The sequence below is a fragment of the Mycobacterium shimoidei genome (assembly GCF_900417275.1).
Taxonomy (GTDB): Bacteria; Actinomycetota; Actinomycetes; order Mycobacteriales; family Mycobacteriaceae; genus Mycobacterium; species Mycobacterium shimoidei.
Genome location: NZ_UEGW01000001.1, coordinates 512224 through 569894, shown reverse-complemented (window position 1 = coordinate 569894; position 57671 = coordinate 512224). Strand labels below are relative to the sequence as shown.

Annotated in this window: 52 protein-coding genes and 1 pseudogene (2 of these 53 only partly in view); 33 read left to right on the top strand and 20 right to left on the bottom strand. The window is 65.7% G+C overall.

The window, feature by feature from the left end; genetic code table 11:
• Together MSP7336_RS02850 and MSP7336_RS02845 are read right to left on the bottom strand one after the other, a co-directional pair.
• Positions 1-1351: the 5' portion of a DEAD/DEAH box helicase gene (locus MSP7336_RS02850; protein ID WP_069397426.1), read on the bottom strand. 302 nt of this gene lie to the left of the window's left edge; the window shows 1351 of its 1653 coding nt (coding positions 1-1351); its start codon is at positions 1349-1351; its stop codon lies beyond the left edge, outside the window.
• 81 nt (positions 1352-1432) lie between these two features.
• Positions 1433-1609 (bottom strand): annotated as a pseudogene (locus tag MSP7336_RS02845) (cupin domain-containing protein); the annotation flags it as partial.
• Positions 1610-1850: 241 nt separating this feature from the next.
• Between MSP7336_RS02845 and groL the strand changes: the two are divergent.
• Together groL and MSP7336_RS02835 are read left to right on the top strand one after the other, a co-directional pair.
• The gene (groL, locus tag MSP7336_RS02840; protein WP_069397427.1) at positions 1851-3473 is read left to right on the top strand and encodes a chaperonin GroEL; all 1623 of its coding nucleotides are present in this window, start codon (positions 1851-1853) and stop codon (positions 3471-3473) included.
• Positions 3474-3633: 160 nt separating this feature from the next.
• Positions 3634-4491, top strand: a complete 858-nt coding sequence (locus tag MSP7336_RS02835) for a DUF559 domain-containing protein (protein ID WP_069397428.1) — start codon at positions 3634-3636, stop codon at positions 4489-4491.
• Between the two features lie 31 nt (positions 4492-4522).
• Here the strand turns inward: MSP7336_RS02835 and MSP7336_RS02830 are convergent, their stop codons facing one another.
• Together MSP7336_RS02830 and MSP7336_RS02825 are read right to left on the bottom strand one after the other, a co-directional pair.
• Positions 4523-4915 (bottom strand): hypothetical protein, encoded by a 393-nt coding sequence (locus MSP7336_RS02830; RefSeq protein ID WP_069397429.1) that lies wholly within the window; start codon positions 4913-4915, stop codon positions 4523-4525.
• The gene (locus MSP7336_RS02825) at positions 4912-6639 is read right to left on the bottom strand and encodes an N-acyl-D-amino-acid deacylase family protein (protein ID WP_113963003.1); all 1728 of its coding nucleotides are present in this window, start codon (positions 6637-6639) and stop codon (positions 4912-4914) included. Before MSP7336_RS02825 ends, MSP7336_RS02830 begins: the two co-directional genes overlap by 4 nt.
• Before the next feature lie 58 nt (positions 6640-6697).
• Here MSP7336_RS02825 and MSP7336_RS02820 point away from each other — a divergent pair, with 58 nt between their 5' ends.
• Both MSP7336_RS02820 and MSP7336_RS02815 read left to right on the top strand, forming a co-directional pair.
• Complete coding sequence (locus MSP7336_RS02820; RefSeq protein WP_069397431.1) at positions 6698-7222, top strand: mycothiol transferase; 525 nt, start codon at positions 6698-6700, stop codon at positions 7220-7222.
• A gap of 35 nt (positions 7223-7257) precedes the next feature.
• On the top strand, positions 7258-8781 hold the full coding sequence (locus MSP7336_RS02815) for an aldehyde dehydrogenase family protein (protein ID WP_113964743.1): 1524 nt from the start codon (positions 7258-7260) through the stop codon (positions 8779-8781).
• Positions 8782-8794: 13 nt separating this feature from the next.
• Here the strand turns inward: MSP7336_RS02815 and MSP7336_RS02810 are convergent, their stop codons facing one another.
• From MSP7336_RS02810 to istA, 3 genes are all read right to left on the bottom strand, one after another.
• Entirely contained in the window at positions 8795-9085 is a 291-nt protein-coding gene (locus tag MSP7336_RS02810; RefSeq protein ID WP_139819680.1) for a hypothetical protein, read from the bottom strand.
• Between the two features lie 701 nt (positions 9086-9786).
• The gene (locus MSP7336_RS02800; protein WP_113963002.1) at positions 9787-10590 is read right to left on the bottom strand and encodes an ATP-binding protein; all 804 of its coding nucleotides are present in this window, start codon (positions 10588-10590) and stop codon (positions 9787-9789) included.
• Entirely contained in the window at positions 10587-12140 is a 1554-nt protein-coding gene (gene istA / locus MSP7336_RS02795; protein WP_113963001.1) for an IS21 family transposase, read from the bottom strand. The genes MSP7336_RS02800 and istA overlap by 4 nt, the downstream gene beginning before the upstream one ends.
• Before the next feature lie 137 nt (positions 12141-12277).
• Between istA and MSP7336_RS02790 the strand changes: the two genes are divergently transcribed.
• From MSP7336_RS02790 to MSP7336_RS24405, 3 genes are all read left to right on the top strand, one after another.
• The gene (locus tag MSP7336_RS02790; protein WP_244917403.1) at positions 12278-12859 is read left to right on the top strand and encodes a LuxR C-terminal-related transcriptional regulator; all 582 of its coding nucleotides are present in this window, start codon (positions 12278-12280) and stop codon (positions 12857-12859) included.
• Between the two features lie 460 nt (positions 12860-13319).
• On the top strand, positions 13320-14507 hold the full coding sequence (locus MSP7336_RS02785; protein WP_113962999.1) for a BTAD domain-containing putative transcriptional regulator: 1188 nt from the start codon (positions 13320-13322) through the stop codon (positions 14505-14507).
• Positions 14508-15520: 1013 nt separating this feature from the next.
• Positions 15521-17461 (top strand): serine/threonine-protein kinase, encoded by a 1941-nt coding sequence (locus tag MSP7336_RS24405; protein ID WP_113962997.1) that lies wholly within the window; start codon positions 15521-15523, stop codon positions 17459-17461.
• A gap of 85 nt (positions 17462-17546) precedes the next feature.
• On the opposite strand, the gene MSP7336_RS02770 is transcribed toward MSP7336_RS24405, so the two are convergent.
• A complete protein-coding gene (locus MSP7336_RS02770) occupies positions 17547-18401 on the bottom strand; it encodes a hypothetical protein (protein ID WP_142706721.1) in 855 nt (284 codons plus the stop codon).
• Between the two features lie 25 nt (positions 18402-18426).
• On the opposite strand from MSP7336_RS02770, the gene MSP7336_RS23510 reads away from it, so the two are divergent.
• On the top strand, positions 18427-18930 hold the full coding sequence (locus MSP7336_RS23510; protein ID WP_142706719.1) for a hypothetical protein: 504 nt from the start codon (positions 18427-18429) through the stop codon (positions 18928-18930).
• A gap of 771 nt (positions 18931-19701) precedes the next feature.
• On the opposite strand, the gene MSP7336_RS02765 is transcribed toward MSP7336_RS23510, so the two are convergent.
• On the bottom strand, positions 19702-20604 hold the full coding sequence (locus MSP7336_RS02765) for a crotonase/enoyl-CoA hydratase family protein (RefSeq protein ID WP_113962995.1): 903 nt from the start codon (positions 20602-20604) through the stop codon (positions 19702-19704).
• Between the two features lie 71 nt (positions 20605-20675).
• On the opposite strand from MSP7336_RS02765, the gene MSP7336_RS02760 reads away from it, so the two are divergent.
• Genes MSP7336_RS02760 through MSP7336_RS02750 form a run of 3 tightly spaced genes read left to right on the top strand, consistent with a single transcriptional unit; the run spans position 20676 to position 24955 of the window.
• On the top strand, positions 20676-22214 hold the full coding sequence (locus MSP7336_RS02760; protein ID WP_113962994.1) for a PE-PPE domain-containing protein: 1539 nt from the start codon (positions 20676-20678) through the stop codon (positions 22212-22214).
• A 47-nt stretch (positions 22215-22261) separates the two neighbouring features.
• Entirely contained in the window at positions 22262-23581 is a 1320-nt protein-coding gene (locus MSP7336_RS02755; protein WP_113962993.1) for an FAD-dependent oxidoreductase, read from the top strand.
• A 60-nt stretch (positions 23582-23641) separates the two neighbouring features.
• Entirely contained in the window at positions 23642-24955 is a 1314-nt protein-coding gene (locus tag MSP7336_RS02750; protein ID WP_069397460.1) for a sensor histidine kinase, read from the top strand.
• A gap of 341 nt (positions 24956-25296) precedes the next feature.
• On the opposite strand, the gene MSP7336_RS02745 is transcribed toward MSP7336_RS02750, so the two are convergent.
• On the bottom strand, positions 25297-27375 hold the full coding sequence (locus MSP7336_RS02745; RefSeq protein WP_069397437.1) for a prolyl oligopeptidase family serine peptidase: 2079 nt from the start codon (positions 27373-27375) through the stop codon (positions 25297-25299).
• A gap of 247 nt (positions 27376-27622) precedes the next feature.
• Here MSP7336_RS02745 and MSP7336_RS02740 point away from each other — a divergent pair, with 247 nt between their 5' ends.
• The 7 genes from MSP7336_RS02740 to MSP7336_RS02710 all read left to right on the top strand — a co-directional run bounded on the left by MSP7336_RS02740 (position 27623) and on the right by MSP7336_RS02710 (position 34241).
• The gene (locus MSP7336_RS02740; protein ID WP_069397438.1) at positions 27623-29455 is read left to right on the top strand and encodes a fatty acyl-AMP ligase; all 1833 of its coding nucleotides are present in this window, start codon (positions 27623-27625) and stop codon (positions 29453-29455) included.
• Positions 29456-29535: 80 nt separating this feature from the next.
• Positions 29536-31059: an acetaldehyde dehydrogenase ExaC gene (exaC, locus tag MSP7336_RS02735; RefSeq protein WP_069397439.1), complete on the top strand. Its 1524-nt coding sequence runs from the start codon at positions 29536-29538 to the stop codon at positions 31057-31059.
• A complete protein-coding gene (locus MSP7336_RS02730) occupies positions 31059-31559 on the top strand; it encodes a DUF779 domain-containing protein (protein ID WP_069397440.1) in 501 nt (166 codons plus the stop codon). Before exaC ends, MSP7336_RS02730 begins: the two co-directional genes overlap by 1 nt.
• 29 nt (positions 31560-31588) lie before the next feature.
• Positions 31589-31867 (top strand): putative holin, encoded by a 279-nt coding sequence (locus MSP7336_RS02725; RefSeq protein ID WP_113962992.1) that lies wholly within the window; start codon positions 31589-31591, stop codon positions 31865-31867.
• A gap of 133 nt (positions 31868-32000) precedes the next feature.
• Positions 32001-32465 (top strand): hypothetical protein, encoded by a 465-nt coding sequence (locus MSP7336_RS02720; protein WP_069397442.1) that lies wholly within the window; start codon positions 32001-32003, stop codon positions 32463-32465.
• A gap of 45 nt (positions 32466-32510) precedes the next feature.
• On the top strand, positions 32511-33908 hold the full coding sequence (gene lpdA, locus MSP7336_RS02715) for a dihydrolipoyl dehydrogenase (protein ID WP_069397443.1): 1398 nt from the start codon (positions 32511-32513) through the stop codon (positions 33906-33908).
• A 60-nt stretch (positions 33909-33968) separates the two neighbouring features.
• On the top strand, positions 33969-34241 hold the full coding sequence (locus MSP7336_RS02710) for a hypothetical protein (protein ID WP_232321103.1): 273 nt from the start codon (positions 33969-33971) through the stop codon (positions 34239-34241).
• Here the strand turns inward: MSP7336_RS02710 and MSP7336_RS02705 are convergent.
• Positions 34232-34786, bottom strand: coding sequence for a carboxymuconolactone decarboxylase family protein (locus MSP7336_RS02705; RefSeq protein ID WP_069397445.1), 555 nt, complete (start codon positions 34784-34786; stop codon positions 34232-34234). The genes MSP7336_RS02710 and MSP7336_RS02705 overlap by 10 nt on opposite strands.
• Entirely contained in the window at positions 34783-36198 is a 1416-nt protein-coding gene (ramB, locus tag MSP7336_RS02700) for an acetate metabolism transcriptional regulator RamB (RefSeq protein WP_069397446.1), read from the bottom strand. The genes MSP7336_RS02705 and ramB overlap by 4 nt, the downstream gene beginning before the upstream one ends.
• 139 nt (positions 36199-36337) lie before the next feature.
• Here ramB and MSP7336_RS02695 point away from each other — a divergent pair, with 139 nt between their 5' ends.
• From MSP7336_RS02695 to MSP7336_RS02680, 4 genes are all read left to right on the top strand, one after another.
• A complete protein-coding gene (locus tag MSP7336_RS02695; RefSeq protein ID WP_069397447.1) occupies positions 36338-37135 on the top strand; it encodes an acyl-[acyl-carrier-protein] thioesterase in 798 nt (265 codons plus the stop codon).
• Between the two features lie 282 nt (positions 37136-37417).
• A complete protein-coding gene (gene aceA / locus MSP7336_RS02690) occupies positions 37418-38704 on the top strand; it encodes an isocitrate lyase (RefSeq protein ID WP_113962991.1) in 1287 nt (428 codons plus the stop codon).
• Positions 38705-38791: 87 nt separating this feature from the next.
• Complete coding sequence (locus MSP7336_RS02685) at positions 38792-39646, top strand: 3-hydroxybutyryl-CoA dehydrogenase (protein ID WP_084226573.1); 855 nt, start codon at positions 38792-38794, stop codon at positions 39644-39646.
• Between the two features lie 132 nt (positions 39647-39778).
• Positions 39779-40639 (top strand): cyclopropane mycolic acid synthase family methyltransferase, encoded by an 861-nt coding sequence (locus MSP7336_RS02680; RefSeq protein ID WP_069397450.1) that lies wholly within the window; start codon positions 39779-39781, stop codon positions 40637-40639.
• A 9-nt stretch (positions 40640-40648) separates the two neighbouring features.
• Here the strand turns inward: MSP7336_RS02680 and MSP7336_RS02675 are convergent, their stop codons facing one another.
• A complete protein-coding gene (locus MSP7336_RS02675; RefSeq protein ID WP_113962990.1) occupies positions 40649-41554 on the bottom strand; it encodes a cyclopropane mycolic acid synthase family methyltransferase in 906 nt (301 codons plus the stop codon).
• Positions 41555-41740: 186 nt separating this feature from the next.
• On the opposite strand from MSP7336_RS02675, the gene MSP7336_RS02670 reads away from it, so the two are divergent.
• Entirely contained in the window at positions 41741-42991 is a 1251-nt protein-coding gene (locus MSP7336_RS02670; RefSeq protein ID WP_113964742.1) for a KasA/KasB family beta-ketoacyl-ACP synthase, read from the top strand.
• Positions 42992-43095: 104 nt separating this feature from the next.
• The gene (locus MSP7336_RS02665) at positions 43096-43980 is read left to right on the top strand and encodes a cyclopropane mycolic acid synthase family methyltransferase (protein ID WP_113962989.1); all 885 of its coding nucleotides are present in this window, start codon (positions 43096-43098) and stop codon (positions 43978-43980) included.
• A gap of 15 nt (positions 43981-43995) precedes the next feature.
• On the opposite strand, the gene MSP7336_RS02660 is transcribed toward MSP7336_RS02665, so the two are convergent.
• Positions 43996-45006, bottom strand: a complete 1011-nt coding sequence (locus tag MSP7336_RS02660; protein ID WP_069397567.1) for a prenyltransferase — start codon at positions 45004-45006, stop codon at positions 43996-43998.
• Between the two features lie 17 nt (positions 45007-45023).
• Positions 45024-45725 carry a TetR/AcrR family transcriptional regulator gene (locus tag MSP7336_RS02655; protein ID WP_084226589.1) on the bottom strand — a complete coding sequence of 234 codons (702 nt, stop codon included), beginning with the start codon at positions 45723-45725 and terminating at the stop codon, positions 45024-45026.
• Positions 45726-45828: 103 nt separating this feature from the next.
• Between MSP7336_RS02655 and MSP7336_RS02650 the strand changes: the two genes are divergently transcribed.
• From MSP7336_RS02650 to deoC, 6 genes are all read left to right on the top strand, one after another.
• Positions 45829-47199 (top strand): DUF445 domain-containing protein, encoded by a 1371-nt coding sequence (locus MSP7336_RS02650; RefSeq protein ID WP_372507679.1) that lies wholly within the window; start codon positions 45829-45831, stop codon positions 47197-47199.
• A gap of 88 nt (positions 47200-47287) precedes the next feature.
• Positions 47288-47680, top strand: coding sequence for a helix-turn-helix domain-containing protein (locus MSP7336_RS02645; protein ID WP_069397565.1), 393 nt, complete (start codon positions 47288-47290; stop codon positions 47678-47680).
• A gap of 67 nt (positions 47681-47747) precedes the next feature.
• Entirely contained in the window at positions 47748-48356 is a 609-nt protein-coding gene (gene hbhA, locus MSP7336_RS02640; RefSeq protein WP_113962988.1) for a heparin-binding hemagglutinin HbhA, read from the top strand.
• Positions 48357-48493: 137 nt separating this feature from the next.
• The gene (locus MSP7336_RS02635; protein ID WP_069397577.1) at positions 48494-48715 is read left to right on the top strand and encodes a DUF2516 family protein; all 222 of its coding nucleotides are present in this window, start codon (positions 48494-48496) and stop codon (positions 48713-48715) included.
• Positions 48716-48719: 4 nt separating this feature from the next.
• Positions 48720-49154 (top strand): DUF2599 domain-containing protein, encoded by a 435-nt coding sequence (locus tag MSP7336_RS02630; protein WP_069397563.1) that lies wholly within the window; start codon positions 48720-48722, stop codon positions 49152-49154.
• The gene (gene deoC, locus MSP7336_RS02625; RefSeq protein WP_069397562.1) at positions 49154-49834 is read left to right on the top strand and encodes a deoxyribose-phosphate aldolase; all 681 of its coding nucleotides are present in this window, start codon (positions 49154-49156) and stop codon (positions 49832-49834) included. Before MSP7336_RS02630 ends, deoC begins: the two co-directional genes overlap by 1 nt.
• A gap of 12 nt (positions 49835-49846) precedes the next feature.
• Here deoC and MSP7336_RS02620 read toward each other — a convergent pair whose 3' ends face one another.
• From MSP7336_RS02620 to MSP7336_RS02600, 4 genes are all read right to left on the bottom strand, one after another.
• A complete protein-coding gene (locus MSP7336_RS02620) occupies positions 49847-50923 on the bottom strand; it encodes an LmeA family phospholipid-binding protein (RefSeq protein WP_113962987.1) in 1077 nt (358 codons plus the stop codon).
• A 46-nt stretch (positions 50924-50969) separates the two neighbouring features.
• Positions 50970-51917 carry an LmeA family phospholipid-binding protein gene (locus tag MSP7336_RS02615; RefSeq protein ID WP_113962986.1) on the bottom strand — a complete coding sequence of 316 codons (948 nt, stop codon included), beginning with the start codon at positions 51915-51917 and terminating at the stop codon, positions 50970-50972.
• Positions 51914-52732 carry a carbon-nitrogen hydrolase family protein gene (locus MSP7336_RS02610; protein ID WP_069397559.1) on the bottom strand — a complete coding sequence of 273 codons (819 nt, stop codon included), beginning with the start codon at positions 52730-52732 and terminating at the stop codon, positions 51914-51916. Before MSP7336_RS02610 ends, MSP7336_RS02615 begins: the two co-directional genes overlap by 4 nt.
• A 264-nt stretch (positions 52733-52996) precedes the next feature.
• Positions 52997-53512, bottom strand: coding sequence for a DUF2505 domain-containing protein (locus tag MSP7336_RS02600; protein WP_069397558.1), 516 nt, complete (start codon positions 53510-53512; stop codon positions 52997-52999).
• Between the two features lie 26 nt (positions 53513-53538).
• Here MSP7336_RS02600 and MSP7336_RS02595 point away from each other — a divergent pair, with 26 nt between their 5' ends.
• Together MSP7336_RS02595 and MSP7336_RS02590 are read left to right on the top strand one after the other, a co-directional pair.
• A complete protein-coding gene (locus MSP7336_RS02595; protein WP_069397557.1) occupies positions 53539-54603 on the top strand; it encodes a UDP-N-acetylmuramate dehydrogenase in 1065 nt (354 codons plus the stop codon).
• Positions 54604-54648: 45 nt separating this feature from the next.
• Entirely contained in the window at positions 54649-55959 is a 1311-nt protein-coding gene (locus tag MSP7336_RS02590; RefSeq protein ID WP_244917402.1) for a L,D-transpeptidase, read from the top strand.
• Here the strand turns inward: MSP7336_RS02590 and MSP7336_RS02585 are convergent.
• Complete coding sequence (locus tag MSP7336_RS02585) at positions 55934-56680, bottom strand: SDR family NAD(P)-dependent oxidoreductase (RefSeq protein ID WP_069397555.1); 747 nt, start codon at positions 56678-56680, stop codon at positions 55934-55936. The two genes, MSP7336_RS02590 and MSP7336_RS02585, sit on opposite strands and share 26 nt — an antisense overlap.
• Positions 56681-56875: 195 nt before the next feature.
• Here MSP7336_RS02585 and MSP7336_RS02580 point away from each other — a divergent pair, with 195 nt between their 5' ends.
• Positions 56876-57671 carry the 5' portion of an ROK family protein gene (locus tag MSP7336_RS02580; RefSeq protein ID WP_069397554.1) on the top strand. The gene runs 485 nt beyond the window's last position, so only the first 796 of its 1281 coding nucleotides appear in the window; its start codon is at positions 56876-56878; the stop codon falls past the right edge of the window.

Here is a 57671-nt window from a genome sequence, read left to right as displayed (position 1 = left end):
CCTCGTCGCCGCCGGTGCCGAACGACGCGCCGTCGAAGATGACCTGATCCAACTCGGCGTCGGCGCCCAGGGAGGTGAACCCGTCTTCGGACGGCTCACTTCGGCGGCGTTGCGCGGCGGTCCGCTCGTCGTCGTTGTCGCGGTGCGGTTTGCCGAGCACGTGGTCGCGTTGGGCCTCCAACTCGCTGGCGAGCAGCAGCAGCGACGGCACCGACGGCAGGAACACGCTGGCGGTCTCGCCCGCCCGCCGGGACCGGACAAACCGGCCGATCGCCTGCGCGAAGAACAGCGGCGTGGACGCGCTGGTGGCGTACACCCCGACCGCCAGCCGCGGCACGTCGACGCCCTCGGACACCATGCGCACCGCGACCAGCCAACGGCTGGTGCCGGCCGCGAACTGCGCGATGCGCTCCGAGGACCCGGGGTCATCGGAGAGCACCACCGTCGGCGCCTCGCCGGTGATCCGCTCCAGCAGAACGGCGTAGGCGCGGGCGGCCTTCTGGTCCGACGCGATCACCATGCCCCCCGCGTCGGGGACCCCGCCGTCGCGCAGCTGGCGCAGTCGGGTGTCGGCCGCGGCGATCACGGCCGGCATCCATTCGCCGGCCGGGTCCAGGGCGGTACGCCACGCCCGCGCGGTGTGCTCGGCGCTGGATGGCTCCCCCAGTCGCGCCGCGTACTCCTCGCCCGCGCTGTCACGCCAGCGGGTCTCCCCGGAGTAGGCCAGGAACACCACCGGGCGCACCACCCCGTCGGCCAGTGCCTCGCTGTAGCCGTAGGTGTGATCGGCCTGCGACCGCAGCAGGCCGTCACCGTCGCGTTCGTAGCGCACGAACGGGATGGCGGCGTCGTCGCTGCGAAACGGTGTGCCGGTCAGCGCCAGCCGGTGGGCGGCGTCACCGAAGGCCTCCAGGATCGCCTCACCCCAGCTCTTGGCGTCGCCGCCGTGGTGGATCTCGTCGAAGATGACCAGGGTTCGCCTGGCTTCCGTGCGCACCCGATGACGGGTGGGGTGACGGGCCACCTGGGCGTAGGTGACGACGATCCCGTGGTACTCCGCGGAGGTGTGTGCGGCACTGTTACGGAACCGGGGATCCAGGGCAATGCCGTCGGCGGCCGCCGCCGCTGCCCACTGGTTCTTGAGGTGCTCGGTGGGCACCACGACGGTGATCGTCTCGACGCTGCGATCGGCCAACAGCTCGGCGGCGATGCGCAGAGCAAACGCCGTCTTACCCGCGCCGGGGGTTGCGACCAGCAGAAAATCACGCGGCTTTGCGCTGAGGTAGCGCACCAAGGCCCGTCGCTGCCAGCCCCGTAAAGTCCGGGTGCTGGGCGCTTCACTAGCCCGCACCCGGAACTCCCCTCTAGTCGAGATGCACTGTAGCGCAAGGATATCGGTCAGCACATCTTAGCCGGAAAGCGGGGCAAGTACTCAGACGAAGAAGTTGCCGTGGCGAATGAACCACTCCCGGCGTTCGTCGTCGGTCGTGTCGGCCGACGCGGCAAAACCCTCGAAGTAGGCCTCGCGCGGCGCTCCCGGAGCAAACAACATCAAGATCGAAGTCGGCGCGTCGGCCTCGTTGCGAAAACCGTGGAGTCCCCGAGCGGGACGTGGACGGCACGAAGAATGCGGCGGTGTGCGCTTGAGCCATGCGCTGACCTCCGGTTCCTCTTTGAGGCTGCGGTGAGATTTCTTGCACTCGGAATGGGCGAGTGCTAAGAATGAGTTGGCACTCGCGACCGGTGAGTGCTAGGTCGGGACGGTGAGACCGAGTTCAGCGCGGTCGTCCGTCGCGGGCACTGCACCCGGCCAGGACGTGTCATCCCCTAATCGGAGGAATCACTTCGCAATGGCCAAGACAATTGCGTACGACGAAGAGGCCCGGCGCGGCCTCGAGCGGGGCCTAAACAGCCTCGCCGACGCGGTAAAGGTGACGTTGGGCCCCAAGGGCCGCAACGTCGTCCTGGAGAAGAAGTGGGGCGCTCCCACGATCACCAACGATGGGGTGTCCATCGCCAAGGAGATCGAGCTGGAGGACCCCTACGAGAAGATCGGCGCCGAGCTGGTCAAGGAAGTCGCCAAGAAGACCGACGACGTCGCCGGTGACGGCACCACCACCGCCACCGTGCTGGCCCAGGCGCTGGTCCACGAGGGGCTGCGCAACGTCGCGGCCGGTGCCAACCCGCTCAGCCTGAAACGCGGTATCGAGAAGGCCGTTGAGAAGGTCACCGAGACCTTGCTCAAGGGCGCCAAGGAAGTCGAGACCAAGGAGCAGATCGCGGCCACGGCGGCCATCTCCGCCGGTGACCAGTCGATCGGCGACCTGATCGCCGAGGCGATGGACAAGGTCGGCAACGAGGGCGTCATCACCGTCGAGGAGTCCAACACCTTCGGCCTGCAGCTCGAGCTCACCGAGGGTATGCGGTTCGACAAGGGCTACATCTCGGGTTACTTCGTCACCGACGCCGAGCGTCAGGAGGCTGTGCTCGAGGAGCCCTACATCCTGCTGGTCAGCTCCAAGGTGTCGACGGTCAAGGACCTGCTGCCGCTGCTGGAGAAGGTCATGCAGGCCGGCAAGCCGCTGCTGATCATCGCCGAGGACGTCGAGGGCGAGGCTTTGAGCACCCTGGTCGTCAACAAGATCCGCGGCACCTTCAAGTCGGTGGCGGTCAAGGCCCCCGGCTTCGGTGACCGCCGCAAGGCGATGCTGCAGGACATGGCGATCCTCACCGGTGGTCAGGTGATCAGCGAAGAGGTCGGCCTGACGCTGGAGAACGCCGACCTGAGCCTGCTCGGTAAGGCCCGCAAGGTCGTCGTCACCAAGGACGAGACCACCATCGTCGAGGGCGCCGGTGACACCGACGCCATCGCCGGGCGGGTGGCCCAGATCCGTCAGGAGATCGAGAACAGCGACTCCGACTACGACCGCGAGAAGCTGCAGGAGCGGCTGGCCAAGCTGGCCGGCGGCGTTGCGGTGATCAAGGCCGGTGCCGCCACCGAGGTGGAGCTCAAGGAGCGCAAGCACCGTATCGAGGACGCGGTGCGCAACGCCAAGGCCGCTGTCGAGGAGGGCATCGTCGCCGGTGGCGGTGTCACGCTGCTGCAGGCGGCCCCGGCGCTCGACGAGCTCAAGCTCTCCGGTGACGAGGCCACCGGTGCCAACATCGTCAAGGTGGCGCTGGAGGCCCCGCTGAAGCAGATCGCGTTCAACTCCGGGCTGGAGCCCGGCGTGGTCGCCGAGAAGGTGCGCAACCTGCCGGCGGGTCACGGCCTCAACGCCGCCACCGGTGAGTACGAGGACCTGCTCAAGGCCGGCGTTGCCGACCCGGTCAAAGTCACCCGCTCGGCGCTGCAGAACGCCGCGTCGATCGCCGGGTTGTTCCTGACGACCGAGGCCGTCGTCGCCGACAAGCCGGAGAAGGAGAAAGCTGCTGCGCCCGGTGCGGGCGACATGGGCGGCATGGACTTCTAAGTCCTTCACGCGAAAAAGCCCGGTCTGCTTTGCAGACCGGGCTTTTTCGCTATCCAGGCGCGTCGAGTGTGGGGGATAAGTACGTCCACACAGCAAAATTCGTCCACAGGCCCCACGCTCGGCGCATACATTTGCGCGGCCAGCAGCCGAATATGCCGGTGTGGAGCCGTTTCTGGGCAGCCGGGCGCGCAAAAACGGTGCGCTCACCCGCAGCCAACTGCGCACGCGATACCGCGCGGTGTTTCGTGACGTGTATATCGCCAAGGACGCGAAGCTGACGGCGGCGACCAAGGCTCACGCGGCGTGGCTGTCGACCGGTGCGACTTTGGCCGGTCTCTCCGCCGCCGCGGTGCTCGGCACCAAATGGCTCGACGATGCGGCGCCGGCAGAGATCATCCGCGCTGACCGGCATTCTCAACCCGGCATCGTCGTGCACAGCTATCAGCTGGCCCGCGACGAGGTGCGCACGATCCGGGGCATGCGCGTAACGACCGCGGCGCGAACCGCATTCGACATCGGCTGCGCCCTGCCCGTCGCGAAGGCGGTGCCTATCCTCGACGCGTTGCTCAACGCGACGCGCATCAGTCCCGCAGACGTGGCCGCGTTGGCCGACCGCCATCGCGGAACGCGGGGCATCCGACGGCTGCGGGCCGCACTGAAGTTGGTCGACGGTGGCGCGGAGTCGCCGCAGGAGACCAGAGTGCGGCTGCTATTGGTGGGCGCGGGCTTGCCGAAACCGGAGACGCAGATCGAGTTTCCGGACCTGCATATCCGAGTTGACATGGGATGGCGGGAGCCGAAGGTCGCGGTCGAATATGACGGAATACAACACTGGGACGACCCGTATCAGCGGGCGTGGGACATCGAGCGGATCGCATTGCTGGAAGCGGCCGGCTGGGCGGTGATCAGGGTGAGCGCAGCGATGCTGTCCCGGCCGGACTGCATCGTCGAGCGCGTCCGGGCGAAGCTCACCGAGCGTGGGGGCTATGGACGACGGCGGGCCAAATCCCGTACATAAGGCCCACGCTCGGCGCGTTATGCGTTACGCGTTACGCGGGTTCGCTGAACACTACGCAATCGTGTAGGCACCCTTTGGCCGCGGTGGGGGAGTCTGCGTTGCGATGCAGAAGAGCCTTCGTGGGCGTGATCTCCAGGTGCACGGTGTCGTTATCGGCATCGGTCACCGCGGCGTGGCCGTCGACGATCAGCGAGTAGCCGCCTGGCTCAGTCGGCGGCCACAACAGGGTGGCGTCGCGGCGATTGGCGAGGTTCTTGGTGGTGCGCCCGCCGATCAACCCGACGTCCAAGACACCTTCCCGCAGCACTGGTTCCACGGTCACGGTGTGCGCGCGGTAGTCGTCGTCGACGGTGATCAGGTACGCAAACGGGAAGTCGCCCAACGCCGCGGCCAGGCGTTTGAGATCGACCTTCTTCGCACTCATGAGACCGGCGCGGGTTGACGTCCGCGGACCAGCTTGCCCGGCCGCGCGGAAGTGGGCACGCCATTGTGGGCGATCACCTCACCGGACACGATGGTCGCCACGTAGCCGTCGGCGGTCTGGTCCAGCCGTCGCCCGCCGGCGGGCAGGTCGTGGGTGATCACCGGCTTGTGCAGCCGCAGCGCCGCGTGGTCGATGACGTTGAGATCCGCCTTGTAGCCCACCGCGATTCGTCCGCGATCGCCCAGCCCGGCCACCCGGGCCGGCACCGATGTCAGCGCGCGCACCGCCTCACCCACGGAGAGCCGTCCGGACGCCCGGTCACGCACCCAATGGGTGAGCAGATACGTGGAATAGCTTGCGTCACAGATCATTCCGTAGTGGGCGCCGCCGTCGCCGAGGCCCAGCACGACGTCGTCACGACGTATCAGCTCACCGACAGTGTTCAGCGAGTTGTTCTGGAAGTTGGCCATCGCGCCGAGCAGGATCGCATGGCCGTCGTCGTCGAGCAGGCGGTCGTAGGCCTCCTCCAGCGGCGAGACTCCGCGCGCACGGGCCCGGGCCGCGATGCTGTTCGACGCGTCGGGCTCGTAGTCGGGGTCGTCGCCGAGCGGGAAGATCCAGTCCCAGGCCTGCGCCAAGTAGAACAACGGATTCTTCGCGGCCTCGGTCGGCTTGTCGGCCAGAATGCGTTGCCGCACTTCGGGTGTGCGCATCCGGGCGACCCGCTCGGCCAACGGCAAGTCGGCGATCTCCCGGTAGCTCGGATACAACATGAACGGGTTGACGGTCAGGTTCAGGCCGATCATCAGCCCGATCGGCCGCGGCAACACCTGCGCGGTGATATCGGCGCCGGCTCCGTTGGCTTTCTCCACCATGGTGATCGCGTCTTCCCACAGCGGGTCGCCGGAGTTGCCGACCACCAGGGTGAACGTCACCGGCAGACCGACTTCGCCGGCGGCGTCGAACACCTGCTGCAGCACCGGCTGATACCCGCCGGCCGGAATGTCGGGCACGAATTGGATCAGCCCGCCGCCACCCTCGGCGACACCGCGTCCGATCTCCAGGATCTCGTTGTAGGCCGCGTCGTAGCTGGGAATCTGCCGGCCACCCTCGGTGCGATGGGTTCCCAGCCGCGATGACGCGAACCCCAGCGCACCGAGCTCAACCGCCTCCTTGGCCAGCGCCCGCATCTTCGCCAGATCCTCCGCGGTCGCCGGCTCGCGGTTGGCGCCGCGTTGCCCCATCACGTACACCCGCAGCGGCGAGTGCGGCAGATAGGCGGCCACGTCGATGTCGCGTTTGCCGGAGTCCAACGCGTCCATGAACTCGCCGAAGGTCTCCCAGGTCCACGGCAGCCCATCGGTCATCACGACCCCGGGAATGTCCTCGACGCCGGCCATCACGTCGACGAGTACGTCGTGGTCTTCGTGGCGGCACGGCGCGAAGCCCACACCGCAGTTGCCCATCACCACGGTCGTCACGCCATGCGCCGACGACGGCGTCAGCCGGTCCGACCAGATCGCCTGACCGTCGTAGTGCGTGTGCAGGTCGACGAAGCCCGGAGTGACCAGCAGCCCGGTGGCGTCGATCTCCCGCTCGCCGGTGCCGTCGACCGTGCCGACTGCGGCGATCACCCCGTCACGCACCCCGACGTCGCCGACGTACGGTTCACCACCCAGGCCGTCGACGATGCTGCCATTGCGGATCACCAGGTCGTAGGTCATCTAAATAATCTACGACTACGCAGGTGGCCGAGGCCAGGCCGGGGCGTAGCTTGGCAGCATGGCTGAAACCGATACTGCGGCGCAGGAATTGCTTCGGGACGCGTTCACCCGGCTGATCGAACACGTCGACGAAATCACCGACGGGTTAACCGATGACCAGTCCAAATATCGGCCCAGCCCGAACGCCAACAGCATCGCCTGGCTGATCTGGCACAGCGCGCGGGTGCAGGACCTCCAAGTTGCCGACATTGCCGGGGTGGAGCAGGTGTGGACGCGCGACGGCTGGGTGGACCGCTTCGGCCTGGATCTCCCGCGCAACGACACCGGCTATGGGCACAGCGCCGACGATGTGGCCAAGGTGCAGGCGCCGGCGGATCTGCTCGCCGGCTACTACCACGCCGTGCACGAGTTCACCTGCGAGTACGTCGCGAAGATCAGCGCCGAGGAGTTGGCCCGCATCGTGGACACCAACTGGGATCCGCCGGTGACCGCCAGCGCGCGGCTGGTCAGCATCATCGACGACTGCGCGCAGCATCTCGGGCAGGCCGCCTATGTCCTCGGGATCGTGAATCGCAGGGCGTGAGCCCGAACTTGACACGTGTCGATAGCATGAGCGGTATGACCGCCATCACACCCACCAAGCCGGAGTTTTCAGGTACCGGCACCATCGTCAACCCGGCCACCGGCGCGGTAGCCGGCGAAGTGCAGTGGACCGATCCGGCCGACGTGCCGAACATCGCCGCCGGGCTGCGCGCGGCCCAACGCGAATGGGAGCTGCGCGGCGCCAAAGGCCGCGCGAAGGCAATGGCCCGCTTCGCGTTGTGGCTGAACGATCACCACGAGGAGATCGAAGACCTGCTGATCAAGGAGACCGGCAAGTCGGCCGTCGACGCGGCGCGAGAGGTGCCGATGCTGATCATGATTTTGGCGTACTACACCAAGACGATGGAAAAGGCGCTCGCCCCCGAGCGTCGACCGGCCGCGCTGCCGTTCCTGGCGATCAAGAAGGTCACCGTGCACTACCGGCCCCGGCCGGTCGTGGGGATCATCGCGCCGTGGAACTACCCGGTGGCCAACGCGCTGATGGACGCCATCGGCGCCTTGGCGGCGGGCTGTGCGGTGCTGCTCAAGCCCTCCGAGCGCACCCCGCTGACCGCCGAGGTGTTGCGCCGCGGCTGGCGAGAGTCCGGCGCTCCCGACGTGCTGGCGTTGGCGCAGGGCGCCCGCGAGGTCTCCGAAGCCGTCATCGACAACGCCGACTTCGTCCAGTTCACCGGGTCCAGCGCTACCGGCGCCAAGGTGGCCGAGCGCGCCGCTCGTCGGTTGACTCCGGTCAGTCTCGAGTTGGGCGGCAAGGACCCGATGATCGTGTGCGAAGACGCCGATATCGACCTGGCCGCACACGCCGCGGTGTGGGGTGCGATGTTCAACGCCGGGCAGACCTGCGTATCGGTCGAGCGGGTCTATGTGCATGAGTCGGTTTACGACCAGTTCGTCGAGGCGGTCGTCCGCGACGTCAAGGCGTTGCAGGTCGGCGCCGGCGAGGGGTTCACCTTCGGCGCCTTGATCGACGAGGCGCAGCGGGCGGTCACCGAGCGTCACATCGCCGACGCCAAGGCCAAAGGTGCACGCGTACTCACCGGAGGGCAGCGACCCGACGGGCCGGGCAGCTTCTACCCGCCGACGGTGCTCGTCGACGTCGACCACTCGATGGCCTGCATGACCGAGGAGACCTTCGGTCCCACCTTGCCGATCATGAAAGTCCGTTCAGTCCAAGAAGCGATCCGGCTGGCCAACGACAGCCCATACGGACTGAGCGCTTCGGTGTTCTCCGGTGATGTTGGGCGGGCCAAAGAGATTGCACTGCAACTTGATTGCGGTGCAGTCAACATCAACGACGTGATCAGCAACCTGATGTGCCTCAGCGCGCCGATGGGCGGCTGGAAAACGTCGGGCATCGGCGCCCGCTTCGGCGGCGCCGACGGGCTGCGCAAGTACTGCCGCGTCGAGACCGTCGTGGCACCTCGCACCAACATCGGCGCGGGCGGCAACTACTACCACAACTCGCTCAAGGCGCTGGCCCGGATGAACCGGTTGATGACCCGCATGGCGTTGAGAGGCCCGCGGCGCCTCGCTAAATAGCGGTGCCGGCAGCTCACAACCTGTCCATCTCGCGCGCCATCAGTGCGTCTTCGAGGAAGCCGTAGCGGCGAGGGAATTGTCGCTTTGGTTGCGACGTCGTCTTTGCGGCGACGGAAATGTCGCGAAAAGCCGCAGCGACACCAAGCTTCACGCTGGTCCACCAGCGAACCTTGTCCGGCTGCACCCCCTGTGCGGCAGCCGTACCAAGGGCGAGCTCTTGTTCGGTGATGAGGGCGGGCGGCGCCGAAACCGGTTCCAGAGTCCGCTGGTCCGCCGGGGCTGATCGCAGGTGTGGTTCGGTCATTTGGAACGCCTCCTTGGGTGTTGCCTGAAGCATCACCGCGTGGAAGCGCCTTGTAATGCGTAGCCGACTACTCGAATCGTCGTCCTGCCGCTACGGCGTAATCACGTGTGACGGGTCGAATGGCACCGCGGCATTGATCGGCCTGACCTGGGCGGCCTGCGTCCCGGTCATTCGGTCAGCACGCGTGATTTGACTTTGGACCAGGCTAAGCCGATACATCCACATGCCAATGAGATATCAGATACCTGCAATTCTCAAATATTTGCACAGCGCGCGGAGTAGCTTATTCGACAGCGAGTAGGAGCAGCTACTGGGGGTTCCTGGGGCGGTGTCCATTGCAAATAGCGGCGGCTCGGTCGTATCGGTCGTCATCATCGATGGTCAAGACGTGGTACACGCCGGCATTGAGGTGTGGCTGACTGGCAGTAAGCCACCCATCAAGATCGTTGGAAATTACATGTCGCCTGCCAGGGTGATGGGACCACTGGTTTGCCATGAGGATGGGACCAGTTCGTCTTCCGGTCACGGGCCGTGTTGATGGTGACTGACGGAGCCGTTGCCGGTCAATCCGACGCAGTCGGAGGGACCGGCTTTGNTGTCGCCTGCCAGGGTGATGGGACCACTGGTTTGCCATGAGGATGGGACCAGTTCGTCTTCCGGTCACGGGCCGTGTTGATGGTGACTGACGGAGCCGTTGCCGGTCAATCCGACGCAGTCGGAGGGACCGGCTTTGGCTTTTGGCGTTGCCGGTAGGACTGGCCTTCGACGACGAGTTCGTAGGCCGCTGATTGCAGCCGGTCCATCGCTGATTGGGCCAGTAGCGGGTCGGCCATCATGGTCAGGATCTCGGGTGGTTCCCGGTTGCTGGTGATGATCGTGGAGGCCTTGCGGTGGCGCTCGACGATCAGCTCGTAGAAGTCCGTCGTTTCGGTGGCCTCCAGCCGGTGCAGCGCCAGATCATCGACGATGAGCAGTTCGACGCGATGCAGCTTGCGCATCTCGTCTTCGTAGCTGCCGTCCAGGCGTGCCCCGCGCAGGCGTTTGAACAATTTGTCGGCCCGCTCGGTGTGCACGCTGCGCCCGCGGCGGACGGCGATATGTCCTAATGCGTTGGCCAGGAACGTCTTTCCCACTCCGACCGGCCCCATGATGAGCACGTTGTAGGCATCGGCCAAAAACCGCAGCGAGGTCAGCTCGGCCCACAGCTGCTGATCGAAGGCCACCGCGGCGGAGTCGTCCCAGGCCTGCAACTGCATCGCCGGATCGAGGTGGGCGGCCTTGGCGCGTCGGGCTGCGGATTCGCGGTCGCGGCGGGTGACCTCGTCGGCGAACAGCAGCTCCAGAAAATCGTGATGCGGCAGCCGGTTGGTGCGGGCCAACGCCAACCGTTCGGGCAGGGTGTCGAGCAGCTGACCCAGCTTGAGGCGACGCATCAACGCTTTGAGGTCGGCGGAGACCTCGATCGGTTTGACCGCCGGCGCGGCGTCGGGGCGGGTGGGGCTCACGAGGGCCTCCGCACCGCGAAATCCGAACTGTGGCGCACGAACCGCGACGCCTGTGCCGGCGGTTTGGGTATCAGCGGGAGTTGTTCCCCGCCATTGCGGGTCAGGATCCGTTCGATGAGCCCGACGTCGATGACCTCGGCGTCCAGAGCGCGCCGGCAGGCATCGTCGACCGCGGCGCCGCCGTGGCGGCGCACCAACCCCAGCAACCGGTAGACCTGGCGCATCTTGGTCCACGGCAACGGATGCTCGAGCACCGCGGACGCATACGTGCCCACATAAGCGCCGTGCGCGGCGGCCTTGCGCTGCAGCGTGGTGATGTCACGCATGGCATAGACCGACACCTCCGAGGGCAGATCAGCCGGATCGGTGTGACGGCGGCCGGGCGCCACCCGCGGGTGGACCTTGATCAGCTCACCACGCCAGTACAGCTTCACCGAGTGCGCATCGGCGCGGGCAGCGATGCGCTTGCCGATCAACTCACCGGGCACGCTGTAGAGCGCCTTGGCGACCTGCACATGCCGATCCGGGGCCACCTTCGGGTGCGTCCAGACCGGAACGTCGAACACGGTGTCGGGCACCGGCTTCAGCGCCGGGAGTTCGTCAGCGGTGAACACCTCGGCCGGACGAAGCCGGGTGGTGCCATGGATGCGCATCCCCGCGGTATCGCGACACCACTGCTCGGCGCGGCTACGACAGTCATCGAGATCCCGGAAGTCTTCTCCGGCATAGAAATTCGACCGCACATAGGACACCATGCGCTCCACCCGCGGCTTATCTTTCGGGCTGCGGACCCGCGCCGGATCGATCGCGAACCCACGCGACTGGGCGTACTCACGGAAGGAATCATTGAGCCGGGGCTCGGTGGCATCAGCGGCGATGACGATGGCCTTCATGTTGTCCGGTATCACCACCGCAAACACCCCCCCGAAGAACTTCCACGCCGCCTCAAACCCGGCGACCACATCGGCTAGGGTCTGGCGGTAGGTGGGCCAGACGAACATGTGCCGTGAGTACACCGCGGTAAAGATCAACCCGTGCACCACCCGACGGCGACCATCGCTAGCGTCGGTGAGCATGCCGAGCCGCCCGAAGTCAACCTGCACCTCCGCGCCGGGTTCACAATCGGCCACCGGCACCGTGGCCTGGCGCCGACCGAAGTCCAATTCAGTTGTGGCATAACGATTCAGAGTCCGATACGACACCACCACACCCCGACGTCCCAACAAGGTGTGGACCTTGGTCAACGTCAGCCCGTCTTTGAGCCAGGCCTTGATCCGTTCATGCTCGGCGGCGATAGCTTCCCATGCCAGGCTCTTGCCGGCCGGCCGATGCGGGCGAACCTCGGCGATCACCGCCGCGATCAACTCATCAGACAGCTGACACTCACCGCCGTCACGGTCGAGCCCACACGCCCGCGCCCGATCGACATACCGGCGCACCGTCTTACGGTCGGTTCCCGATAGCCGGGCCACCTCCCGCAATCCCCGCCCCTGCAACCACAGCCGCAGCATCTCCACAACCTCGATCACCGACACCTCCCGGTAGCTCATTTGGCCAATACAGCGGCCCAACAACCGGAAGACCCGAAGCCACGCCGGGGTGGTCCCATAACTGGCAAAACGCCAGCCAGGTGGTCCCATCAATGGCAAACAGGTGGTCCCATGCTCATGGCAAAACCAGCACTGAAGTGGTCCCATTCACCTGGCAGCCGACAAATTACACAGAGCCGACGCACTTCATTTCTGATTATCCGACCGCCACAACGGGCGTGGATGTTGTTTTGTTCGCGTTGCAATACGAGCATCACGGCCCCGAATTCACTGAACTTCGTCAGCTGTGCGAAGCGGGCCATCGTGTCGTTGTCTACTCGTATTTGGAGAGCGACGAGGTGATTCTGACGAGCCTCGACGCGGGCGCGGTGAGTTACGTGGCGAAGTGGGAAAGCGGAAACCACTTGCGCGAAGCCATCTACGCGGCCTGTGCCGAGACCCCGTACGTTGCGCCGAGGATGGCAATAGCGCTACTGAACGACCAGACCGCGGGCAGGCCCTGTCTCAGCCGGCGCGAGCGCCAAGTACTCCTCGAGTGGTTCAAGACCGAGAGCAAAGAAGCGGTGGCTAAGAACCTGTTCATCGAGCCCTCCACTGTGCGCACCCATTTACAGCGGGTACGAGCCAAATACGCGGCGGTGGGAAGGCCGGCGCCGACCAAGGCCGCCCTTATCGCGAGAGCAGCCCAGGACGGCATTCTGAATATCGACGAGTTATGACCGCGGTCGCAGGATCGATAACAACCTATCTGGGAAACCGGCCCTGGCGGCAGCGCGTCATAACTGCTGTGCCCGGTGGTCATCGCACGCCGCAACGACCAACCGTCATGTTCCATCGTCGTCTCATCTCGCATCGCGGGTTTCGGGGACCACCCTGTCCTTGACCATGCCGCCCCGCGAAAGTGTGCCGCGACGTTAGCACTGCGTAAGCGCCGTGTTAGCCAGTTGACGCGAAACCGTACGAACGACTGACAATGCGGATTGACCGGTTACAGAGCTGGGTACTGTTGTCGACGCACGCGCCTCAAGTCTGGGTTGCTCTGCGCAACCACTGATCTCCGTATCCGGATGAATGTCCTTCCGGGACCATGAACCAGCATTGACGCCAGATGCCACACCCGGCCGGATTCGACCACCCGATTCCGTGCGGCGGCTTTGCTGAAGTGGTCAGAATAAGCAGATGGTGGCATCGGTTCTGGGGTTCGGTGTGCTGGGGCCGCTGCAGATGAGCGTCAACGGCATACCGGTGTCATTGGGCACCCCCAAGCAGCGGGCGGTGTTGGCCATGCTGGTGATCAATCGCAACCGCCCGGTAAGTATCGACTCGTTGATCAGCGCGGCTTGGGAGCGGCGGCCTCCGCCCGCGGCGCGGGCTAGTCTGCACTCGTACGTCTCCAATCTGCGCAAGCTGCTGACCAGCGCCGGGGTCGGCTCGGGCACAAGTCTGGTCAGCGCGCCGCCGGGATATCGTCTCAGCGTCGCCGAAAATGCCTGTGACGTAGGCCGTTTCATTATCGAAAAGACCGCTGGCGTGCGGGCCGCCGCCGCAGGCCACTTCGAGGAGGCCAGCCGGCATCTGGCGGCGGCGCTGGCCGAATGGCGCGGCCCAGTGCTCGAAGATCTGAGCGACTTTGAATTCGTCTACCCGATCGCCGCAGCGCTGCTTGAAGACAAGGTGCTGGCCCACACTGCCCGTGCCGAAGCCGAAATTGCTTGTGGGCGTGGATATGCCGTCATCGGCGAGCTGGAAGCGTTAATCGCTGAACACCCGTATCGTGAGCCGCTATGGGCGCAGCTGATCACCGCCTACTACCTGGCCGAACGGCAGTCGGAGGCGCTCAATGCCTACCGGCGGTTGAAGAAAGCCCTCGCCGACGATCTGGGGATCGACCCGGGCCCGACGATCCAGGCGCTGCATGAGCGGATTCTGCGTCAAGAGCCGCTGGATGTGAGAAAGGCCGCCAAGAACACGGCCGTCGACACCGTCGTCACCATCGACCAGCGCACCACGGCCGGCGTGCATTCCGCCCTCGCTGGATTGCGCGACGCCACAGGGCATACGTATCCATTGCGCGGCACGGTCACCCGGATCGGCCGCCTCCCCGACAATGACATCGTCTTGGAAGATCCCAAGGTCAGCCGTCACCACGCCGTGATCATCGACACCGGTGCCAGTTTCGTCATCACCGATCTGGGGTCCGCCAACGGAGTAGTTGTGGGACAACACCATATTCGCGGTAGCGTCGCCCTCGCCCACGGTGACCATATCCACATCTGCGACCATCAGTTCACCTTCGAGATTCAGTCGAATGAGTCGTTGGCATCTAGCTCCCACAGGCGCTGTCAGCGGCGGTCTTTGGCGACTTGATGACCACAACGGACGTACCGCGACGGCGGAACTGATCACCGGGCTCTACCTTGCCGCGGCGATGTCGGCTGTCGGCGGCTACAGCTGACCGTACCGGCCTTTGCGATGACCTCCGGGCGCAGAGCTCGAACCATGGCATGCCGGTGACGCCCGAAGCTGTCCCGACCAGCCGGCCAACCGCAATGTGTCCGTACTTCGAGCCTGCACGGGCCGCAGACCAGCACACCAAGAATCCGTCAAGAGACTTTTGAGAATCCGCCAATGGCTCCGCCTCACCGTTGATTTCGCCGGTCAGCACGGTCGGCCCCGGTGACGGATCGAGCCATTGGCGGTCCCGGATCCGGGACACCCACAGGGAAAGGAGTCACCACGGTGGCCGGGATCCGCATGAACCTTAGACGCTCCGCCGCCGCCGCCGGCGCGGTGATCATTGCGTCGTTTGCAGGGCTGGCAGTTGAGAGTTTCCACCCCCCGAACGCCAATGCCGTACCAGGACAGTGTGGCGCGGGTTACGGCGCTGGAAGTGGCGGTGGGTTCTGCGACAGTGATGCGTGGCCCGATGGCAGCTTCTACCACTGCGCCCACGTTTACGTGCTCGGGTTCGGAGGTGGCGGTTGCGGACGGGTGTGCCCCAACCCGCAGAACCCGGCCCTGCCGATCGCGACTGACGCCGACCCGAACACACACTGCTGAGGCGGATAAGCAGAAGATCGATGGTGTGGTGGCACTACATGGCCACCACACCACTCCTTGTCTGGGGTCGCCGGTAACAGCGGATGTCCAGTGCGAGTGGGCTGCTCTGTCGCGACAGTGTGGCGGTTGACACCTTCGGCAACCTCGCGTCACCCGGGATCGCTCGGAGCAGCTTTGCAGTCGGTGCCGGAAGAACGGCTTGCGTGAGAGCTGGAGCTTCGCGGTTACGGGGTTGTTGTCGCGAACTGGGCTTGATGTGGCTGGGTGAGTCGCATACTAAGCCCTGACGTGTGTTTTCACTGCCGGCGTAGCGCGAGTGGATGAGGGGTGTGGTGCCGGAGTCGACGGCCAGTAATACTGCGGCGGATTGGCCGGAGCGGGTCGGGTCGTGGTTTGGGCACTACCGGCTGCGGCGGTTATTGGGCCGGGGCGGGTTTGGGGAGGTCTACGAGGCCGAGGACACCCGGATGGACCGGGTGGTGGCGTTGAAGCTGATCGCACCTGCCTACTCGGGCAACTCGGTGTTTCGGCAGCGGCTGTATCGGGAGGCCCGCACCGCCGGGCGCCTGCACGAGCCCCATGTGGTGCCCATCCACCACTGCGGGGAGATCGATGGCCAGCTATATATCGACATGCGGATGATCGAGGGCACCGATCTGCAGACCGTGCTGGCCCGCGGAGGGCCGCTGGAGCCCGCGCGGTCGGTAGCGATCTTGCGCCAGATCGCCTCAGCGCTAGATGCCGCCCACGCCGCGCAAGTGATTCACCGCGATGTGAAACCGGCCAACGTCTTGCTCACCGGTGACGATTTTGCCTGCCTGGTGGATTTCGGTATCGCCAACGCGGCCACCGACGCCAAGCTGACCACCACCGGCACCACCATCGGGACGTTTGCCTACATGGCCCCCGAACGGCTGGGCACCGCCGAAGTGGACCATCGCGCCGACATCTATGCGCTGGGCTGCGTGCTCTATGAATGTTTGACCGGGTCCCCGCCGTATCCCACCGGGGATCTGCCCGCGCTGATCACCGCGCATCTAAGCGCGCCGATCCCGCGCCCCAGCCACCAGCGGCCACAGATCCCGGCCGGCTTCGACGACGTCATCGCACGCAGCATGGCCAAAAAACCGCACGATCGCTACGTCAGCGCCGGAGAGCTGGCCACCGCTGCGCACTGTGCGTTGACTGCACCGGACCAAGACTATGCCGACACCATCCTGGCTAGCACCCAAGCCGATCGCCTGCTCGACCGCGACCAAGCTCCCAGCAGAGTGAAGCCGCCACCCACCGGCTCGCCAATCGAGACTCAACGCAAGAACCGCACAGCTATTGCGGGACTTGTTGCAACGGTTGCCGCGCTCGTCATTGTCGGCGCCCTCGTCCTATTCAATGTTGGCTGGCACGGCGACTCGTCGGCCCGCACAACGAGCGGCGCCCCGCCTCCGAACAGTGGACCGTTCACCGGCACCTATACCGCCGACTTCGGCCCAGACACCGATCTCGACGGTAAGCCACGTGACGGTGCGACGCCGACAACAGAAACGTGGGCCACACGTTCGGTGTGCCGCTCCACCGACTGTGTGGCGACCACATCGCGCATGAGCGGCACCACGAGTCTGCCGACGCTGGTGTTTGACCATGTTGGGGAGCGCTGGGTCGCGGTCGGAGCTGTCTCAGGTTCTTGTCAGAACTTCCCCGACGAAGAGTTTTACGTAATCACCCTCCAACCACAGCCCGACGGTCGTTTGGCAGGCGAGTTCATCATCGAAAGCACTCAAGGATGCGCGGACAAAAGCACTGTCACATTCACCCGCACCGGAAACGTCGACATCGCCAACCTGCCGGACCCGGGCGTCGCGGCGCCACGGGTGGTCTCGCCGGCAGAATCATTGCACGGCCAGTACCACAGCGAAGCGGTCTACGTGAGCGGTCCTGCTAGGCAAGAACACGACTTCAGCGTGCATACGTACTGCCTACGCACCGGTGACCGATGCATGAGCTATTTCTATGACTCAACAGGGGATAACTCATCCAGTGAGCCACTTGTCTTCCAAGACGAAACGTGGACGCGCACCGACGAATACGACAGTTCCTGTCCCAAAGGTGGCACCACCCACATCAAGCAGAACGCGAAGTTCCCGCTTCCCCAACCGCCTCAGGACCCGATCACGCGGCTCACCGGCCACGGCTTCCAGGAAGAATCAGGCAGTTCCTGCATAAGTAGCGATTACGACGAGAATTTCGTGCGCACCGGTGATTGACGAACTCGGCGTCGGGGCCAGCTAGTCATCTCGCCTGTTACTTGATGGTCTCGGTAGAGCCTGGCCGAGCGCGTGCAGTCATCTTTCACCGGCCCGTCCACCGTGCCGTCCTCGTGCCGTGCCACGGCAGCGCGCGCCCCCGAGGATGCCGCCAGAACCAGCCGATGACAAAGAGGATGCCGGCGGTTGCCACGCCGACCGCGGTGACGATCCAGCGCATCGGCAACCCATGGCGGATGGGGGTGGTCAGTGCCGCGTTAACAACGTTGGCGCCGTTCTCCACCGGCCCCACGCCGGGCAAATCCTGAGTAGTGGCGATGTTCACCGTGCCACCGTTGCGCCCGTCGACAATCTGGCCGTGCGCCAGCGTGGAATCGTTGAGCATGAAGATGTCCTGCTGGCCGTTGGGGGCGTTGTCGTCATGACCCACTAGCACGACACGGTTCACTGCCACATCACGGTTAACGCTGACCACGTGGGCGGTCACGTTGTTATACACGACCGGGGGGACCCCGCCGCCGTAGAAGCTGCCCACTGCCACATAAGAGGGCGAAACCGCTGTGTACGGGAACACCGCGCGCACATCGAGGTTGAGCACCACCTGCCCGCCTGCCGGCACGAACACGTCGCGATAGCCACCGTCAAAGTAGTAGTGGAATACAAAATCCTCCCTGGTCGGGTTGTAAAGCATCGGATGGTGCTGGTCGTCATAACTGACGTAATCCCAATGCTTGGGACGAGCTTCGCGGTACTCCCGGCCCGAAACGTCACGGCGCACTTCCGCACCCTGGTGTTCCGCCACAAGCTGCGCCTGCGTAGCGACGTCGACCGGCTGCGGCGGTGGGGGCGGGGATACCGGGTCGACCTGTATCGGGGGAGCGGATCGCGCCGCGTCCACCGCCTGCGGGTCGGCGGGCAGCGCATTCGGTTTCACTGCCACCGGGATAGCCGGGTTCTGGGACGCCGTGATCGTACTGGTAGCCGCCTGCTCCGGAGTGGTGCCGCCGGCTGGGACAGGGGCCGAGGTGGCGGCACTGGACTCACCTGTTTCTACTGAAGGGACAACCGGCGGGGCGCCTTCCGCCGAGGGGAGCGGCGCGCTCGGGGCGCTTGACGGGACCGGTCCGGCGCTGCCAGCATCCGACGGCGTCGACGGCGCCGGGTTCGCCGAGCTGGGGGCCGGTCCCTGTACCTGCCGAGACGGTGGGGACGGCACAGTCGCTGCAGGTGTGGGGCTCGACGCCGAGGCGGTGGCAGCTGTCGGGGGGTTGGTCACCGCCGAGGGCTGGGGGATCGCGGGAGCCGGGGTGACCGAAGCCGGTTCAGGGGGCGCCTGGGGTGTCACCGGGGCCGGTTCAGGGGGCGCCTGGGGTGCGACCGGGGGCGGTTCAGGGGGCGCCTGGGGTGTCACCGGGGCCGGTTCAGGGGGCGCCTGGGGTGCGACCGGGGGAGGTTCAGGGGGCGCCTGAGGTGCGACTTGGGGGGCTCTTGGGGAGCGACTGGCACAACGGGCACCACCGGTGCCTGCTGCTGGATCGGCGCTCCTCCGCCGAAGGGTCCACCAAAGGTGCCCTGAGGCTGGCTCGGTTCGTTGGGGATTGTGGGAACCGCTGGTGTGCTCGGGGTGGCCTGTGCCAGTGGAATTGCCAGTGGATATGCCATGGCGCCCATGGCTAGGACCGCCCCGGCGGAAATCGATGCCACGAAATGACGTGCATTGTTGTCGTGGGTGCGCGCACGGCCGTGCAGGTGTACCGGCGTTCTAGGGTCCTCGGAGTGAAAGTCCTTGAGCCCCTTGGCAAGGTTGGGGGCGATCTCCTGGGACGCCTCGCTCGCCCGGTGAGTTACGCCGTGGCTGAATCGTCCGATACCGCGCATCTCTCCACCTCTCGTTCCGGCGGCGGGTGTGACCCCGGTGAGTTACGTCGTGTATTTGTTTGCCGCCATACAGACGTGACCGCGCCTCGCAGATGTTGGCGATGGCGCGCCAGATGATGGTCTTCCCTCATGGACCATCGATGAGGGAGACGATTGCGCAAACATGGTGCGGTGTATATCCGCCGAATGACTGACAACGCCATCGCGGTGGAAAGCATGGGTCCGCGGTGCCCAGCCGTGGGCCAGGTAGGCAATTTTGGCCGCGCTGATAGCGGCTGCGGCCTACGACCCGCGCACGATCGCAATCCTTGGCAAACAGCCCCCACACCGCGGCCAACGTGGAGACTCCTCGGCGCTGGCCGCTACGGCGTAATCACGTGTGACGGGTCGGGCCGCAGTTCCGGTGGGGCCTGGCTGTAGTCGCCGAACGGGCCGTCGCGGCGCTCGACGGCCGCGCGCACCCCCTGGGTCTGGGCGGTCTTGATGAACTCCAGCGCGTCGGGAGTGTTGCGCATCAACCCGTCCAGGATGCCGCCCAGCAGCTGGGTGGACGCCAGGCCCATGTTCTCGTAGGCCTGGTTGACGATCAGCTTCTGGGCGCGTAACTGCGACAACGGGATTCGCGACAACTCGGCGGCGATCTCGGCGACGCGGGCTTCCAGCCGTTCGAAGGGCACCGCCTCGTTGATCAGCTCGACCTCGGCGGCCTGCACCCCGGTGAGCGGCCGGCCGGTCAGCGAGTGCCATTTGACCTTGGCCAGGCTCAGCCGATACAGCCACATGCCGGTCAGATACGCCCCCCACATCCGGCTGTAGGGGGTGCCGATCACGGCGTCCTCGCTCGCGATGACCAGGTCCGCGCACAGCGCGTAGTCGCTGGCCCCGCCCACGCACCAGCCGTGCACCTGCGCGATCACCGGCTTGGTGGCCCGCCAGATGGCCATGAACTTCTGATGCGGCCCGGTTTCGCGGGCCGTGATGACGGCGAAATCCTTGCCGGGGTCCCACGTGCCGTCGGTCATCATGGCCTCACCCCAGTGCTGAAACCCGCCGCCGAAGTCGTAGCCGCCGGAGAAGGCCCGCCCGGCACCGCGCAAGACGATCACCTTGATGTCCGGGTCGCGTTCGGCCAGCCCGATCGCGGCCTCGATCTCATCGGGCATCGGCGGAACGATGGTGTTGAGCTGTTCGGGGCGATTCAGCGTGATGGTGGCGACCGGACCGGCCGTCGTGTACAGCAGCGTCTCGAATTTCGGTGTCGGCATGGCTTAGAACACTTCCACACTCCTCCTGCTAAGTTCACCAACGGCCCTGGCCGACGTCAAAGGACACGACCATGCGCGATGCGCCCGGATTCTGGGTGACCGTCAGCGTCGCCAGCGTCTTCAGCGCAGGCTTGATCGCACTCCCGCCGGCAGCACCCACGGATATCCAGGTCCACTCGTTGCGGCTTGCCGGCGCTGACATTTCCCCACCCGGGGACGCCGCGGCGCTGGTGATGGGTCCCAGCGGCATTCCGATACCTCCCCCGGGTTATGTGGACGCAGCCAACTCGCTGTATCTGCAGCCGAACGGCTTCAGCGGTAACGCGCAGGGCCTCGCTATACCTAATGGGCTCTATCCCGTTACCGGGGTCAAAAGCCTGCCCACCGACACGTCGTTCGCTCTTGGGCAACAAATCCTGGACTCGGCGATCCAAAGCCAGATCGCGGGTGGACACGTCGACGCCGCCAACCCCCTGGTGGTCTTCGGCTGGTCGCAGAGTTCGTCGGTTTCGTCGCTGACGATGTCGCAGCTCGCCGGCGAGGGTGTGCCCAGCGACGACGTGCACTTCGTGCTGCTCGGTAACCCCAGCAATCCCAACGGGGGCGTGCTGGAACGCTTCGATGTCCCCGCCGGCACGGATCCGTCGTTTCCGAGCCTGGGCATTACGTTCAGCGGGGCCGCCCCGGACGACCTCTACCCGACCGACGTGTACACCGTCGAATACGACGGTTTCGCTGATTTCCCGCGGTATCCGCTCAACCTGCTGGCCGATCTGAACGCCTTCGTGGGCCTGATTTTGGCGCACGGCCTGTATCTGGGGTTCACGCCCGAGCAGATCGCGTCGGCGGTCCCGCTGCCGACGGTAGGGGACACTTTGACCAACTACTACATGATTCCCGCTGGTCTTCCGCTGCTGGAACCGCTGCAGTTGATCCCGGGGATCGGCCAGGCGCTCTATGACCTGTTAGAGCCCGACATCAAGATCCTGGTGGACCTCGGCTACGGCCACGTCGACACCATCGCCGATGTGGCGAATGACTTGGGCGGCTGGGATTACGGCCCGGCGAATGTGCCCACCCCGTTCGGGTTGTTCCCGGAGAACATCGACTTGGTCCAGTTGGTCACCGTCTTGGGCCAAGGCGCTGAGTTGGGGATCACCAATGCGATCCAGGATCTGCAAAACCCGGACCCGACCATCCCGTGGCTTTCGACGTTGGAAAACGAGGCGTCGGCGCTCGGGTTCGATATCAACGACCCGCAAGAGCTGTTGAACAACCTGCTCGGATTCATCGGTTTTCCGGCTTCCGATGCGACGCTGCAGTCCCCGCCCCTGGAAATCATCAATGACCTCGCCGGCATCCTCGCCGCGGATTACGCAACGCTGCTCCCGATCGCAGACACCGCCACTGCCCTCTTCACCGATCTACCGCTGTACGACCTGAACGTCTTCATGGATCAGCTCGAGGCCGGCAACCTTCTTGACGCGATCGGTGATCCGATTGCCGCCGACACGGCGTTGATCCCGTTCGCGCTGGTATTCGGCGGGTTGGCGCCGGTCGGCGAGGCGGCCCTGGGGACGCTGATCAGCTTGGCGAACCTGTTCTTGTGATACGCCGCTGGCGGTGAGGATTGGCAAATCTAGGCTAGCGTTACCGCATGGAGCGCTTCGACGTAGCAATCGTCGGCGCCCGGTGTGCGGGGTCGCCGCTGGCAATGCTGTTGGCGCAGCAGGGTTTACGCATCTGTTTGCTTGACCGCGCGCGATTTCCTTCGGAGACTCCGTCGACGCACATGATCCAGTCATGCGGCGTTGCGATGCTGGACCAGTTCGGCCTGCTCGACGGAATTCTTGCCGCCGGGGCGGTCCCGCTCAACAGACTCACCCTGGTCAACGACGACATTCGAATCGACGCGACCATCGACGGGCTGGCGCAGTACCCCGGGCTGTGCCTGCGGCGGGTGACCATGGACGCGCTGCTGGTGGAAGCCGCCGCTGCGGCCGGGGCCGAGGTGCGCACGGGTTCGCGGGTCACCGGGCTGGTTGCGGCTGACGATCGGGTGACCGGCGTACAGACGTCCTCCGGGCCTATTCACGCGGGCATCGTGGTGGGCGCCGACGGTCGCCACTCGACGGTCGCGTCCTGCGTGGGTGCTCGCGAATACCACGGCACTGCACCGGGAAAGCTCTACGCCTGGGCGTATTTCGAGGGCGTCGGCAACCGGGAAGGGCACGCCCGGCTCGGTCGCCAGGGCACAGTGGGCTTCCTTGCCGGACCTACCGACGGCGAGCTGTACATGGCGGCGATCGGAATCGACATGGCCGAGCAGGCTCGATTCCACGCCGACCGCGACTCCTCCTTCGCCGCCAACATCCGCGCATGGCCGGAACTGGCGGATCTGCTTGCCGGCGGGCGGCGTGTCGGCCCGATCCGCGTGGTTACCAACTGGCACGGCTATTTTCGGCAGTCCGCCGGCCCGGGATGGGTACTTGTCGGCGACGCCGGGCACTTCAAGGATCCGACGCCGGGGCAGGGCATCTCCGATGCGTTCCGCCAGACCGAAAAGCTCGCAACGGCCATCGCCGACGGGCTCGGCAACAACAATCCGGATGCGTGCACGCAACGGTGGTGGCGATGGCGCGACTCCGACGCCTACGAAATGTACTGGTACGCGCGCAGTCTGGGCGCCCCGGGCATCACCCCTCCGTTGATTCGCCGGGTGCTGCGCGATATCGCCGCCGACCCTGACGCGACCCGGACGCTGCTTCAAACCTTGAACCACGACGTTCGCCCATCGCAGTTGTATACCCCGGCCAGGCTCGCCCGCGCCGCAGCACGGCTAATCCGGGACAACCCCGGGCAGCTGGTGACCACCGTCAAGGAGATCATCAGCGCCGGGAAGCAGAACGCGAGACAAGGCCGGCGACGTCGGCTCCGTCCGCCGGGTATGACCGAGATGGCCTGGGAGCGACGATAACCACGACGTCGGGCAGGATGTGAACTCGTGGAACCGGGCAATCGCGTGTATCAACTGCTGATGCGGATGCTGTCGCTGCGCACCATCGTGGTCGTTGCGGCGCTGTCGGTCGTCGGTCTGGTGGTCATGCTCGGTCTTTGGGTGTGGGTCGGCGTCACCAACGATCAGCACAACCAGTTGGACCGGCGGCTGGACTCGGTGAGCAGTCTCGGTGATATCAGCACGCTGCTGAGCTACCCACACGGCGACCAGCCCACTCCGAATGGCGACATAGTGCGCACGGCACGAATCGGTACCACGACGGTGTCGGTACCCAGCAACATCGTGCTACCCGAACTGGACAACGGCTACGCCAACGCCACCATCGACGGCGTCGAATACCGGGTGCGCACCTTCACCGCCGGCCGCGCCTCGATTGCGCTCGGTGCCCCGTTGTCCGAAGCGCAGCAGCGCATCGATGAGCTGCACTTGCGGGTGCTGCTGATCTGCGGCGGCGTCATTGTTGGCACAGTCCTGGTCGGATGGGTGATCTCGCTGATCATGGTCAACCCGTTCCGGCTGCTGGCCCAGCAGGCCCGCGCCATCAACGCACAGTCCAATCCCGATGAAGTCAAGGTTCGCGGCGTACGCGAGGCGGTGGAGATCGCCGAAGCGGTCGAGGGAATGCTGGCCAGGATCGGCAACGAGCAGCAGCGCACCAAGGCCGCGTTGGAATCGGCCCGAGACTTCGCTGCGGTCGCGTCGCACGAACTGCGCACGCCGATGACGGCCATGCGCACCAACCTTGAAGTGCTCTCGACCCTCGAAATGCCGGCCGAGCAGCGCAAGGAAGTGATTGGCGATGTCATGCGCACGCAGAGCAGGATCGAGGCGACGCTCTCGGCGCTGGAACGCCTCGCGCAAAGCGAACTGACGACCGTCGACGACTTCGTTCCGCTGGACGTGACCGAGCTGCTGGATCGTGCCGCGCACGACGCGCTTCGCACCTATCCGGGCCTGGACGTGTCGCTGGTGCCGTCGCCCAACGTGTTGATGGTGGGCCTGCCGGTTGGGTTGCGGTTGGTCGTAGACAACGCGATCGCCAACGCCGTCAAGCACGGCGGAGCTACCGAGATCCAGCTCGGCGCAACCAGTTCCGCCTATGGAGTGGAACTCACCATCGATGACAACGGCAGCGGGGTTCCGGAGCACGAACGCGCCACCGTTTTCGAACGGTTCTCCCGGGGTTCGACGGCTTCGCGTTCGGGTTCCGGACTGGGATTGGCGCTGGTTGCCCAACAAGCCGAATTACACGGCGGCACAGCCGCATTGGAAACCAGCCCGCTGGGCGGAGCGCGCCTGGTGCTGCGGCTGCCCGGTACCCACGACAACTAGCTGCGTAGCGGCACCGAAAGACAACCGAAAGACATCAGTCCTCGGCGTGGCGTTCCAGATCCCATCGCTCGAGCCGCGTCTGCAGCTTGAATACCCCCACCGCGACAAGCGGGCTGACCACGGCGAGCGTGCCCACCAGTAACAGATTCATCCCGCCCCCTCCCTGGCTGTCGTGATGCCGGTACGGGCGTCCCCCGACCACCGTTCTTAGGTGGATTTAAGGTACTCCTCAGGTAATCGTTCAGGAAGCGGAATCGCCGATGTTTTTGAAAACGTCGTTTTGCCGCTACCAAGCGGAGATCGAATCTCGTCCGGATTGACAGCAGCTACTCAGCGGATTCTCAGTCTCGATTGCCGCGGTCGTCACCTGTCAGCATCCGCCACAGGAACGAAAAGCTCAGCGCGGACTTGAACGCGATCTGCGCATTGTCGGCGGCGCCCGCGTGGCCGCCCTCGATGTTCTCGTAGTACCAGACCCGGTGTCCGGCCGCTTCCAGCGCGGCGGTCATCTTGCGGGCATGCCCGGGATGAACCCGATCGTCGCGGGTGGACGTGGTGATCAAAACCGGCGGATATTGCCGATCGGACGAAATATGGTGGTACGGCGAGTATTCCGAGATGAACTCCCAATCGGCGGGATCGTCGGGGTTGCCGTATTCGGCTACCCACGACGCCCCCGCCAGCAGGAGATGGAAGCGGCGCATGTCCAGCAGTGGCACCTGGCAGACCAGCGCGCCGAACAGCTCCGGGTACTGGGTCAGCATGATGCCCATCAGCAGGCCGCCGTTGCTGCCGCCCTGGGCCCCGAGCTGCTCGACGGTGGTGATGCCGCGAGCCACCAGATCGGCGGCGACCGCGGCGAAATCCTCGGCCACCAGATGCCGCCCTTCGCGCATGGCTTGGGTGTGCCAGCCCGGACCGTATTCACCTCCGCCACGGATGTTGGCCAGCACGTAGGTGCCACCACGGGCCAGCCACAGCCTGCCGAGCACCCCGTCGTAGACCGGCGTGCGCGCCACTTCGAACCCTCCGTAGCCGCCCAGCAGCGTCGGCCCGGTCGCATCCTGCGGCCGCACCACAAAGTACGGAATGGAAGTCCCGTCCTTGGAGGCGACGAAATGCTGCGAGACGCTCAAGCCCTCGGCGTCGAAGAAACTCGGGGCCGACTTGATCTGCTGCAGCGGCCCGTCGACGGCGCCGTGCAAAAGCCGTGATGGGGTGTCGAACCCGCTGGAGTCCAGGAAGATTTCGTCGCCGGTGTCGTCGGCGGCGACGATGACGGTGTTGGTGTTGGCCGGTACGTCGGTGACCGGGCGGCGTTCCCAAGTGCCTCGTGACGACCGCAAGCGCGGCGAAGCCGGGTGCAGCGGGTCGTCACCGTTGCCCGGTATGGCGATCTCGACGCGGCTCGCGACGTCGGCCAACGTGACGACGACGAGCCGGTCGCGGGTCCACGCATACTGGTGCAGCGCGGTGTGCTCGTCGGGTTCGAACACGACCTGCAATTGCGCTGTGCCGGCGAGGAATTCCTCGTAGTCGGCGGCCAGCAGTGAGCCCGCCGCATACGAGGCGCTGCCGGTGAACCAGTCGGTGCGCAACTCGATCAACAACCACTGGCGATGCACCGAAAGCGTCGCGTCGGTGGGGGCGTCGATGCGGATCAGCTCGTCTCCGCGCAGTTCGTATACCTGCTCGTTGAAAAAGTCGATCGCCCGCCGCACCAATGTGCGCTCGAAGCCTGGCGTGCGGTCGACTCCCGCGGCCACCATGACGTCGCTGCGGGCCCCCTCGAACAGCGTCGGCGCGTCGGACAGCGGCTCACCACGCCGCCAGCGCTTCACCACCCGTGGGTAGCCGGATTCGGTGAGCGAGTCTTCACCGAAATCGGTTCCCACCAGCACGGTGTCCGGGTCGGCCCAGCTGATGTGGGTTTTGGCTTCCGGCAACTCGAACCCGTCGGCAACGAATCCTCGTGTCTCCATGTCGAATTCACGGACAATCGCCGCATCCGCACCGCCGCGCGACAGGCTGATCAACGCCCGGGTGTAGTCGGGTTCGATGACGTTGGCGCCGGCCCACACCCAGTTCTCGTCGTCGGCGGCGGCAAGTGCGTCGACGTCGATCAGCACATCCCACTCTGGGGAATCGCTGCGATAGCTTTCCAGCGTGGTGCGCCGCCACAGCCCGCGCGGGTTGGCCGCATCGCGCCAGAAGTTGTAGAGGTACTCGCCCCGGCGGCGCACATAGGGGATGCGGGCATCGGTGTCGAGCACCTCGAGCGCTTCGGACCGCATCTGCTCGAACTCGTCGCCGCAGAACTCCTTGAGCGTGGGTTCGTTGTGTGCGCGCACCCAGTTGAGTGCGTCCTCGCCGGTGATGTCCTCGAGCCAGAGATGCGGGTCGGTGCTCACGGCATCCATTGTGTCCGGGGTGTTCGAGGCCGCCGCAGAGCGGTCGACGGGCCGGTGTGGCGAGTGTGTGATGACCTAAAAGGGCGCCAACGGATGTGATTGCGGTTACGGGCGTCGGGGTCTTAGCGCCTTTGGGCACGCTCGAAAGGCCCGTGACCAGGTACTTTTGCCTCTTTGCCGGAGGCGCGGTCTGCTCGTGTCAATTGGTGTGACCAGGTTGGGACTCTACGGGCGAATAATTTCTTAAACTAGTCTTATGGATCAGAGAGGGCTCATAGACATCCCCGGTCCAACCGAGAGACTCCGATTGGAGGATTATCTCGACGCCGAGGGCAACATCGTCATCCCCGACGGGGCCACTCTGATCTCTGGTCTCCAGCGCAACATCACCGGCCTGGGCGACGCCGTGTGCTACCGCTATCTGGACTACGGCCAGACGGCAGACGGCGAGCGCATCGACTTGACCTGGAACCAGCTCGGCGCCCGGCTGCGTGCCGTCGGCGCCCGGTTGCAGCAAGTCAGCGCGCCACGCGACCGGGTGGCGATCGTTGCGCCGCAGGGTATCGATTATGTCGTCGGCTTCTTCGCCGCCATCGCTGCCGGCAATATCGCGGTCCCACTGTTTGCGCCCGAATTGCCCGGACAGGCCGAACGGCTCGAAGCGGTGGTGGCCGATGCCAAGCCGGCGGTGCTTCTGACGACGGTCGACGCGGCCGAGCCCGTGCAGTCGTTCGTGCGCAGCCTGCCAAGGCAGCGCCGGCCGCGAGTGATCGCCGTCGACGCCGTACCCGACACGGTGGGTTCGACGTTCACTCCGGCCCAGCCGGACACCGACGACATCGCCTACCTGCAATACACGTCCGGCTCGACCCGCGCGCCCGCCGGTGTTGAGATCACCCACCGCTGCGTCTGCACGAACGTTGTGCAGATGATCGTGTCGGTGGGCGTGGACTGGGACGCCCGAACCGTGAGCTGGCTGCCGCTGTTTCACGACATGGGTCTGCTGATGCTCATGTTCCCGGCGCTGTGCGGCGGGCAGATCACTCTGATGTCGCCGACGGCGTTCGTGCGACGGCCGTACCGCTGGATTCGCGAACTGGCAGAGCAGGCCCGCTACGGTCGCACCTTTGCCGCCGCGCCCAACTTCGCGTTCGATATGGCCGCGGAGCGCGGATTGCCCAGCCCCGGTGAGACTCTCGACCTGACTAACGTCGTCGGTCTCATCAATGGCTCCGAGCCGGTGAGCATCGCCTCGATTCAGCGGTTCCACGAAGCGTTCGCGCCCTACGGATTGCCGGCCACCACGATCAAACCCGCCTACGGGATGGCCGAGGCGACGTTGTTCGTCTCCACCATCGACCCCGAGGCACAACCCCGGGTGGTCTATTTGGACCGCGACGAGCTCGGCGCGGGCCGCGCCGTGCAGGTGGCTCCCGACGCGGACAACGCCGTTGCGCAAGTGTCGTGTGGGCGGGTGGCGCCGGGCCTGTGGGCGGTCATCGTCGACCCGGAGGCCGAAGCGGAATTGCCCGACGGCCAGGTTGGGGAGATCTGGTTGCACGGCAACAACATCGGGCGCGGCTACTGGGGGCGTGACGAGGAGAGCCGACTGACCTTCGACAACAAACTGCAGTCACGGTTGGAGGTTGACAGCCGCGCCGAGGGTTCCCCGACCGGCGCTACCTGGCTTCGGACCGGCGATCTCGGGATGTATCTGGATGACGAGCTCTACATCGTCGGTCGCATCAAGGACATGGTGATCATCGACGGCCGCAACCACTATCCGCAGGACATCGAGGCCACGGTGGCCGAGGCATCCAACGCGGTGCGGTCCGGTCACGTGGCGGCGTTCTCGGTGCCCGGCGAGACCGCAGGCGAACGGCTGGTGATCATCGCCGAACGCGCGCCGGGGGCGGGCAAGGCCGACCCGGCCGAGATCGCCGAAGCGATCCGTGCGGCGGTCTCTCGCCGGCACGGGCTGGCGGTGGCCGACATCCGATTGGTTGCCGCCGGCCGAATTCCGCGTACCACCAGCGGGAAGCTCGCGCGCCGTGCCTGCCGGGCCCGGTATCTGGCGGGCGAGCTATAGCGAGGTTCACCGGCTACATCAGCGACAGCCCGCGGCGGTAGTGTGAGTTGTGTCACGCGAACGAACGAGGAGCTGATCCGATGACTGTCTACGCACGTCCGGGGTCCCCGGGGGCGCTGATGAGCTTTGAGTCCCGCTACGACAACTTCATCGGCGGCGAATGGGTGGCGCCGGTAAAGGGCCGCTATTTCGAGAACCCGACGCCGGTGACCGGCCAGCCGTTCTGCGAGGTGCCGCGTTCCGACGAGGCCGACATCGACAACGCGCTCGACGCCGCGCATGCCGCCGCCCCGGCCTGGGGCAAGACCGCGCCCGCGGCACGCGCGGCGATCCTGAACAAGATCGCCGACCGTATCGACGCCAACCGAGAGTCGTTGGCGCTGGCGGAATCCTGGGACAACGGCAAACCGATCCGCGAGGCGCTGGCCGCCGACATCCCGCTGGCCGCCGACCATTTCCGCTACTTCGCCGGGGCGATTCGCGCCCAGGAGGGCTCGCTGAGCCAGATCGACGACGACACGGTCGCCTATCACTTCCACGAGCCGCTCGGCGTGGTGGGGCAAATCATTCCGTGGAACTTCCCGATCCTGATGGGCGCCTGGAAGTTGGCGCCGGCGCTTGCGGCCGGCAACACCGTCGTGCTCAAGCCGGCCGAGCAGACCCCGGCCTCGGTGCTGTACCTGATGAGCCTGATAGCGGATCTGCTGCCGCCCGGTGTGGTCAACGTCGTCAACGGGTTCGGCGCCGAAGCGGGACGGCCGCTGGCGTCGAGCGACCGGATTGCCAAGATCGCGTTCACCGGGGAGACCACCACCGGGCGACTGATCATGCAGTACGCCAGCCAGAACCTGATCCCGGTCACCCTCGAACTCGGCGGCAAGAGCCCCAACATCTTCTTCTCCGATGTGATGGCCGCCCACGACGACTTCCAGGACAAGGCGCTCGAGGGGTTCACCATGTTCGCCCTGAACCAGGGCGAGGTGTGCACCTGCCCGTCGCGCAGCCTGATCCAGGCCGACATCTACGACGAGTTCCTGGAACTGGCGGCCATTCGCACCAAGGCGGTCCGGCAGGGTGACCCGCTGGACACCGAGACGATGATCGGCTCGCAGGCCTCCAACGACCAGCTGGAAAAGGTGTTGTCCTACATCGAGATCGGCAAGAGCGAAGGCGCCAAGATCGTCACCGGCGGCGAGCGCGCCGAGCTCGGCGGTGACCTCTCCGGTGGCTACTACGTGCAGCCGACGATCTTCACCGGCAACAACAAGATGCGGATCTTCCAGGAAGAGATCTTCGGTCCGGTGGTGGCGGTGGCGTCGTTCTCCGACTACGACGACGCGATCTCGATCGCCAACGACACCCTTTACGGCCTGGGCGCCGGGGTGTGGAGCCGCGACGGCAACACCGCCTACCGGGCCGGCCGCGACATCCAGGCTGGGCGGGTCTGGGTCAACTGCTATCACGTCTACCCCGCACATGCGGCGTTCGGCGGCTACAAGCAGTCCGGTTTCGGGCGGGAGAACCACAAGGTGGTGCTCGACCACTACCAGCAAACCAAGAACCTGATGGTGTCCTACTGCGACAAGGCGCTCGGCTTGTTCTGATGCGCGCGCCGGCGACCCATCGGGTGGTGATCACCGCCGCCGCGGCTACCCTGCTGCGGCAGCTGATCGAGCGGCACGGGCCGGTGATGTTCCACCAATCCGGTGGCTGCTGCGACGGGTCCTCGCCGATGTGCTATCCGGACGGCGACTTCATCGTGGGTGACCGCGACGTCCTCCTCGGTGTTCTCGACGTGGAAGACGGGGTGCCGGTGTGGATTTCCGGGCCGCAGTTTCAGACCTGGAAGCACACCCAGCTGGTCATCGACGTGGTGCCCGGACGCGGTGGCGGCTTCAGCCTGGAAGCCCCGGAGGGGATGCGGTTCCTGTCGCGCGGTCGAGCCTTCAGCGACGCCGAAAACAGCGCCTTGGCGGCCCTCCCGCTGATCACCGGCGCCGACTACCAGCGCGGTGAGCGACCCTCAACGCGCGCCCCGGTCGTCGCGGAGGCCGCCGACGCTTGCCCGATCCCCGGAGGGCACGCCGCGCACCTAGCGCAGTAGTCGAGGCTGTCGCAGTATCGTCAGAAGACGTGATTCCGCTACCCCGGGCGTGGCTGCTGGCCGGCTCGATGCTGGTCGGAGTTGCCGCCGGGGTGTTGGCGGGAACGGCGGTGGCGCTCCTGGTCAGCGCACCGATCCGCCCTGACATCGTCATTGCGTTGGTGGTCGGATTGCCCAGCGCCATCGGATTGTTGGCGATTTTGTTGTCCCGCCGCCGGTGGATCACCGCACTGGGCGCATTCATCCTCGCGTTGGCGCCCGGTTGGTTCGGCGTGCTCACTTTGATCGAGGTGATGACCCCTGCCTGACCCCAATTCCACGCCGACCTCCGACACCGGTGCGCAGCCGCAGACGTCCGAGCCGCCACACTCGGCGCGGATCCTGCGCTGGTGGCGACGCAAACCAGATCTGGCGGTTGACTCCGAGGCGCCCGTAATACAGGTGGCGGCACATGACGCACCGCCGCTGGACCCCAGCCCCGCGCAGTCGACCGGCGCTCCTCCCGCACCGCCGGCAGACGTCGCGTCCGAGCCGATTCCCGCACCGGCGCAGTCGGTGACGGTGCCCGGCCGGTACTACTACCTGAAGTGGTGGCAGTTCGTTCTGATCCTCGTCGCGGTGTGGATCGCGGCAGCGGTCATCGGGCCGGGGCTGTTCGTCTGGTGGACGCGAGACACCTCGCCGCACAAGACCCCGGTCGTCTTCGTCGTCCTGGTCTATGTCGTGGCGTGCACCGTCGCGGGTTTGCTGCTGGCGATGGTGCAGGACAGACCGCTACTTTCGGCCCTGGGTATCGCAGTCATGACGGCGCCGTTCGCCGCGGTCGCCGCCGCGGCACCGGTGTACGGCACTTACTTCTGCAACCACACCGTGGGGCGTTGCTTTGCCGGGCTGATCCCCTACTGAGCGGTCGACTGTTTGGAGTCGGCCGACACGTTTTAGGGTGGGCTGGTGACTTCTCACTACGACGTCGTCGTCCTCGGAGCCGGCCCCGGTGGATATGTCGCGGCTATTCGCGCGGCCCAGCTGGGGCTGAACACCGCAGTCGTCGAACCCAAGTACTGGGGCGGCGTCTGCCTCAATGTTGGATGTATTCCCTCGAAGGCGCTGCTGCGCAACGCCGAAATCGCTCACCTGTTCACCAAGGACGCCAAGGCATTCGGGATCAGCGGTGAGGTCAGCTTCGACTATGGCGCCGCCTTCGACCGCAGCCGAAAGGTTGCCGAGGGCCGCGTCGCCGGCGTGCACTTCTTGATGAAGAAGAACAAGATCACCGAGATCCACGGCTACGGCAAGTTCACCGACCCGCACACGTTGTCCGTCGACCTCAACGACGGCGGCACCGACACCGTTACCTTTGACCACGCGATCATCGCCACCGGCAGCAGTACTCGACTGGTGCCGGGCACCTCGCTGAGCAAGAACGTCGTGACCTACGAGGAGCTGATCCTGTCCCGGGAGCTGCCGGAGTCGATCGTCATCGCGGGCGCGGGTGCCATCGGCATGGAGTTCGGCTATGTGCTGGTCAACTACGGCGTCGACGTGACCATCGTCGAATTCCTGCCGCGGGCTCTGCCCAACGAAGACGCCGAGGTGTCCAAAGAGATCGAAAAGCAGTTCAAGAAGCTGGGCGTCAAGATTCTCACCGGAACAGAGTGCGCGGCGATTTCCGACGACGGCTCCAAGGTGACGGTCACGGTCAACAAGAACGGCGAGTCGCAAGATCTCAAAACGGATAAAGTATTGCAGGCCATCGGGTTTGCGCCCAATGTCGAAGGCTACGGGCTGGAGGGAGCCGGAGTGGCGCTGACCGAACGCAAGGCAATCGGCATCGACGACCACATGCGCACGAACGTGAGCCACATCTACGCCATCGGCGATGTCACCGGCATGCTGCAGCTGGCGCACGTTGCGGAGGCCCAAGGTGTCATCGCGGCCGAAACCATCGCCGGCGCAGAGACTTTGCCACTCGGCGACTATCGAATGCTGCCGCGTGCGACGTTCTGCCAACCGCAGGTCGCCAGCTTCGGACTCACCGAGGAGCAAGCCCGCGAAGAGGGTTACGACGTCAAGGTCGCCAAGTTCCCATTCACCGCCAACGGCAAGGCACACGGCGTGGGCGATCCCAGCGGATTCGTCAAGCTGGTGGCCGACGCCAAATACGGTGAGCTGCTTGGTGGACACCTGATCGGCCATGATGTCTCCGAGCTGTTGCCGGAGCTCACCTTGGCTCAGAAATGGGATTTGACCGCAAACGAATTGGCGCGCAACGTACACACCCATCCGACAATGTCAGAGGCGCTGCAGGAGTGCTTCCACGGCTTGACCGGGCACATGATCAACTTCTAACGGCGACGATGCAGAGCGCGGAGCGCGATGAGGAGGAGCCGGGCAATTAGGCGTGAACCGGTGCGCACCGAATCGATTTGGGGTCTCGTCGGCGGCGCGATCGTCGGCTACATCGCGTGGCTGGTGGCGATCTCGATCGGCGCGGCGGTCAGCACCGAGAGCCGCTGGAGTCTCGTTGTGCTGGCGCTGTCGGGGCTGCTGGCCATCTGGGCAGTGCTGTGGGGATCGAGGCTGCGACGGCGGCGCAACTATGCATTGGCGGCGTTCGCCTTTGCGCTGCCGATTCTCCCCGTCGCGCTGTCACTGGCCGTGCTGGCAGCGACTTACTCCTGATCTTGGTAGTCCAACGGTATGTCGAGGGCAGCCATCGTCGCGGCAAGACCGTCGTATTGTCCTGCCAGCATGCAGAATTCGATGAGCTGACGCCGATCCAGGTGCGCCGACAATCGCTGCCAGACCGGCGCGCTGATCGATCGGGTCTTGACGAATTCATCGGTGGCGTCCAGCAGCGCCTGCTGGCGATCGGTGAGCTCGTCGGCAGAGTCCGGCCAGGCGAAAATGGCCTGTTGTTTGTGCGCGTCCAGGCCGCGGCGTCGGGCCATCCACCGATGGTGCTGTAGCTCGTATTCGCAGGCCCGCAAATGCGCGACCCGCAAAATCACCAACTCGGTATCGGCGATCGGCAACCGGCCTCGCAGCAACGCCAACGAATAGGGCAGCCACATCCAGAACAGTCGCTTGTGCTGGCCCAGCGTGGTGACCAAATGCATCTGCGGGGCGCGAACCGTACGCGCGCCGAGCTTGGCCACCACCCAGTTGATCGGCCCCAGCTCGCGCAGCCGGCCCGACGCCGGGATGCGGCCCACTTGAGTGCTCATGGTTGCTTCACCAGATAGGGCGAGACCGTGCTGCGGTGCTCGTCGATGTCGAGTGCGCGACCCAGCGCCGGGAAGGCGCGCTGCGGGCAGTTGTCCCGTTCGCACACGCGGCAGCCCGCGCCGATCGGTGTAGCGACATCGCCGGACAAGTCGAGTCCCTCCGAGTAGACGAGCCGGTGGGCGTGCCGGAGCTCGCAGCCCAGCCCGATCGCGAACGTTTTACCGGGCTGACCATACCGTGATGCCCGCCGCTCCACGGTGCGAGCCACCCACATGTAGTTTCGACCGTCGGGCATCTGGGCGATCTGCACCAGGATCTTGCCCGGATTGGCGAACGTCTCGTAGACGTTCCACAACGGACACGTGCCGCCACTGGACGAAAAGTGAAAACCGGTGGCGGACTGGCGTTTTGACATGTTGCCTGCCCGGTCGACCCGGACGAACGAAAACGGCACACCACGCATCGAGGGCCGCTGCAGGGTGGACAGCCGGTGGCCGATGGTCTCGTAGCTGACCCGGTAGAACGACGAGAGCCGCTCGATGTCGTATCGGAAATTCTCCGCGCTGTCGTGAAACTGCCGGTAGGGCAACACGGTGGCAGCGGCGAAGTAGTTGGCCAGGCCCAGCCGGGCCAGGGTGCGTGACTCCTCGCTGGTGAACTTGCCGTCGGTGACCATTTGATCGATCAGGTCGCCGAACTCCAGGTACGCCAACTCGGCGGCCATCTTGAACACCCGCTGCCCCCACGACAGGTGGTTGCTGATGTCGAGTGTCTTGGTCTTCGGGTCGTAGCGGTGCAGCACCGACTCACCCAGATCGATCCGTCGGTTGATGCGCACACCGTGTACGTCGGTGAGCCGGTTGGCCAGCTCGACGGCCAGCTCGCCGCGATGCAGCCGCATCCGCACGGTGAGATCCTCAGCCGCGGTGTCCAACTCGTGCAGATAGTTCTGGCGCTGGTAGAAGTAGTCGCGCACCTCTTCGTGCGGCATGGTGATCGACCCGCTGCCGCTACCGTCGGAGTAGCGTTCTTCGGTCGCCGCGGCCAGTTGGGCGGTGGTGATGCGGTAACGGCGGTGCAGGTTGACCATCGCGCGGGCGAACTTCGGGTGCGCGCCGACGATCTCGGCGACCTCGGGCACATCGACGTCGATGTCCAGGTCACGGTCCAGAGTCACCTCACGCAGTTCGGCGACCAGCCGGGTGTCGTCCTGGGAGGCGAAGAAAGTCGCGTCGACCCCGAACACCTCGGTGATTCGCAACAGCACCGCCACCGTCAGCGGGCGGACGTCGTGCTCGATCTGGTTGAGGTAGCTCGGTGAGATTTCCAGCATCTGCGCCAGGGCGGCCTGACTGAATCCGCGTTCGTTGCGAAGCTGCCGCACCCGCGATCCCACGAACGTCTTGGCCATTGGGGCAGTCTATCGGTCTGCGAAGATGGGGTTCGCAGAGTTGGCAGTCGGTGCCCGAATGGTCTTAATTGGTGCCGCAGCGCGGTTGTTGGCATGATGCGCCAGGGGAGGGGTACTGAACCAATCGGGGAGCGAAGCAGTGAGCCTGGACAAATCGATGATGCCGGTGCCCGACGGGCATCCCGACGTGTTCGATCGGGAGTGGCCGCTGCGCGTCGCCGACATCGACCGGGAGGGCCGGCTGCGCTTCGACGCCGCTGCCCGGCACATTCAGGACATCGGCCAGGACCAGCTGCGCGAGATGGGATTCGAGGAAACCCATCCGCTCTGGATCGTTCGGCGCACCATGGTCGACCTGATCCGTCCGATCGAGTTCGGCGACATGCTGCGCATGCGGCGGTGGTGTTCGGGCACCTCGAACCGCTGGTGCGAGATGCGGGTCCGCATCGATGGGAAGCGGAATGGAGGCCTCATTGAATCTGAGGCGTTCTGGATCAACATCAACCGCGAAACTCAGGGGCCGGCGCGGATCTCCGACGACTTCCTGGCCGGCCTGCACCGCACGACCAGCGTGGACCGGCTGCGATGGAAGGCCTATCTCAAGCCCGCCAGCCGCGACAACGCGCTGGAAATCCACGAGTTCCCGGTCCGGGTCACCGACATCGACCTGTTCGACCACATGAACAACTCGGTGTACTGGAGCGTCATCGAGGATCATTTGGCGTCCTGCCCGGAGATGCTCAAGGCGCCGCTGCGGGTCACGATCGAGCACGAGGCCCCGGTGGCCCTGGGCGACAAGCTCGAGATCATCACCCACGTCTATCCGCCCGGCTCCACCGACCAATTCGGTGCCGGACTTCTCGATCGCACTGTTAGAACGCTCACATACGCGGTGGGCGACGAGGTCAAAGCGGTCGCGTCGATCTTCGCGATCTGACCGCCGGCGCTTTTTGCGTTCTTGTCGCAAACGTTGCGGTTGACCTGCGCAATCGTGTTACCCGCCAGTAGGAACTGAAACGGTTCAGAAAAGCAGTGTCTTCGCAAACTTTGCAAAATCGCGCCAGCCCATAGCCAAAATTCGCAAATTAAACGGCTGGACCTGCGGAGCTAAGCTGTGCCATCTTCGGTTTCATAGTCCAGTGAAGTCGCTGCGTGGTTAACAAGTCTGGAAACCAGTCGTGTTGCGCGCAGTGGTGAAGAACGTACAAGGAGCACCTCAATGTCAACGGTGGGTACGCCGAAAAGCGCCGAGCAAATCCAGCACGACTGGGACACCAACCCGCGGTGGAAGGACGTCACCCGCACCTACACCGCCGAGGACGTGGTGGCCCTGCAGGGCAGCGTTGTCGAGGAGAACACGCTGGCCCGTCGCGGCGCCGAGGTGCTGTGGGAGCAGCTGCACGACCTCGAATACATCAATGCGCTGGGCGCGCTGACCGGCAACATGGCCGTGCAGCAGGTGCGCGCCGGCTTGAAGGCCATTTACCTGTCGGGTTGGCAGGTCGCCGGTGACGCGAACCTGTCCGGCCACACCTACCCGGACCAGAGCCTGTACCCGGCCAACTCGGTGCCGCAGGTGGTGCGCCGCATCAACAACGCGCTGCTGCGCGCCGACCAGATCGCCAAGATCGAGGGCGACACCTCGGTGAAGAACTGGCTGGCTCCGATCGTCGCCGACGGCGAAGCCGGCTTCGGCGGCGCGCTCAACGTCTTCGAGTTGCAGAAGGCGATGATCGCCGCCGGCGTCGCGGGCTCGCACTGGGAGGACCAGCTGGCTTCGGAGAAGAAGTGCGGCCACTTGGGCGGCAAGGTGCTGATCCCGACCCAACAGCACATCCGCACGCTCACGTCGGCCCGGCTGGCCGCCGACGTGTGCGACGTCCCCACCGTGGTGATCGCACGCACCGACGCTGAGGCCGCGACCCTGATCACCTCCGACATCGACGAGCGGGACAAGCCGTTCATCACCGGTGAGCGCACCAAGGAAGGCTTCTACCGCACGCGCAACGGCATCGACCCGTGCATCGCGCGGGCCAAGGCCTACGCGCCGTACGCCGACCTGATCTGGATGGAGACCGGCACCCCCGACCTCGAGCTGGCCAAGCAGTTCTCCGAGGCGGTCAAGGCCGAATTCCCGGACCAGATGCTGGCCTACAACTGCTCGCCGTCGTTCAACTGGCGCAAGCACCTCGATGACGCGACCATCGCCAAGTTCCAAAAGGAGCTTGCCGCAATGGGATTCAAGTTCCAGTTCATCACGCTGGCTGGCTTCCACGCGCTCAACTACTCGATGTTCGACCTGGCCTACGGCTACGCCCGCAACCAGATGAGCGCCTACGTGGAACTGCAGGAACGCGAATTCGCCGCCGAAGAGCGCGGTTACACCGCGACCAAGCACCAGCGCGAAGTGGGTGCCGGTTACTTCGACCGTATCGCCACCACCGTCGACCCCTCCTCGTCGACCACCGCGTTGACCGGCTCGACCGAAGAGGGCCAGTTCCACTAAGTTAATCTGCCGAGCAGACGCAAAGCCCCTTTACACCGAGCGTGTCTGGGGGCCTTTGCGTCTGGTGGCGGGAGAAAAGGGAGCACCGTGGCGATCGAACGAGTAGGTGTCGTCGGAGCCGGTCAGATGGGGTCCGGGATCGCCGAAGTCTCGGCGCGCGCCGGCGTCGAGGTGACGATCTTCGAGACCACCGAGGCGCTGGTCGCCGCGGGACGCGACCGCATCGTGAAATCGCTGGAGCGCGGAGTCAGTGCCGGCAAGATCACCGAGCGCGAACGCGACGGGGCGATCGAGAAGCTGACCTTCACCACCGACCTCAACGACCTCGCCGATCGGCAACTGGTGATCGAGGCCGTGATCGAGGACGAATCCGTCAAGGCCGGGATTTTCGCCGAGCTGGACAACATCATCACCGACCCCGACGCGGTGTTGGCGTCGAACACATCGAGCATCCCGATCATGAAGCTCGCCGCGGCGACCAAGAACCCTCGGCGGGTGCTGGGGCTGCACTTCTTCAACCCGGTCCCGGTGCTGCCGCTGGTCGAGCTCGTCTGCACATTGGTCACCGACGAAGCCGCCGCCGCTCGCACCGAGGAATTCGCCGGCGCGGTGCTGGGCAAGCAGGTGGTGCGCTGCTCGGACCGTTCCGGCTTCGTGGTCAACGCGCTGCTGGTGCCCTACCTCCTCTCGGCGATCCGCATGGTCGAGGCGAAGTTCGCCAGCGTCGAGGACATCGACAAGGCGGTGGTCGCCGGGTTGTCGCATCCGATGGGACCGCTGCGGCTTGCGGACCTGGTCGGACTGGACACCTGCAAGCTCATCGCAGACAAGATGTTCGAGGAGTTCAAGGAACCGCAGTTCGCGCCGCCGCCGTTACTGTTGCGGATGGTCGAGGCTGGTCAGCTCGGCAAGAAGTCCGGTCAAGGTTTCTATTCGTATTGACGCTATTTCGGGGCCCCGGCGAGTTATGCTGCGTGCCAGCCCCTTTGGAGTGATGCGAGCTTGCCCGATATCGCGGCTACGGTAGGGTGCTACCGGACCACGGGCATAACTCAGGATAGGTAACTGGTGAAAATGGCAAAGCTCAGACCCTTCTACGAAGAGTCGCAGGCGATCTACGATATTTCCAACGAATTCTTTTCGTTGTTCCTCGACCCCACAATGACCTATACCTGCGCGTACTTCGAACGCGACGACATGACCCTGGAGGAGGCCCAGCTCGCCAAAATCGATTTGGCGCTGGACAAGTTGAACCTCGAGCCCGGGATGAGGCTGCTCGACGTCGGCTGCGGGTGGGGCGGCGCGCTGGTCCGGGCGGTGGAGAAGTACGACGTCAACGTGGTCGGCATCACGCTCAGCCGCAACATGTACGAATACAGCAAGGCCAAACTGGCCGCCCTGCCGACCCAACGCACCGCCGAAGCACGGCTGCAAGGCTGGGAAGAGTTCGACGAAAAAGTCGACCGGATCGTCACCGTCGAGGCCTTCGACGCGTTCAAGAAGGAGCGTTATCCGGCTTTCTTCGAGCGCGCTTTCAATATCATGCCCGACGACGGCCGGATGCTGTTACACAGCCTATTCACGCACCCCTGGACCTATTGGCACGAACACGGTATCCCGGTGACGATGAGCGATTTACGGTTCATGCGATTCATCGGTCAAGAAATTTTTCCAGGCGGCCAAATGCCCTCCCAAGAGGACATCCTCGAATTTTCGCAGGCCGCCGGCTTCTCGGTCGAGCAGATACAGAATCTTCGCCCGCACTACGCGCGGACGCTGGACAGCTGGGCGGCGAATCTGCAGGCCAATCGCGAGCGCGCTATCGCCGTGCAGTCCGAAGAGGTCTACGAGCGCTACATGCGCTACCTAACCGGCTGTGCAGACTTCATGCGCCGCGGGATCACCGACGTCGCGCAATACACCCTGACCAAGTAAATCGGGCGGCTAGGCCGCCTTCTTCTCCATGGTGAACTGGCACACGTTGGTGTAGCCGTCGCGAAACAGCTCCCGGCACCCGGTCAGGTACTTGATGAAGGTCTCGTACACCTGCTCGCCCTTGAGCTCAATCGCCTCGGCTTTGTGCGCTTCGAGCCCCTTGGCCCAGGTGTCCAGGGTGCGGACATAGTTCTCGCCGATGAAGTGGCGGCGGGTGATGTCGAAACCGGCCTCGGTGGCGTACTTGTCGACGATGTCCACCTGTGGCAAGCGCCCACCGGGGTAGATCTCCTTGCGGATGAAGCTGATGAATCGCATCAGCGACATCGTCCGCTTCAGCCCGAGCTTTTCACCCTCTTCGGCGGTGGGCACCACGATGGTGTGCAGGAGCATTTTGCCGTCATCGGGCATCACGTTGTAGCACATCTTGAAAAAGTCGGCGTAGCGCTCGTAGGTGCCGATGCCGTCGGCGAAGTGCTCGAATGCCCCCAGTGACACGATGCGATCGACCGGTTCGTCGAACTCTTCCCAGCCGTGCAGCCGCACCTGCTTGGACCGCGGCGAGTCCATCTCGGCAAATTTCTGCTTGTTGTGTGCCAGCTGATTCTCGCTGAGCGTCAGTCCGATGACGTTGACGTCGTACTTGTCGACTGCGCGCCGCATGGTGGAACCCCAGCCGCAGCCGATGTCGAGCAGCGTCATGCCGGGTTGCAAGTCCAGCTTCCCCAGCGCCAGATCGACCTTGGCCATCTGCGCTTCTTCCAGGGTCATGTCGTCACGTTCGAAGTACGCGCAGCTGTAGGTCATGGTCGGGTCGAGCCACAGCTTGAAGAATTCGTTCGACCGGTCGTAGTGCGACTTGATGTGGTCGACGTTCGGCTTCAGTTCATCCACGTCTTTCGCCCCTCGTGTCATAGCCGACGACACTATACGTGCCCCCTGAGCGCTGCAATCGGGAATATACCCAGGTAGCCGGGTCGCTAACGCGCATTGGCAGTGCTGTGTCTGCGGCACTCTCCCCGGCCCGTTTTACCCTAGATTGGCCGGAATCTTTGGGTACTCCACGGTGCAAGGGCCATCAAGGAAGGGATGCAGCACGGTATGGCGCAGTTGTGGACCGGAAATGGTTTCCCGGACGTGGTTGTCACCGGCGTCGCCATGACGACTGCCCTTGCCACCGATGCCGACACCACATGGACGATGCTGCTGGACGGGCAGAGCGGGATCCGCGAGCTCGACGATCCGTTCATCGAACAGTTCGGCCTGCCGGTTCGCATCGGTGGGCACCTGCTGGAGGATTTCGACTCCCAGCTGAGCCGGGTCGAGCTGCGCCGGTTCTTGTTTCTGCAGAAGATGTCGACGGTCCTGGGTCGGCGACTGTGGGCCAACGCCGGGTCCCCGGAGGTCGACACCAACCGGCTGATGGTCTCCATCGGCACCGGGCTGGGCTCGACCGAGGAAATGGTCTGGGCGTACGACGAGATCCGCGAACGCGGTATCCGGGCGATAGGCCCGCTGGGCGTGCAGAAGGCCATGCCCAACGCGGCGGCGGCGGCCGTCGGGCTGGAACGTGGGGCCAAGGCCGGGGTGATCACCCCGATATCAGCCGATGCCGCGGGCGCCGAGGCGATCGCTCTCGCGTGGCGCAACCTCGTGCTCGGCGAGGCCGACATCGCGATCTGTGGCGGGGTGGAGACCAGAATCGAGGCGGTGCCGATGGCGACGTTCGCCCAAATGGACATGCTCTCGACAAACAACGACGATCCGGTGGGCGCGTGCCGGCCATTCGACAAGGATCGCGACGGTTTGGTCTTCGGCGAAGCGGGCGCGCTGATGGTGGTCGAGACCGAGGAGCATGCGAAAGCCCGCGGCGCCAACATTCTTGGTCGCCTGATGGGCGCGAGCATCACATCGGATGGCTTTGACCTCGTCCGACCCGATCCCAGTGGCGAACAGGCCGGCCGCGCGATCACTCGGGCGATCCAGTCTGCCGGGCTGACGGCGGCCGACATCGACCACATCAACGCCCACGCCGCCGGAACCGCCGCCGGAGACCTCGCCGAAGCCAAGGCCATCAACATCGCGATGGGCGCCCACCGGCCGGCGGTCTACGCAGCGAAGGCGGCGCTGGGCCATTCGATCGGCGCGGTCGGTGCGGTGGAATCGATTTTGACCGTATTAGCCCTGCGGGACGGCATCATCCCGCCGACGTTGAACCTGTGTACCCTCGATCCGGAGATCGACTTGGACGTCGTGGCCGATAAGCCGCGGTCCGGCGACTACCGATACGCGATCAAGAATTCGTTCGGATTCGGCGGCCACAATGTGGCGCTCGTCTTCGGCAGGTACTGACCTAGATCTGCGTCGAATTTTCGGGTTCTCCACCGTAGTTGCTGGGGATCCGCACAAACGTTAGATTCGCTATTGACACTTTCGTCAGCGGAGGAACCGACAAGATGGCGGACGCGATGTCGAGTTCAACGAAACTGAGGCCGTACTTCGAGGACGTTCAGGCACACTACGACTTATCGGACGAGTTCTTCGGGCTGTTTCAGGATCCGTCGCGGACCTACAGCTGCGCATTCTTCGAAAACGACGAGATGACTCTCGGGCAGGCCCAGCTGGCCAAGATCGACCTGAACCTGGCCAAGCTGGATCTGCAGCCGGGCATGACGCTGCTCGACATCGGCTGCGGCTGGGGCTCGGCGATGAAGCGCGCGATCGAGACCTATGACGTCAACGTCGTCGGGCTCACGTTGAGCAAGAACCAGTGCGTGTTCAGCCAGCAGCTGCTTGATGAGATGGATACCGACCGCTCGCGCCGGGTTTTGCTGCGCGGGTGGGAAGAATTCGACGAACCGGTCGACCGCATCGTCAGCATCGAGGCGTTTGAGGCATTCGGAAAGCCAAGGTACAAAGCGTTTTTCGAGATGGCCTACGGTGTGCTGCCGGCGGATGGCCGGTTAGAGCTGCAGACGATATTCACTCACCGGCCCAATTATTGGAAAGACCATAACATCGCGATCACCATGAGCGACCTGCGGTTCATGAAGTTCATCGCGCAGGAGATATTCCCCGGTGGCCAGGTGCCGTCCGCGGAGGACGTTGTCGAGTTCTCCACCGCCGCGGGCTTTTCGGTGAGCCAAATCGAGAATCTGAGCCCGCACTACGTGCAAACCCTCGATACCTGGGCGGCGAATTTGGTGGCCGCTCATGAAGAAGCGGTCGCCGTGGCTTCCGAGGAGGTCTACCAGCGTTACCTCCGGTACCTGACGGGGTGCGCCGACTTTTTCGACCGCGGTATCACCGAAGTCGCGCAGTTCACGCTCGCCAAGAGCTAACCGAGCGCGCTCAACCTAAAGGGCGCGCAGCACCGCGTCGATCCCAAGACCGACGACCAGTAGCGCGCCCGCTTGGCGCACATGCACCCAGGCCAACGCCGCATACCACAGCGGCCATACCGGAAATCCGTCCGGCGGCTCCTCGGGCGGTGGACGCCGAAAATACGGCCACACCTTGACAAGTCGCGGCACTGCCAGCGCGACGAGCAACGCCGGCCACCCAATTGCGCCGAGTACCACCGCCAGGCCCACCAGCACATAGAAGCCGATCATCATCGCCAGCGTGACCGCGCGGGCTCGGGCCTCGCCGAGGAGCACCGGCAACGTGCGGATACCCAGCGGCGCGTCGTAGGGGATTTTGTCGATGTGCTTGCCCATCAACACCGTCGTGCACAGCAGGCCGTACGGCAGCGACGCCAACAGCACCGGCCAGCCCACAGTGCCCACCGCCGAGTAGTACGTTCCGCAGACCATCAGCGGACCCCACACCACGAACACGTCGGGTTCACCCAGGCCGCGTTTCTTCAACCGGATCGGCGGCGCGGTATAGGCGACGCTCAGCACGAAACCCGACAGCGCGAATGCCACCACCGGCCACCCGCGCGCCCACGTCAGCACGATCAGGATCGCCAGGTCGGCGAGGTTCACCGCGGCGATCGCGATGAGCAGGGTGCGGCGGCTGACCAACCCCGAGAGCACCGGGTGCGGGGCATACAGCGCGCGCGGATAACTTTCGCTGTCGGTGCCGGTCTGGGTGTCATACAAGTCGTTCATCAAGTTATTGGCCGTGTGTGCCAACAGGATTCCCACGATCGCGAGAACCAGCCAGCGCCAATCCAGGCCAGGCTTGCCGGTTGCCAATAGCGCGGCGACCAACCCGGCGAACAGGGTCATCGGTAGCACTGCCGCGCGGGTGACGACGAGCCAGCGGGTGACGGCGTCGACCGGCCTGTCCGGTGGCGGGTTGGTAGTGCGTAGGGCGTATGCCCATGAGCTGAGCCGGGAGCGGACCGTTACGTCAGTCATGAGGCGACCTCGAATCGTCAGTGTGGGAGCGGCGGAACGATCGGTGAGGGATGGGGTTGGCCGCGGAACTTCTCCAGTGATCCGCCGACCTCGACAATCCCGCACAACGCGCTCCAGCTGAGCATGGTCAGGTAGTCGATCAGCTCGTCGGCGCTCATCCGCGGATCCAGCAGCCACGAGTGGGTGGCCAATTGCACGCCGCCGACGATGTGGTAGGCCCACGGCTCCACTCCGCCGATGTCCATCCCGGCCTGTTTCATGCGGCGGCGCAGCACCACCGCCAGCATGCGCGCGATGATCCGCTCGGAGTCGGCGATCACTTTGCTTCTGGCGGCCGAGCTGTTGGCCATCACGAACCGGTAGGGCTCGGGCTCGGCCGCCACGGTTTCGACGTACACCCGAATGATTTCGCGGGTCAGGTCGAACCCGTCGAGGTTCGACGACAGCGCCGCGGTCATGTTGGGAATCAGAGTGGTCTGCGCGAACCGCATCATCACAGCCGTCGTCAAATCGTTTTTGTCGACGAAATAGCGGTACAGGACAGTCTTGGAGACCCCGATCTCGCCGGCGATCTCGTCCATGCTGACGTAGCGGCCGCGCCGCCGGATCGCTTCGATCGTGCCGTCTATCAGCTCGTTCCGGCGCTCCACCTTGTGCTGATGCCAACGCCGCTTCCGGCCATCCATCTTCACCGTCCCGGCCGGGGCATGTTCTACCACTATCGCGGATTCCCATTCACTCGACGCTTCGATAATACGGCTTTGTGAGGGCTGGTAGCTGAGCCGGTAACAGTAACTTCGTGTCGCGATGGCGGATGATGGTCTGGTGGCGCATCGACTTCCCGCCGGCACCGGCCCGTCAGCACGACCTCACGCGGGGACGGTGCCGGCCGGACCTGGCCGGGCGCCGTTGTCGCTGGCGCAATCGTTCGTCGCTGCCGATCCGGTAGCCGACGCCGAGCGCCGCCGCGGGTTGCGGCGGATGAAAGTGGTGGCGCTGAGTTTCCTGCTCGGCGCCACCGTGATCTTTCTGGGCTGCCGCTGGCTGCAGGCCGGCGGGAACACCGCCGCCTGGATCGGCTACGTCAGGGCGGCGGCGGAGGCCGGGATGGTCGGTGCGCTGGCGGACTGGTTTGCGGTGACGGCGCTGTTCAAGCATCCGCTGGGCATCCCCATCCCGCACACCGCGATCATCAAACGCAAGAAGGACCAGCTCGGTGAGGGCCTGGGGACGTTCGTGCGAGAGAACTTCCTGTCACCGCCGGTGGTGGAGACCAAGCTGCGCGACGCGCAGATCCCCAGTCGGCTGGGCAAGTGGTTGTCCGAGACGTCGCACGCGCAGCGGGTGGCCGCCGAGACCGCGACCGTGCTGCGGGTGCTGGTCGAGCTGTTGCGCGACGAAGACGTCCAGCACGTCATCGATCGGATGATCGTGCAGCGCATCGCCGAGCCGCGATGGGGTCCGCCGGTGGGCCGGGTGCTGGCCACGCTGCTTGCCGAGCACCGGCAGGAGGCGCTGATCCAGCTGTTGGCAGATCGGGCGTTCCAATGGTCGCTGAATGCCGGCGAGGTGATCCAGCGGGTGGTCGAACGCGATTCGCCCACTTGGTCGCCGCGGTTCATCGACCATTTGGTCGGCGATCGCATTCACCGGGAGCTGATGGACTTCACCGACAAGGTGCGCCGTAATCCCGACCACGAACTGCGCCGCTCGGCGACGCGGTTCCTGTTCGACTTCGCCGACGATCTGCAGCACGATGAGGCGACGATCGCCCGGGCTGAGGCGGTCAAGGAGCAGCTGATGGCCCGTGAAGAGGTCACCAACGCCGCCGCGACCGCCTGGAAGACGCTCAAACGCCTGGTGCTCGAGGGTGTCGACGACCCCTCCAGCGCGCTGCGCACCCGCATCGCTGACGCCGTGGTGCGCATCGGCGAATCCCTGCGTGACGATGCCGACTTGCGCGACAAGGTCGACAACTGGATCGTGCGAGCGGCCCAGCATCTGGTCTCGCAGTACGGGGTTGAGATCACCGCGATCATTACCGACACGATCGAGCGTTGGGACGCCGCCGAGGCCAGCCGTCGTATCGAGTTGCACGTCGGTCGTGACCTGCAGTTCATTCGGATCAACGGCACCGTGGTCGGCTCGCTTGCCGGCCTCGCCATCTACACGATCGCGCACCTGCTGTTCTGAGCAGTGCTAACTGGTGCTTGCAAAAGTTAGCACTTGGTCGTACTGTGGTGCGCGTCCGCACCGACCGACCGACGCAAAGGAGTCACTGATGCCGCAGGAGGACAAGCTTGCAGCAGTTGTGTCCACCGCTGCGTCAGACATCGGCAGCTTCATCAGGGCGCAACGCGAGGCGGCCCAGGTGTCGGTGCGGCAGCTGGCCGAAAAGGCCGGTGTCAGCAATCCATACCTCAGCCAGATCGAACGCGGATTGCGCAAACCTTCCGCTGATGTGCTCAACCAGATCGCAAAGGCGCTAAGGGTATCCGCCGAAGTGCTCTATGTGCAGGCGGGAATCCTCGAGCCCAGCGTGACCAGCGAAGTACGGGACGCGATCGTCGCCGACACGGCGATCACCGAGCGGCAGAAACAAGTCCTACTCGACATCTACACGTCCTTCGTTCAACAGAACGAGGCTGCCCGTGAGGAGACGACATCTGCCTAGACCCGTCTGACCACACGCGGACCCAGTAACCGCCCAAGAACAAACACCATCGACGAAAGGAAAAACAATGGCCGACAACCCGACGATTGATGATCTGAAGGCCCCACTGCTTGCTGCGCTGGGTGCTGCCGACCTGGCGCTGGCCACCGTCAACGACCTGCTGGCTGAGCTGCGCGACCGCGCCGAAGAGACCCGCACCGACACCCGCAGTCGGGTCGAGGAGAGCCGTGCTCGCCTGGCCAGGCTGCAGGAGGACCTGCCCGAGCAGCTGCGCGAACTGCGTGAGCGGTTCACCGCCGAAGAGCTGCGCAGCGCCGCGGAGGGCTATGTCGAGGCGGCGACCGCACGCTACAACGAGCTGGTCGAGCGCGGCGAGGCCGCTCTGGAGCGCCTGCGCAGCCAGCAGGGCTTCGAGGACGTGTCGGCGCGTGCCGAGGGTTACGTCGACCAGGCGGTCGAGCTGACCCAGGAGGCGCTGGGCACCGTCGCTTCGCAGACCCGCGCCGTCGGCGAGCGCGCCGCCAAGCTGGTCGGCATCGAGCTGCCCGCCAAGACGACGCCGGGCAAGAAGGCGCCGGCCAAGCAGGCCCCGGCCAAGAAGGCCCCGGCCAAGAAGGCGGCTGCCAAGAAGGCACCGGCCAAGAAGGCTCCGGCCAAGAAGGTCACCCAGAAGTAAGCGGCTTCCGCTAACCGCTCGACTCCGAGTTGCCCCCGGGCGACTCGGAGTCGACGTTTTTGCCGGTCCCCGCATACCCTTAGGGCGTGAACCTCGTTAACAGCGTTTGGGCGGTAGTGCAGATCGCCGTCGCGTTGATGTCCCTGTATGCCTTTGTGCACGCGGCAATGCAGCGACAGGACGCGTACACCGCCGCTGACAAGATGACCAAACCCATCTGGTTGGTGATCTTGGGTGTCGCCACTCTGTTCGCCTGGCTGCTCGGCGCGCTCGGGGTAGCGATCGCCGCCGCTGCGGCCGGTCTTTACTTGGTCGACGTGCGGCCCAAACTCCTTGAAGTGCAAGGGAAATCGCGCTAGCACGATGCGAGTATCCGCGGTACCGGTGCTTGCTCTCGGCGCGGTGCTGGCCGCCGCCCCGTCGGCTGCCGACCCCGACGATCCCGGGCCGGCAACTCCCGGATATGCACCGCCGTTCGTTGAGAACACCCAATGGGTGCAGTGGGCGGCCGGCCAATCGAGTCTGCGGGTCTACCCGACGCCGGCGGCGCGGGCCGCGGCCCGCCAACTCGGCACCGGCAGCACCGCCGGGCTCGAAGCCTGGAGTGAGGTGCTGGCCCACGCTCCCGAGGCGGACACCCCGGGGATGCGGGAGCAGTTCATCTGTCACTGGGAGGTAGCCGAGGTCGCGGAACCCGGCAAGATCAGCTGGAACCTCGAGCCGTGGCGTCCGGTCGTCGACCCGGCCACGATGCTCGGCACCGGCTGTAACCCCGGTGGGCCCGAAGAACCGTTCTGATGCCGGGCCGCCCAACCCGCGAGCAGTTGGCCGCCGTCATCGACCACACCCTGCTGAAACCCGAAGCCACCGCTGCCGATGTGGCGGCCGTCGCGGCCGAAGCCGCCGAATTGGGCGTCTGTGCCGTGTGCGTGTCGCCGTCGATGGTTCCGGTCGCGGCCGAGTCGAACAGTGCCGGGGTGCGCATCGCCGCGGTCGCGGGATTTCCGTCGGGCAAACATCTTTCGCAGATCAAGGCGTCCGAAGCGAAGCTGGCGGTGGCCGCCGGGGCGACCGAGATCGACATGGTGATCGACGTCGGCGCCGCCCTGGCCGGGGACATCGCGGCGGTGCGGTCCGATATCGCCGCGGTGCGTTCCGCGGTGCCCGCCGCGCTCCTCAAGGTGATCGTCGAGTCGGCGGTGCTGTTGAGCGTGGGTGGCAAAAGCACCCTCATCGACGTGTGCCGGGCGGCCGAGGACGCCGGGGCGGACTTTGTGAAGACGTCCACCGGGTTTCATCCGGCCGGCGGCGCGTCGGTCGACGCGGTGGAGCTGATGGCTCAGAGCGTCGGCGGCCGGCTCGGGGTCAAGGCCAGCGGCGGCATCCGTACCGCCGCTGACGCCGTCGCGATGCTCGACGCCGGCGCCACCCGGCTCGGGCTGTCGGGCACCCGCGCGGTGCTCGACGGGTTGGACTAGCGCGTCCGTCGGCTAGAGCTGGCTGAAGCAGTCTCGGCCGGACTTCGACTTGGACGCCGGAATGGTGGCGTTCTGGGTCGAGAAGGTGGCCTCCACCCCGGAATTGGTGACCTTCACGGTGTCGGCGTGGATGCCCAGCGGGTAATTCTTGGTCGCCTTCGACGTGAGCTCGTCGAGGTGCTTTTGCACCTTGTCCGTGGACATGTTCGAGCCCAGCGCGCTCAGCTCGACCACCTGCAGCGACAGCCCGTTGTCCTCGATCTGCGGCTTGACGGTGGCCTTGTCCAGCAGGCCCTTCAGTTCGACCGTCCCGGCGCCGGGATTGGTGGTGACCTTGCTGGTCACAAAGCTGCCCAGTACCGGGATGGCGTCCTGGATGGATTCTTTGATGCCGTCCGCAGACCAGGTGATGGTGCCGTTCAGCGCCCCGATCGTGCCCTTGGAATCACCGCTGCCATTGAGGTTGACGTCGTCGATGTTGAGGGTGATCTTCATGCCCTTGGCGCTGCGCACCTGATTTCCGGCCGTCTCCACCGAGATGTTGGTGTAGTGGTCGGTGAGGTATTGCCAGAGCACCGGCGGCGAGGTCGCGAACGACGCGGTGGCGCTGTCTTCGACCTCGCACTGCACGGCATTGGCTACCTTGCTGTCGGCGGTGTTACGCGCGTAGAGCTCCGCGCCGATCAGCCCCGCCAGCGGCACCAGCAGCACAATCACCAGGATCAGGACCAGCGACGTCCGGTTGGCGAAGAACCCGCGGCGCGCCCTTGTCGGTGTGCCGCTCGGCTCCGACGGGCTGGATATCCGGCTGGTGGCCTGCTCCTGGTGCATCGGCGGCGGGCCGGGCTGCCGGGCCTGCGGGTATGCGGGTCGCGGTGGTGCAGGCTGGCGTGGCGGCGGGCCCGGCGGGGGGCCGGACGGCCGCGGCGGCGGCGGCGGATTGCGTGGCGGCTGCGGACGGCCGCCCTGCGGGATCCGCTGCGTCGGCGATTGGGACGGGCCGGGACCAGGCTGCGGGCGGCTCGGGCGCGACGCAGGCCGAGTCCAATCCGGCCCGTCGCCGCGGGAAGGCCCTTGCGGAGTCGTCACTAGCGCGATTTTGCCCTATCGAGCCACGCGAAGTCGAAGGTTGTTTTCACAGGTTGGCGAAGCAAGGGTCCTGACTGTGTGCCGGGATGGTGGCGTTTCGGGTCGAAAAGTAGCCCACCACACCGGTATCGGTGACCTCGACGCTGTCGGCGTGCACGCCCAGCGGGTATTTCTTGAGCAGCCGGGCGGTGAAGTCGTCCAGGGCCGGCTGCACGGATTCTTTCGGCAAGGCCATGCTGCCCAACCCGGTGAGGCTGACCACCTGCAAAGACAGCCCATTGTTCACCACCTGGGGCTTGACGACGGCGGTTGCCAGCCCGAACGCGCCCTTCAATTCGACCGTGCCGTCGGCGGGGTTGGTGGTGACATCGGAGACCAGATTGCCCAGCAACGGAACCATCTCGCGGATGGTCTCCTTGATGCCCGTGGCCGGCCAGGTGAGCCTGGCGTCCAGCGCGCCGATGGTGCCGCCGGAGTCCTCGGTGCTCTGCAACCGCACGTCGGAGATGCTCAACTCGGCCTTCATCAGCTTGGCGTCCTTGACCTGATTGCCGGCGGTCTCGATGGAGATGTTGGTGTAGTGACCGGTGACGTGTTGCCACAGAAACGGCGGTGCCACACCGAAAGTCACGCTCGCGTTGTCGCGCACAACGCATTCCGTCGCCTCGGTCACTTTGCTGTCCGCAAGGTGCCGCGCGTATAACTCGGTGCCGATGAGTCCGGCGATGAGCAGCGCGACCACGATCACGAAGACCAGCACGATGGAGACCGGGTCGCCGAACGAGCGGCGGCGCTTGAGCTTCACAGTGTCCTCCGACGGCTCCGCGGCCGGGTACTCCTGGACGTCCGGCGGCGGGGCCCATGCTGGCGCAGCCGGCTGCTCCGGTGTGGTGGGCGGCGTTTCGAACGGCGTTGCCGGGTGCGTGGCGTCGGCCTCCGGCCCGGGGCGAGCCCAGATCGACGGATCGCCGTCGGGTTCCTGCGGGTTCGTCATCCCGGCGATTCTGCCTTATCGATACCGGCGAAGTCGGCCTGATTACGCAGCACCGCGATAGTGTCGCGCGCCGCGCGGACCCGGTCGAGGTCGAGGTCGGCAACCAGCAGCTGCGGTTGGGCGCCCGCGGCCACCACCACCTCGCCGAACGGCGAGACCACCAGGCTGCCGCCCACCCCGGTGGGGGCGCCGGACTTGCCGAGCGACCGACCCGGATCGGCCTGCCCGGCCGCCGCGATGTAGCTGGTGGCATCCAGCGCCCGCGCCCGCGCCAGCAGGGTCCACTGCTCCAGCTTGCCGGTCCCCGAGCCCCACGACGCCGCGACCACGATCAGCGCGGCGCCGCTGCGCGCCAGGGCGGTGTAGAGCTGCGGGAACCGGATGTCGTAGCACGTCGTCAGCCCCACCCCGATGCCGTCGACGGTGATCACCACCGGCTCCTGGCCCGGCGCGACGGTGCGCGACTCGGTGAACCCGAACGCGTCGTAGAGGTGAATCTTGTCGTAGTGGGCGTCGAGGCCGGGGCCGACGGCCAGCAGTGTGTTTTTGACCCGCCCGGCGTCGGCCGGGGTGAACATCCCGGCGATGACCACAAGGCCCGCCTCGTGGGCGATCCGGCGCACCCCGTCGGCCCACGGGCCGTCGAGGGGTTCGGCGATCGGCGCCAGCGGCACTCCGAACCGGCACATCGTCGCCTCTGGGAACACCACGAGCGCTGCGCCGGAGTCGGCGGCCCGGCGGGTGTAGTCGCGCACCACCTCGAGGTTGTCGCTCGGCTCGGTGCCGCTGAGGATCTGCGCCACCGCAATCCGCATGTGCGCCAGCTTAGGGGCGATCGCAAGCGCGGCGGAGCCGGGCGCAGCGGGTCGCCCCGGATAAGGCTAGGGGCGATCGCAAGCGCGGCGGAGCCGGGCGCAGCGGGTCGCCCCGGATAAGGCTAGGGGCGATCGCAAGCGCGGCGGAGCCGGGCGCAGCGGGTCGCCCCGGATAAGGCTAGGGGCGATCGCAAGCGCGGCGGAGCCGGGCGCAGCGGGTCGCCCCGGATAAGGCTAGGGGCGATCGCAAGGGGCCTGGTGCGATCAGGCGTTCTCGCTGATCCACATGGTGGTGAAGCGCTGCTCGGCGATCAGCAGCTCGACCAGCTGGTTGCCGATGAAGTTCTCCAGCTTGCCGCCGACGAGCGGGATGCGGACCTCCACGGTCGCCTGGAATTTCAGCCGGGCGCCGCCCGTCTGGGACATCGGCTCCAGCACGGCAGTGCCCGTCAACGCGGCCGGCGCGTCCAAAATCGATCCGACGACAGTGGCGGTGGCGGTGCCGTCGGTGACCGGGCCCCAGGTCTCCTCGCGCCGAATACGCAAATCGCCGCGGTGGAATTGGCTCACCAACGCCGGGAGCCGATCGCTGCGCAGCACCTGGGTGGTGATGACGTCCACACCGCCGCCGGTCCCTTCGCTCCGCAACGAATCCAGGGTCGCCTGATCTGCGCCGGAATCGGCCAGCCGGGCCAGCCAATACTGCTCGTCACTGAATGCCTGCAGTACCTGTTCGACGCTGGCCCCGTAATCGGTTGACATGTCGAATGAACGCGGCATAGCAGGTCAGGCTACCGTCATGGGCCATGGCGGGAACGATGTTCGCCGGGGCGCATGTCGCCGAGGCGGTTCCGTTGGCGCCGTTGACCACCTTGCGGGTCGGACCCGTCGCGCAACGCGTCATCACGTGCACCAGCACCGAACAAATCGTCAGCACGCTGCGACAGCTCGACGCCGAGAAGTGCCGTCCGCTGCTAGTGCTGGCCGGCGGCTCCAACGTGGTCATCGCCGACACGCTGACCGACCTGACGGTGGTGCGGCTGGCCGCCGACGCCGTCACCATCGACGGCAGCATCGTGCGCGCCGAAGCCGGTGCACAGTGGGACGCCGTGGTTGCGCAAACCATCGCGTCGGGTTTGGGCGGGCTGGAGTGCATGTCCGGTATCCCCGGTTCGGCCGGCGCCACCCCGGTACAGAACGTGGGCGCCTACGGCGCCGAGGTGGCCGACACCATCACCCGCGTGCGGGTGCTGGACCGCCGCAGCGGCGAGGTGAGCTGGCTGGCGCCGGCCCAACTGGGGTTCGGGTATCGCACCAGCGTGCTCAAACACTCCGACGCGGCGGTCGTGTTGGAGGTGGAGTTCGCCCTGGACGCCTCGGGGCGCAGTGCGCCACTGCGCTACGACGAGCTGATCGTCGCGCTGGACGCGACCCAAGGCCAGCGCGCCGACCCGGTGGCGGTGCGAAAAGCGGTGCTGGCGCTGCGTTCTCGCAAGGGGATGGTGCTCGACGCCGCCGACCACGACACCTGGAGTGTGGGGTCGTTCTTCACCAATCCGGTTGTCCCAGGGGAGGTTTACCAGCGGCTGGCCGACCAGGTGCAGCGGCCGGTGCCGCACTATCCGGCCCCGGACGGCGTCAAGCTGGCCGCCGGTTGGTTGGTCGAACAAGCCGGGTTCGGCAAAGGCTATCCGGATGTCGACGACGCGCCTTGCCGGCTGTCCACCAAACATGCGCTTGCTTTGACCAACCGCGGCACGGCCACCGCCGCCGATGTGGTGGCACTGGCACGCACCATCCGGGACGGCGTCCGCGACGTGTTTGGTATCACACTGACCCCAGAACCCGTGCTAGTGGGCTGCACGCTGTAAACACGTGCGCGGAAGCGGCCGTTTTCGCCGGTATCTTGGTTTGTCGTGAGTACAGCGCGCGACCTGCCGCCGATCAGTCGGCGCCGGGCTTTGTCTGCGCTGGCGGTGGGGATGTTCGCCCCGAATGTTCTGGCCGCGTGTTCCGGGGGACAGAGCAAACAGGCCGAGAAGCCCAAGCCGCCGGCGGCGCCCAGCTTGACGTTCCGCCCCGCGGACAAGGCCGAAGACGTCGTTCCCACCGCGCCGATCAGCGTCGAGGTCCGCGACGGCTGGCTGCAGCGGGTCGCGCTGACCAATTCCAGCGGCAAGGTGGTGGCCGGGGCGTTCAACCGGGACCGCACCGTCTACACCATCACCGAACCGCTGGGCTACGACACCACCTACACCTGGAGCGGTTCGGCGGTCGGCCACGACGGCAAGGCCGTCCCGGTGACCGGCAAGTTGACCACCGTCACGCCCACCAGGGAGATCGACGGCGGCTTCCAGCTCGCCGATGGCCAGACCGTCGGCATCGCGGCGCCGATCATCATCCAGTTCGATGCGCCCATCAGCGACAAGGCCGCTGTCGAGCGAGCGCTGAAGGTCACCACCGACCCGCCCGTCGAGGGCAGCTGGGCGTGGCTGCCCGACGAAGCCCAGGGCGCTCGAGTGCACTACCGCACCCGCGAGTACTACCCGGCGGGCACCAAGGTGAACGTCGAGGCGAAGCTGTACGGGGTGCCGTTCGGGGACGGCGCCTACGGCAAGCAGGACATGAGCCTGACTTTCCAGATCGGTCGCCGCCAGGTGGTCAAGGCCGAAATCTCCTCGCACCGCATTCAGGTGATTCGCGACGAGGGCGTCATCATGGACTTCCCGTGCAGCTACGGCGAGGGCGACAAGCCGCGCAACGTCACCCGCAACGGCATCCACGTGGTCACCGAGAAATACGCCGACTTCTACATGTCCAACCCGGCCGCCGGTTACACCAACATCCACGAGCGCTGGGCGGTGCGGATCTCCAATAACGGTGAGTTCATCCACGCCAACCCGGCAAGCGCTGGCGCGCAAGGCAATACGAACGTCACCAACGGCTGTGTCAATCTGTCCACGGCCGATGCCGAGCAGTACTTCCACAGCGCGATCTACGGCGACCCGGTCGAGGTGACCGGTAGCCGAATCCAGCTGTCGTACGCCGACGGCGACATCTGGGACTGGGCCGTGGACTGGGACACCTGGGTGGGCATGTCGGCACTGCCGCCGCCCAGCGGGACCAAACCGTCACCCGCGTCGATGCCGCGCAGCGCGCCGGCCACCCCGAGCGATGCGCCGACGCTGTCGGGCACCCCGACTACTGGCGCGCGACCCGGCGGCTAGCGGTTGCCTGATCGCGCGGCCGGATCACGATCTGGTCCAGGTTGACGTGCGACGGGCGCGATGCCACGAACCCGATCACCTCGGCGACATCGGCTGCCACCAGCGGCGTCATCCCCGCGTAAACGGCGTCGGCGCGCTCCTGGTCACCGTCGAAGCGCACCAGCGAAAACTCCGTCTCCACAGCGCCGGGCGCAATTTCGGTGAGCCGCACCGGCTTTCCCAACAGTTCGCCGCGCAGCGTACGGTGCAGCGCACCTTGGGCGTGCTTGGCCGACGTATAGCCTGCGCCGCCGTCGTAAATCTCCATCGCCGCGACCGAGGTGACGGTGACGATCAAGCCGTCACCGGACGCGATCAGTTTGGGCAGCAGCGCGCGGGTGACGCGCAGCGTGCCGAGCACGTTGGTCTCCCACATCCATCGCCAGTGCTCCAGGTCGGCCTCGGCGACCGGTGCGAGGCCCTTGGCGCCGCCGGCGTTGTTGACCAGCACGTCAACACGTTCCAGGTGGTCGGCCAGCGCATCGACCGCGGCGCCGTCAGTGACGTCGGTCACAATCGCGGTGCCGCCGATTTCGTCCGCCAACGCCTTGATGCGATCGGCCCGGCGAGCCACTGCTACTACGTGAAAGCCTTGAGCCGCGAGGGTTCTCGCGGTTGCCTCACCGATACCGGCGCTGGCCCCGGTGACCACGGCCACTCGTTCGGATCCGGCTGATTTCACCTGGATAACTGTAGTAGCCGTGCTAAATTCCTCAGCGTGTACTCGAGCGCTGTGTTCGGTCTGACGTCCGCGTGTCTGTTCGCGGACTGCGCATGTTGTTGCTGCGCACGTCGCCGCGTCTGACCGGCCTTCCTATCACCGAAGCCGGCGTGCGGCCAGAAACCGCCCATCGGACCTCGGGAAAGGACACAGCCAATGCACTCGACAGCTCTCACCCCCCAGTCGCAGGGCCGTAAGACCGCGGTGCGGGCTCGCCACATCGTCGCCCCGTCGCTGCAGCTGTCCGACGCCGCAGCCGCATCGGTCTTCCGCGCGGTGCGGTTGCGCGGCCCGATCGGCCGTGACGTCATCGCGCAGGTCACCTCGCTGAGCATCGCGACGGTCAATCGTCAGGTCATCGCGCTGCTGGAAGCGGGCCTGTTGCGTGAACGCGCCGACTTGGCCGTGGCCGGCGCCATCGGGCGCCCGCGCGTGCCCGTCGAGGTCAACCACGAACCGTTTTTGACGCTGGGCATCCACATCGGGGCGCGGACGACGAGCATCGTGGCCGCCGACCTGTTCGGCCGCACGCTCGACGTCGTCGAGACCCCGACCCCGCTGAGCGGGCATGCGGCCGCGCTGGCGACGCTGGCCGACGCGGCCCGACGGTACCTGCGGCGCTGGCACCGGCGCCGCCCGCTGTGGGTCGGGGTGGCCATCGGCGGGGTGGTCAACGGCGTCACCGGGCACGTCGACCATCTGCGGCTGGGCTGGCGGGACGCCCCGGTGGGGCCGGTGCTGGCCGAAGCCCTGGAACTACCGGTGTCGGTGGCCTCCCACGTCGACGCGATGGCCGGAGCGGAGCTGCTGCTCGGCATGCGCCGATTTCGGCCGAACACGTCGACCAGCCTGTACGTCTATGCCCGGGAAACCGTCGGCTATGCGTTGGTGATCGGCGGCCGGGTGCACAGCCCGGCCAGCGGGCCGGGCACCATCGCCAACCTGCCGGTGT

What these genes read in the sequence shown, in the direction of transcription:
- MSP7336_RS02660 (WP_069397567.1), bottom strand. Translation starts at nt 45,006, where the DNA reads ATGACTGACGTAACGGTCCGCTCCCGGCTCAGCTCATGGGCATACGCC.
- MSP7336_RS02675 (WP_113962990.1), bottom strand. Translation starts at nt 41,554, where the DNA reads ATGACACGAGGGGCGAAAGACGTGGATGAACTGAAGCCGAACGTCGAC.
- MSP7336_RS02815 (WP_113964743.1), top strand. Translation starts at nt 7,258, where the DNA reads ATGACCGCCATCACACCCACCAAGCCGGAGTTTTCAGGTACCGGCACC.
- MSP7336_RS02665 (WP_113962989.1), top strand. Translation starts at nt 43,096, where the DNA reads ATGGCGGACGCGATGTCGAGTTCAACGAAACTGAGGCCGTACTTCGAG.
- MSP7336_RS02610 (WP_069397559.1), bottom strand. Translation starts at nt 52,732, where the DNA reads ATGCGGATTGCGGTGGCGCAGATCCTCAGCGGCACCGAGCCGAGCGAC.
- MSP7336_RS02740 (WP_069397438.1), top strand. Translation starts at nt 27,623, where the DNA reads ATGGATCAGAGAGGGCTCATAGACATCCCCGGTCCAACCGAGAGACTC.
- MSP7336_RS02600 (WP_069397558.1), bottom strand. Translation starts at nt 53,512, where the DNA reads ATGCCGCGTTCATTCGACATGTCAACCGATTACGGGGCCAGCGTCGAA.
- MSP7336_RS02830 (WP_069397429.1), bottom strand. Translation starts at nt 4,915, where the DNA reads ATGAGTGCGAAGAAGGTCGATCTCAAACGCCTGGCCGCGGCGTTGGGC.
- MSP7336_RS02760 (WP_113962994.1), top strand. Translation starts at nt 20,676, where the DNA reads ATGCGCGATGCGCCCGGATTCTGGGTGACCGTCAGCGTCGCCAGCGTC.
- MSP7336_RS02670 (WP_113964742.1), top strand. Translation starts at nt 41,741, where the DNA reads ATGGCGCAGTTGTGGACCGGAAATGGTTTCCCGGACGTGGTTGTCACC.
- MSP7336_RS02635 (WP_069397577.1), top strand. Translation starts at nt 48,494, where the DNA reads ATGTCCCTGTATGCCTTTGTGCACGCGGCAATGCAGCGACAGGACGCG.
- MSP7336_RS02745 (WP_069397437.1), bottom strand. Translation starts at nt 27,375, where the DNA reads ATGGATGCCGTGAGCACCGACCCGCATCTCTGGCTCGAGGACATCACC.
- MSP7336_RS02595 (WP_069397557.1), top strand. Translation starts at nt 53,539, where the DNA reads ATGGCGGGAACGATGTTCGCCGGGGCGCATGTCGCCGAGGCGGTTCCG.
- exaC (WP_069397439.1), top strand. Translation starts at nt 29,536, where the DNA reads ATGACTGTCTACGCACGTCCGGGGTCCCCGGGGGCGCTGATGAGCTTT.
- MSP7336_RS02645 (WP_069397565.1), top strand. Translation starts at nt 47,288, where the DNA reads ATGCCGCAGGAGGACAAGCTTGCAGCAGTTGTGTCCACCGCTGCGTCA.
- aceA (WP_113962991.1), top strand. Translation starts at nt 37,418, where the DNA reads ATGTCAACGGTGGGTACGCCGAAAAGCGCCGAGCAAATCCAGCACGAC.
- MSP7336_RS02820 (WP_069397431.1), top strand. Translation starts at nt 6,698, where the DNA reads ATGGCTGAAACCGATACTGCGGCGCAGGAATTGCTTCGGGACGCGTTC.
- istA (WP_113963001.1), bottom strand. Translation starts at nt 12,140, where the DNA reads ATGAGCTACCGGGAGGTGTCGGTGATCGAGGTTGTGGAGATGCTGCGG.
- MSP7336_RS02785 (WP_113962999.1), top strand. Translation starts at nt 13,320, where the DNA reads ATGGTGGCATCGGTTCTGGGGTTCGGTGTGCTGGGGCCGCTGCAGATG.
- ramB (WP_069397446.1), bottom strand. Translation starts at nt 36,198, where the DNA reads ATGGCCAAGACGTTCGTGGGATCGCGGGTGCGGCAGCTTCGCAACGAA.
- hbhA (WP_113962988.1), top strand. Translation starts at nt 47,748, where the DNA reads ATGGCCGACAACCCGACGATTGATGATCTGAAGGCCCCACTGCTTGCT.
- MSP7336_RS02615 (WP_113962986.1), bottom strand. Translation starts at nt 51,917, where the DNA reads ATGACGAACCCGCAGGAACCCGACGGCGATCCGTCGATCTGGGCTCGC.
- MSP7336_RS24405 (WP_113962997.1), top strand. Translation starts at nt 15,521, where the DNA reads ATGAGGGGTGTGGTGCCGGAGTCGACGGCCAGTAATACTGCGGCGGAT.
- groL (WP_069397427.1), top strand. Translation starts at nt 1,851, where the DNA reads ATGGCCAAGACAATTGCGTACGACGAAGAGGCCCGGCGCGGCCTCGAG.
- MSP7336_RS02765 (WP_113962995.1), bottom strand. Translation starts at nt 20,604, where the DNA reads ATGCCGACACCGAAATTCGAGACGCTGCTGTACACGACGGCCGGTCCG.
- MSP7336_RS02810 (WP_139819680.1), bottom strand. Translation starts at nt 9,085, where the DNA reads ATGACCGAACCACACCTGCGATCAGCCCCGGCGGACCAGCGGACTCTG.
- deoC (WP_069397562.1), top strand. Translation starts at nt 49,154, where the DNA reads ATGCCGGGCCGCCCAACCCGCGAGCAGTTGGCCGCCGTCATCGACCAC.
- MSP7336_RS02730 (WP_069397440.1), top strand. Translation starts at nt 31,059, where the DNA reads ATGCGCGCGCCGGCGACCCATCGGGTGGTGATCACCGCCGCCGCGGCT.
- MSP7336_RS02705 (WP_069397445.1), bottom strand. Translation starts at nt 34,786, where the DNA reads ATGAGCACTCAAGTGGGCCGCATCCCGGCGTCGGGCCGGCTGCGCGAG.
- MSP7336_RS02630 (WP_069397563.1), top strand. Translation starts at nt 48,720, where the DNA reads ATGCGAGTATCCGCGGTACCGGTGCTTGCTCTCGGCGCGGTGCTGGCC.
- MSP7336_RS02755 (WP_113962993.1), top strand. Translation starts at nt 22,262, where the DNA reads ATGGAGCGCTTCGACGTAGCAATCGTCGGCGCCCGGTGTGCGGGGTCG.
- MSP7336_RS02825 (WP_113963003.1), bottom strand. Translation starts at nt 6,639, where the DNA reads ATGACCTACGACCTGGTGATCCGCAATGGCAGCATCGTCGACGGCCTG.
- MSP7336_RS02750 (WP_069397460.1), top strand. Translation starts at nt 23,642, where the DNA reads ATGCGGATGCTGTCGCTGCGCACCATCGTGGTCGTTGCGGCGCTGTCG.
- MSP7336_RS02680 (WP_069397450.1), top strand. Translation starts at nt 39,779, where the DNA reads ATGGCAAAGCTCAGACCCTTCTACGAAGAGTCGCAGGCGATCTACGAT.